Raw genomic sequence first — 57671 nt, 5'->3', positions numbered from 1 at the left:
GGTGGGGGTGGCGGCAGGGGCCGGGGTGGCGATCGCGTCGGCGACCGACGTACGCAGCTTCTCCAGTGCCCAGGGGCTGTGCGCGGACAGCGGGAAGACGCGGGGCCGGGCGGTCTGAGCGCTCCGGGCCGGGTCCGGCGCGTTCTCCAGGACCACATGGGCGTTGGTGCCGCCGATGCCGAAGGAGCTCACCCCGGCGAGGAGCGGCCCGTCGTTGCCCCACGGCTGCACCTCGGTGGCGATACGGAAGGGGCTCTGCGCCAGGTTCAGGTCCGGGTTGGGCGACCGGTAGTGCACCGTCGGGGCGATCTCCCGGTGGCGGAGCTGGAGCACGGCCTTGATCAGTCCGGCGACTCCGGCGGCCGCCCCGGTGTGGCCGATGTTGCTCTTGACCGCGCCGAGCCAGGTGGCGCCCACGCTGTCGGTGCTTTCCCGGAACGCCGAGGTGAGTGCCGCCACCTCGATCGGGTCGCCGACTTGGGTGGCGGTGCCGTGCGCCTCGACGCAGCCGATGTCGGCCGGGTCGACGTCGGCCCGGCCCAGGGCCAGCTTGATGACGTCCCGCTGCCCAGTGACGGAGGGTGCCGTGTAGCCGACCTTGGTTCCGCCGTCGTTGTTGAGTGCCCAGCCGCGGATCACCGCGAGGACCCGGTCACCGCTCGCCAGCGCGTCCTCCAGGCGTCGCAGGACGACCACGCCGGCTCCGCTGCTCGGCACGGTGCCGGAGCCGTCCGCGTCGAAGGGGCGGCAGTGACCGTCCCGGGACATGATGTGGCCCTCGCCGTACTGGTAGCCGGTCCACTGGGGCAGCCGCAGCGACACTCCGCCGGCCAGGGCCACGTCGCAGTCGTGCGACAGGAGGCTGTTGCACGCCTGGTGGACGGCGACCAGGGAGGTGGAGCAGGCGGTCTGCACGGCCATCGCGGGGCCACGCAGTCCCAGCTTGTAGGCGACCCTGGTGGCGACGAAGTCCTTCTCCACCCCGATCACCCGGCTCAGCAGTTCTCCATCGCCGGGTGCGTGGTCCGGGGTGATGTCACTTCCGGCGTAGACACCGATCCAGCCGTTCAGCCGGACCGGGTCGATGCCGGCGTCATCGAGGGCGGTGGAGGCCACTTCCAGGAATACGCGCTGCTGCGGGTCGATGGTGGCGGCCTCGGCGGGGCTGTAGCCGAAGAACGAGTGGTCGAACCGGTCACCGCCGTCGATGGTGCCGCGCACGGGTATGTAGTCGGGATGCCGGCTCAGCTCGGGATCCACCCCGGCCGCGAGGGACTGCTCCGCCGTGAACCGGGTCAGTCCTTCCCTGCCCGCCCTCAGATTCGCCCAGAAACCGGGGATGTCCGTGGATCCAGGCATGCGGGCGGCCATGCCGATGACCGCGATCTGCTGATTCGTCGTCATGAGTTGCGGTTCCTTCGGGGAGTTCCGTGGGCGGCGGGCGACTGCCGCGGTGAGGGGGTCCGCCAGCGGGCGGCCCGTGCGCCGATGTCGTCACGGGCGGCCGGTGGGGGCGCGGCCGAGCCGTCGTCCCCCGGTGCGAGGAAGCGGGCGAGCCCGCGTACCGTCGGGAATTCGAAGAGCCGGTATACGGGGATCTCCCGGTCCAGTTCCTTCAGCAGGCGGGCGTGGAGGGTGGCCAGTTTCAGGGAGTTGCCGCCCAGGTCGAAGAAGTTGTCGGCGGCTCCGACCCGTTCGAGATCCAGGACGGCGGACCAGACGGCGGCGATCCGCTGTTCCAGGCGGTCGGCGGGCTCCACCCAGTTCTGGTCGCCCGCCAGGTCGTCGCGGCCGGGCCGGGGCAGCCGGGCGACGTCGACCTTGCCGTGCGCGGTCGTGGGCAGTTCGTCGAGCCACATCAGGGCATCGGGCACCAGATGGGCCGGCAGGCGGGCGGTGAGCGCGTCCAGGACGCGTCGGCTGTCCCGGGCGTGGGGAGCGGCGGGCACCAGATGGGCGACCAGAGTCGTCGCGTCCCCCGATACGTAGGCACGCTGGACCAGGGGGTCGGCGAGGAGTCCCGCCTCGACCTCCTGGGGTTCGATGCGGTGGCCGCGTACCTTGAGCTGACGGTCGATCCGGCCGAGGAATTCCAGAGTGCCGTCCTCCCGCCAGCGGGCCCGGTCACCCGTGCGGTAGACGGGGCCCGGCGCCCCGTCCGGGCCGGCCGGCAGGAACCGCTCCCGGGTCAGCTCCGGATTGCCCCGGTACTCAAGGGCTATGCCGACCCCGCCGATGAGGAGTTCACCGGTCACTCCGATCGGGCAGCGGCGCCCGGCCGGGTCCACCACGTACACCGACTTGCCGGTGATCGGGCGGCCGACGACGTTCAGCGGCGCGTCGTCGGGCATCGGCCCCGGCTGCCAGGTGGCGACCACGCTGCCCTCGGTGGGCCCGTAGTTGTTGGCGACCCGGTAGCCGAGGCCGGCGGGCGGGCGCCGGGTCTGGGCGGCGGCGGCGAACAGCATCCAGCGCAGGGCGGGAAGCTTCGTACCTGTGCCCCATACCGCCTCGGCGACCGGGGTGGACAGATACGTCATGGTGATGCCGTGCCCGGCGAGCCACGGTGCCAGCTCGGGCACCACGACGCGCTTCTCGTGGGCCACCACACAGGCTCCGGCGGCCAGATAGGGCCAGACTTCCCACTGGGTGGCGTCGAAGCCCACGCTGGAGAGGTGGCTCGCCCGGTCCTGGGGCGTGATGTCGTACGCCTCGATGTGCCACAGTGCGAGCTGGGCCAGGCCGTGGTGGCTGAGGACCGCTCCCTTGGGCCGCCCGGTCGTCCCCGAGGTGTAGAGCACGTAGGCGGGGCTCTCGGGAGTGGGCGCGTGCGGCTCGGGTACCGGGCCGTCCGGCGCGTACGCGGTTGGGTCGCCGACCTCCAGGACCGGGACGTCGCCGGTGGCGGGAAGCCGGCCCGGTGCCGTGACAACGGCGCCTGCGGCGACGTCCTGGAGGGTCAGCCGGACGCGTTCGTCCGGGTAGTCCGGGTCGATCGGGCAGAACGCGCACCCGGCGTACCAGGCGGCGAGCATGGCCGTCACCAGGTCGGGGCCGCGGCCCAGGACGACGGCCACGACCGGCTCGCGGCCCTGGACGGCGGTGCGGATACGGGCGGACAACCGCAGTGCCCGCGTGTGCAGTTCGCCGTACTGGAGGACGCCCCGGGAGGACTCGACGGCGGGCGCGCCGGGCCGCTCGGAGATTCGCTCGGCCAGCAACGCGGGCAGTGTGGTGGCCGGGTGGGCGGGCCTGCCCTTCTCGAAGCCGGCGATCCGCGCGAGTTCCCCGGGGCCGGTCAGGGGCACTTCGTCGACGCGCCCTGTCCGCGGGCCGCAGAGCGCCTCGACCGTGCGGCCCAGCAGGCCCGCGAAGCCCCGGGACACCTCGGCGGAGATCCGGTCGCCGCGATGGGTTACGTGTCCGGTGAACCGGCCGTCCTGTTCGCGGAAGCTGACGGTCAGGGCGAACTTGGCGTGCGCGTCCGTCTCCGGGTCCTCGAAGAGGTACGGGGTCATGTGCCCGGGCCCCACCGGTACCGGGGCCGGCGGCTCGGCCTCCACCGCGAGCATGACCTCGACGTAGGGGCTCCAGCCGGGCAGGCGCGGCGGGTTGAGGCGTTCCACGATGTCCTCGAACGGGACATTCTGGTGGTCGATCGCGTCGAGGACGGTGTCGCGCATTCGGCCGAGCAGCGCGCCGAGGGTTTCGCCCCGGTGGGTGGTGGAGCGCAGGACGGCGGTGTTCAGCAGCGGTCCGATGACCTCGGCGTGCTCCTCGTCGATCCGCCCGGCGACCGGTGTCCCGAAGGTCACGTCGTCCTGGCCGGTCCAGCCGTGCAGAGCGGTGGCGAGCGCGGCGCCGAAGACCATGGCCGGGCTGACCCCCTGCCGTCTCCCCAATTCACCCAGCAGGCTGTGCAGTTCGGCCGGAAGCGGAATGGGAACCCGGCCGTTCGGGCCCGGAGTGGTGGGCGATTCGAAGGCGGGGTGGGCGGGAGCGCCGTCCAGCCGGGCGGCCCACTGGTCAAGACCGGTGGAGACGTCGACGGCGGCCCGGTCGTCCAGAGCGTCCCGGAACTGAGGGCGGAGCGCGGGCCGGGGCCCGCGGGGGTCGAGCACCTGGGCGTAGCAGTCGGCGAGTTCACGCAGGAAGGGCTGGGCGGAGCCGCCGTCCCACACCAGATGGTGGGTGTTGAGCAGGAGGAGCTGTTCCTCACCCGGCAGGTCGAACAGAGTGACGCGCAGGAGCCTGCCGGAGCCCGGGTCTACGGGCTCCTTCGCGGCGGCCCGCAGCTGTCGGGTCACCTCATCGCCCTGGTCGTCCCCAGAGACCGCGGTGAGGTCCCGGTGGTCGACCTCCGGATGCCAGGGGGCACCGGGTTCCTGCCGCAGGGCGCCATCACGCTGGACAAAGGCGGTTCTGAGGATCTCGTTGCGCTCGGTCATCCAGTGCAGTGCCACGCGCAGGGTGGCCGGATCCAGCCGTCCTCGGACCCGCCACACCATCGGTACCTGATACAGCCCTCGGCCATCGAGGAACTGTTCGTCGAACCAGATCCGCTGCTGGAAGCCGGAGGCGGGCAGCGGTCCACCGGACGCGGCCGATGCGGGTGCCGGCGCGGGCCGTGGTAAGTCCGTGAGATGGTCCAGGGCGTCGGCGAAGTCCTGGAGCACCGGGTGGTCGAAGAGCATTCGCAGCGGCGGTACGTCCCCGCCGAGCCGCTTGGCGGTCTCCCGCAGAGTCCGGGGGGCGAGCAGGGAGTGGCCTCCGAGTTCGAAGAAGGACTGACCAGCGCCCGGGTCGCGGACCTTCAGCAGGTCCGCCCAGACCTCGGCCACCGCGCGGGCTGTCGCGGTGCGTGGCGGGTCGGTGTCCTGGCCGGTCTCCAGCGGCGTTCCGGACTCCCGCAGCCTCTTGATGTCGATCTTCCCGTTGACCGTCAGAGGCAGGCTCTCCACGGTGAGGAACCGCGCTGGCAGCATGTACGAGGGAAGGCGCACCGCGAGGTGGCCGCGGAGGGTGGCGGTGGTGGGCGCGGCACCGTGCGGCACCAGGTAGGCGACGAGTCGCAGGTCGCCGCTGGGCCCGGGTTCGGGCAGTACGACGGAGCCTTCGACCGCCGGATGTTCGAGCAGCCGGGCCTCGATCTCGCCGGGCTCGATCCGGTAGCCACGTATCTTGACCTGCTGGTCGGCCCGTCCGACGTACTCGACGGTGCCGTCCGGCAGGCGGCGGGCCAGGTCGCCGCTGCGGTACAGCGTTCCCTCGCCGAAAGGGTTGGCGAGGAAGCGCTGCGCGGTCAGTTCGGGCTGGTTGAGGTATCCGGCGGCGACGCCGAGACCGCCCACCCAGATCTCCCCCGTCTCGCCGGCCGGAAGCGGCTCACGGTCGGGGCCGAGGATGAGGAGACTGGTCGTCGGCAGGGGTACGCCGACGTTGCTGCGGCCGGTCTCGATGTCCCGCGCGGTGATCTCGCGGAAGGTGGTGTGGACGGTGACCTCGGTGATCCCGTACATGTTGACCAGGGCCGTACGGGGGTGCCGGGCCGCGAACCCGGCGAGGGATCCCGGATCGAGTTTCTCGCCCGCGAAGATCACGTAGCGCAGAGAGTCCAGCGGAGCCTGGCCTGCCCCGTGCACGCCGGTGAGCTGGGCGAAGGCGCTGGGGGTCTGGCTGAGTACGGTGACGTTCTCGGAGCGCAACAGGGTGAGGAGGCGCTCCGGGTCCTGGGCATCGTCGCTCCCCACCACGACCAGTCGTCCGCCGTGGGCGAGGCAGCCGAACATCTCCCAGACCGAGACGTCGAAGGCGTAGGAGTGGAACATTGTCCACACGTCGTCGGGGCCGAAGGCGTAGGGCAGCCGGTCGTTGACCACCAGCCGCACCACATTGCGGTGGGTGATCACCACACCCTTGGGGCGCCCGGTGGTACCGGAGGTGAAGATCACGTACGCGGGAGAGCCCGGGGCGGCCTCCGGCAGGTCCCCGTCCCGCCCGTCCCGGAGGTCGTCCAATGAGATCACCGGTCCGGTGAACCCGGCGACGCCGCCCCGCCCGTCGGTGACCAGGCAGACCGCCGCGCTGTCCTCAAGGATCATCTGATGACGCTCCGCGGGCGCCGCCACGTCCAGCGGTACGTACACCGCCCCGGCGAACAGGGTCCCGAGGACCGCCTCCACCTGTGCGATACCGCGCGGCAGCAGCAGCCCCACCAGATCACCGGGGCACACCCCCCGGGCGGCGAGCCCTCGGGCGAGGGTGCCGGCCCGGTCGATCAGCTCGGCGTAGGTCAGCCGCTCCGTGCCGTCCGAGACGGCGATCGCATCGGGCGCGGCGGCCGCACGTGTCCGCAGCAGCTCGGGCAGGGACACATCCGGAAAGTCCGCGTCGGTGGCGTTCCATGCCAGCTCCCGCGCCAGCAGCACCTCGGGCGACGGCCGGTCCCCGGCGGCGCCGGAGTCCGGGACGGCCGCACCGACCGTTCCGTCAAGATCCGCGATCAGTTCGGCCAGCGCCACCGGATAAGCGGCGGCCATCCGTTCCACGGCGGCACGTCCAACGGCCCCGCCGGGATCCTTCCAGAACAGGCTGACGCCACGGGAATCCTCCCGCAGCATCACGGTCAGTGTGTGGTCGGCGTAATCCTCCATCGCCAGCAGTCGCAGCACCGCGTGGCTGTCCGGGCCGGTCAGCCGGAGTGCGGTCAGATCGATCCCGTCCTCCGGAAGAGCCGACCAGTACTGGAAGATGACCTGGCCAGCATGGGTGCGGGCGTGCTGCCCGGTGAGCCCGGCGGCACGCAGCAGCGCGGGGTAGGGCAGGCTGCCGTGCCGGACGGCGTCCCGCAGGTTGTCGTGCAGGTCCCGCAGGACCTGACGGTGGCTGATGCCGGTGGGCAGCCGGTGACGCAGCGGCAGTACGTTGGAGAAGTAGCCCACGCGGTCGCGTAGTTGCCGGGTTCTGCCGTGGTACGGCGTGGGGACGATCAGGTCCTCCTGGCCGGTGTGGGCCCGGAGGAGCAGACAGAAGGCGGCGTACAGCGGGATCACCGGGTGCACCCTGGCGGCGGTGGCGGCCTTCCGCGCGGCGACGATCAGCCCGAGCTCCAGCGCGACCTCGTGGAACGTGGGGTCGTCAGGTCCGCCGGGCATCTGGAGAGCCACGGGCAGATCCTCGCCCAGGGTGCGGTGCCAGTACTCCCTGTCCTTCTCGCCCTCCGGGCCGTGGGCCAGCTCGTCCTGCCGACGGGCGAACTCGGCGTAAACCGTGGTGCTTTCGGCGGGGCCGAGGTCCTTCCCGGCATAGGCGTCCCGGAAGGCCGCCAGGAACGGGCCGCAGGCGCTTCCGTCGAAGACGATGTGGTGAACGTCGACGAGCAGCATCACGTAGTCGGGTCCGTGCAGCACGTGGACCCGGGCCAGGGGCCCTCGACGCAGGTCGAAACGGGAAGTGCCGTGGCGACTCACGGCCTCGGCCCGCGGGGTGTCGGTCCGCACCTCGGTGACCGGGAGGGCAGGGGCATCGTCCCAGCGCAGTTCGGCCCCGTCCTGGCTTTCCACGACCCTGCCGCGCAGCATCGGGAAGCGTTCCCCGAGCGATGTCACCGCCGCGTGGACCCGTCCGAGGTCCAGCGCACCCTCGTCGACCAGCATCGGCATGTGAAGGATGTGACTGGACCGGTCAGGGTCGACCTGCCAGTGCACCCAGACGGCCTGCTGGTCGACGGAGAGCGGAAGCCGGGCGGCAGGAGCGGTCGCCGTACCGGTCCGGGAGGCTCCCGGCGACGCGCTCTCCTCGCTCCGTCCCTTTTCCTTCTTCATCGTTCCCCCGGGTGGGTATCGGCGGTGGGCGGTACATCGGTGATCACACCTGTGAGCAAGGAGGCGTACCTGTCGTCGCCACTGAGCCAGGCGTCGCTCACGGCGGCGTGGTCGGGGCCGGCCGTCTCGGGCTCGGCCTGCCGCCACAGCCCGGCGAGACGGTCCCTGGCGTGCGAGCAGTGGATATCAGCGAGGTTCTGGGCCTCGGTGCGGCCCTCGCGGTACAGGCGGGCCGCCTTGGCGAGGACGACGGACATGGTCAGGATCTCGTCGGCGATCTGGCTGAACGCGATGAGGCGGTGCTGGTGTTCGTAGAGCCCCGGCGCGGGGTGGTCGGCGACGAACTTCTCGCAGGCGGTGCCGAGGCGCCGGGTCTCGGCCGCGGCGAATCGCAGATGGTCCGCGTTCACCGGGTCGAGGTCTTTGGTACGCGGTTCCTGTCCGGCGTCCCGCGAGGAGGCGGCCGCTTGTCCACCGTGACCCGGTCCGTAGTACGAGAACTGACTCATCCGGGCAGCCCAGAATTGGAGAAGGAATGAAACTCCACCGGAAATACGAAGGTTTCTTGCGTCCCGGTAGAAGCGCTCCAGCGGAAGGGCCGGCACACCGCGCCGCGCTTTGCTGACTGCCGTCTCGAACCCTTCTCCGGCCAGTAGATCCATGGTGCGGTCGGCGACCCGCCAGCAGATCTCCGCACTGATCGCTTTGGTGACGTTCTGTTCGAATGCCACGTTGAGACCGAGATCCGGCTGGTCGGCAGGCAGCAGACTCCATTCGGCGAGCGCCTGAATGGCGAAGACATCAGCCATGGTGGCAGACACCATGTGCTGAATTTCTTCCCGAGAACCCAATGGGCGGCCGTCGACCGTACGCCGGTTGACGAAGTTTCGGGACCATTCGAGGCAGAGTTTGGAGATGGCGAGCCCGGGGGCGGTGATCAGATGCAGTCGCCCCCGGACCACGGCCATGGTGAGTTCCGGGGTGATGCGCACCTCGGTGTCCGGATCGACCTCCACGATCATGCGTTCGCGCGGCACCCGGACTCCGTCCAGTACCAGTGCCGCGTTGGGGAAGCCTTTGACCCCCATGAATTCGTGGCGGGAGCGAACACTGAACCCCGGGTCGGAGGTCTCCACGAAGAACAGCCGGGGCCGGTCCTGCCCGTCCTCGTCCAGCATGGCGGAAACGGTCACGACGTCCGCGATGGGACCGTTGCCGATGTGGATCTTCTCACCGGTAAGAAGAAACGTTTCTCCATTGTCGATGGGGACAGCACGGGTCTGCCGGGCACTGTTCGAGGCGCCGGCGGGCTCCGTGTCGGCGGAACCGGAGATGATGCCGTCCAGCAGCCGCTGTTCGACGTAGGAGTACAGATCGCCGGGTGGCAGTGCCCGCAGGTACGTTCCGGAGCCGACCGCGGTCTGGATCCCGAGGACCAGCGCGACCGGCACCGACCAACTCGCCGCCGCCTGGACGACCCGGAAGGTGTTGTAGCTCGACAACCCCAGACCGTTGACGTCCGGAGGATCCTGAAGATTCAGAAATCCATTGCGGCGCAACTCCTCCAGCAGCCCCTCCGGGAGTTCCCGAGCGACATCGACAGCGGTGGGGTTCACCCGGCTCTTGAGGATATCCACCAAGCGTTCCACCGCAGCATCTCCCGCCTTCGCATCAGCGGAATCCTGCGCAACAAAATTTCTTATGATTCCCCATTCGAACCGACCTTGATAGAGCCCCTCCAGAAAGCTGGGGAAGTCATTCCGATGGAACAAGTTGACCGTACTGTCACTCACTTCGGACTCCGGCAACGAGGGATTTTGCCTGCCATCAGGCTGATTACACATAACCCTACTCAGAGATTTTCGAGCACGTCGCGTCCACCTATGTACACTCTGGATGTTTAGAATTCGACACGAGGGGAATCGGAGGTTCCGAAAGTTTTGCTCCCCATTCGACCGGCCGAAAATCATCGGCCGATCTGCATACCGGCGGCGGAGAGCGTGATCTGCGACACGGTCCAGGCGAGCCTTGCGGGACGAGAGGACGGGTCAGCTCACAGGATCCCGATGCGTCCCGAGACGGAGGGTCAGCGCCGCGAGCGGACAGAGCACGCTCGAACGATCTCGGCAGCACGGCGAAGTGCGATTCCGGATGCCGTGAGCCCTCTTCTCGTTCCGCGAACGCAGGTTCAGTGCCAACGATCGTTGGCGCGGTTGTGAGCGAATGGCCGTGTGGCGTGTTCTTTTCCCCGGCGATTCGCCGGTGGGTAATCATTCGGGCATAAAGAGGAGAGGGCGAGTTCGGTTCTCACCTGCTGCCTCGGGTTCCGGCGGGCCGCCTGGTCGGAGACCGGGCCGGTGACTGCGCGAAGGAGCTGAGGTAAGCACTCACGACGGCCGCTGTGCCACTGCGGTGACCGCCACTGTCGCGCCCGGCGTCCCGAGGCTCCATGCAGGTCCGACGGAGGGCTGCCGCCGACAGGTCTCGCGCCGGCCTTCCCATCGTCGGTCGGCCCATCGAGTCTCGCGTCGTCCCGCGGGATGCCGCCTATGCGGAAAGCTCGTTGGCCGAGCAGGGAGAGCCTTCGCCCCTGGGCCCTCCGGCTTGATCGTGGAAAATCACAGCCGGGAGCCGCGGGCTCAGGGTCTGTCCGGCGGATCTTCGCGGATCAGCCCGCGGCGTCTGGTGCAGGGGGTACCTCCCCGGCCCTCAGGGCCGAGGGGGAGCATCGCAAGGCGGAGGACCGGCATCGCCGACGGACGGCCCGTCAAAAAACCGCAGCACCTGCTTGATGTCGCCTTGTCAGCGCAGTCCCGAGGTCTGGCCCGGTGCGCGAAGCAACGACAGAGGATCCGGAACGTACGTCCGTGATCATTCGTCAGGGCGCAGAGCGTTACCCGCCCTTGGTCGAAAGGCCGCCGCCAGTGTTACCCCTGCGCGCGAGGACCGGGCGGGAACACATCTCAGCACGCCGGCACACAGAGAACCTCGGGGGCTGGCTACTGCGACGAGATGGCGTCCATGGCGACCGGCCCCGAGCACCGTATCGTCCGGGGCCACTGCATGGTCTTCCATGAGACAGCTGCATGGTCTTCCCATGAGACATGGGACCCATCATGTCCATGCGGCCGTCAGCCGGTTGAGTTCCTCTCCTTCATCAGCGTCGCTATATCGCCGATAGTGGGGGCAGCCAGCAATTCGTCATCGCTGATCGCGATCGCGAGATCCTTCTCCAGGATGATGGAGAGTTCCACGACGGACAGCGAATCCATTTCAGCGTCCTCGACGGTGGCCTCCGGAGTGATCTTCTCGGGTGCCACTTCCAGTTTACTGGAAAGTATTTCCTTGAGTGTCTCGAACATGGACGGTCCAATTCCTTAGCGTAGGGGGTTGACGTCAGGAAGCAGGCAGCCGTGGCCAAGTGAGCGTGGCCGCGCCCCAGGAGAGTCCGCCGCCGAAGGCGGTGAGCAGGACCCGGTGCCCCGCGGTGAGACTGCTGTTCTCGGCGGACTGGGCGAGCAGCAGCGGGATGGAGGCTGCGCCGGTGTTACCGACCCGGGAGATGTTTGACAACTGATTCCCGGCCGGTATGGCCAGCCGGTCCGCGACGGCTTTGAGGATCCGGGCGTTGGCCTGGTGGGCGGCAAGCCGGTCGATGTCTCCCAGAGTCCAGCCGACGGCCTCGACAGCTTGCCGGGATGTCGTCGACATCCGCTCCACAGCCTGCCGGAACGTTTCGCGCCCTTCCATCTGGAAGAACTCGTCGCCCGGGTCGCAGGACCGGCTCCGGGAACGCTGGCGTGAACCGCCTGCAGGCACCTGAATGAGGTGTGCGGACCTTCCGTCGCTGCCGAGTACCACGGGGCCCACCGCTCCGGGTTCGTCGGCTTGGCCCGCTCGCAGCACCACGGCGCCGGCGCCGTCCGCGAAGATCACCGCTGTGGAACGGTCCTTCGGGTCGACGATGGTGGTGAAGGCGTCCGCCCCGATCAACAGGACCTGTCGTGCCGTTCCCGAGGCGATCAGCCCCGCCGCCGTCGCCAGGCCGTAGAGGAAACCGGCGCAGACCGCCGAGATGTCGAAGGCAGGCACTCCTACGAGCCCGAGACGGGCCGCGACGTCCGGCGCTGTGGCCGGGCAGGGCCTGTCCGGGGTGGTCGTGGCAAGCACGACCGCCCCTATCTCCGGGTCGCCCGCGGACGCCAACGCCCTCCGGCCCGCCTCGAACGCGAGATCCGACGTGGCCATTCCGGGGGATATCACGTGCCGGGTCCTGATACCGGTGCGGGTGCGGATCCACTCGTCCGACGTGTCGAGACGGGCGCTCAGGTCTTCATTGGTGACGACGTGCGGAGGTACCCATCCGCCAACACCCGTCACCACCGCCGCCCGGTCCTTCTCCTGGTATCTCACGGGCATGTGCGAACCTTCCTGGTCGGACGGCATGCCTGGTCGGCTGCCGCGAACACATGTGCTGCCTTCACAACACCCTCTGCAGCGGTGACCGGCGATGTCCTCCTCCGCGGCTGCATACCGGGATGGGCGACCCCGCCACGAATCGCTCAACCGGGTTCCCGCTGCAGCGTCGCAGCTCGGGATACGGAAGGAATTCGGTACAGACCAGAATTACTTCCCAGATCCTTGCCGAACCAATATTGGCCGAGACCCATCAGGAATCCTGGAAGGCCGTGCTGCCGGAAACTTTTTATCGCCTCACCCTCAGGCCATTCCGATTCCTTCCACAAGGGCATCTACCGTCAGCTGGATTACTCAATACCCTACTTGAACATTTTCGAGGAGTTCGTGTCCACCCATGTAATCTCCGAACGTTTAGAACAGGGCGGGACGGGGGAACCGGCCGGGTTCCGTGCGAGTGGTCCACATCAGCAGATTTCTGTTGCGGTGCGGGGAGCCAGGAAGGGAGCACCACAGGCGGGCGGCTCCGTTTCCGGAAGCCCCGTGAGCGAATTCCTCGATTCCAACGGAGGACATGGCCGCTGCCGATGGGCGAGAGTGGAAACACCTTGCCGCGCAAAAGGCGGAGGGGCGGGCCCGTATGGGCCCGCCCCTCCGGGACGGTGTGGCAGGAGGCCGTCGGTCACAGGGTGACAGTGGGCCCTTCCGGCTGGCGCAGTCGCTGCTCCACCACCAGCCGGCTCAGCTCCTCCGTCTGCGCCTCGTCCATCCGCTCGTAACCTTCTTCAGTGATCGACGTGACGATCGGGAAGATCCGCCGGGAGATGTCAGGGCCGCCGGTCGCCGAGTCGTCGTCCGCCGCGTCGTACAGCGCTTGGAGCGCCGCCAGCGCGGCTTCCCGCCGCGAGAACCCCGGCCGGTAGAGCTTCTTCAACGCGCCCCGGGCATAAGGTGAACCGGACCCCACGCAGTAGAAATCCTGCATCTCGTACGGACCGCCGGTCACGTCATAACTGAAGATTCGTCCCTCCTTGCCCTCCGGGGCAAGCAGGTCGTACCCGGCGAGCAGAGGTACGACGGTGAGACCTTGCATGGCCTGACCGAGGTTGTTCCGGATCATGGTGGCCAGTCGGTTCGCCTTACCGTCCAAGGTCATGGCCGTGCCCTCGACCTTTTCGAAGTGAGCCAGCTCAACCTGATAGAGCTTCACCATGTCCAGCGCGATCCCGACGGTTCCGGCGAAGGCCACCGCTGTGTGTTCGTCTGCGGGAAACACCTTTTCCAGATCGCGCTGGGCGATGAGATTCCCCATCGTCGCACGCCGGTCACCGGCCATCATCACGCCGTCCGCGTATGTGAGGGCCAGCACGGTTGTACCGTGCGGAAGCTGATCCTCCGCCATCTTTTGACCTCCGGCGGCACGCCGCCCGCTGCCGGGCATCAGATCCGGTTCGTATCTCGCCACGAACTCCATGAACGACGACGTTCCGGGGGTGAACAGCCAGGGCGTCAGCGGCTGCCCGCCGATGGTCCCAGTCACTCGATGTCCCCTTTCTGCAATGGGCCGAAGATCCTCGGAACCTACCAAATATCCGCTCACCGGAAACCCTCCGCAGCGATCCGGCCGATCAGCTTCCGGAGTCGGACGACAGGTTCCGGCCTCTCGAAGAGATAGAAATGGCCGCCGGGGAACCCCTCGTGGTCCGGCGGCTGAGCACACGACTCGGACCAGGCCAGCCGGTCCGTCTCCGCCAGGGTGAGGTCGTCCCTCCCGTACCAGACCAGGTGTGGAATCCTGGACGGCGAACCGGGCGGTAGGGCGTAGGTGTCGGCCAAGTGCAGATCGTGCCCGAGCTGGCTGACGGCTCCCTCCACAAAATCCGGGTCCTCCAGGAACTCCGGGTCGGTGCCGCCGAACGCATGCAGGTCCTCCATGACGCTGGAGGCGGATCGCACAAGGAATGGAGCTGCCGGCATCGCGGCCTCCCCGGCAGCGACAACCGGCCCCTTGGCGGCGGAAGCCACAACCGTTTTGACCAAGTCTGTCCGGTCCGAGGGAAGCGCCGCGACAAGATTGTGGGCAAAGAGGGCACCGAGACTGTGCCCTATCACCACCGTCGGCCGGTCGACCAGGCGGAGAAAATCCGGAAGGAAACGCTCGTACGCCGCATGAAAATCGGCGGCCGGCGCGCTTCCCGACTCGCCGAACCTCCCGGCGAGCTCAAAGAGGAATCCCCCACAGCCGTGCGGAAGCTCTTTTGCCACCGGCATGAAGGAAGAGGCGGACCCTCCGGCGTGATGAAAAGCGATCAGCCGGACAGGGGCATCAGATTCCGCAAGACTGTGATATGTCGCGGAAATGGACATGGATCGCATCACCCCTAAAGTTGGGAGAAATATCTCGTCAGGTGGCGGGCGGCCATGTTCCGACCTTGAGCAGGCCGACCGAATAAGCCTTGGAAACCAACTCGGTCCGATTGTCGGCCTGGAATTCCCGCATCAGTTCGCCGAGATGATATGCGATCCCGTTTTTGCTCATGTAGAGCTGAGATGCCAATTTTGCGGTAGACAAGCCTCGCGCCACGCCCTCAAGGATCCTGCGACCCATCTCACTCATGGCGATCTTCTTGTTCAGATCATTCCCGCTCGCCGCCCAGCTGCGGTTCGGCTGCCATAAAGCGAGCAGGCCAGGGCCGCCCTCGAATCCGCTCCCCTCCACGCCCACCAGATTGCCGCTGACACACTCCCCGCCCCTCCGGAGCATGGTGACCTCCTCGGAGAAGCGAGTCCGCCGGCCTTCCAGGACTTCATTCAGTAAAGACTCCAAATGCTTCTTCACGCCCGGATGAAATAAATCGGACAGGTCACCCCCGACAGCATTCGCTACCGCTCCCGAAAAATAGTGAAGGAAGCTTGGGCTCGCCCACAGGATTCGCCCCTCCGCATCAACCACAGCCATGCTGATCCCAGAGTGCATGAGCAGCGCCCTGTGGAATGTTTCCACGTCATTAACTTCGATAGGCACAACTGTCCCTTCGATCTCGTATTCCCACAAGCAGTGACGAGCGACAACGCAAATGGCGCTTGAAGTGTAAATCAGAGATGGAGCCGACATCGCAAGAGCGCATCAAACCGGACTGGCTGCATATGCCAAGCCGTATTGACAATCTGCACAGAGGTACTCGTTGAACCGGGCGCCCCACGCACCCCGATGGCATGATTCCTGTGTTGCACATCACGGTCAGCCCACGAAGAGCCCCTACGTTTTCCCTGTTCTGCAAATAGATATCGAACGCATGCGCGACAAAATTGGAGATTGGGGGCCTTTATGGGCAAGTGTCGTTTGTATTCGCGACGTATGGGCGATCGTGAACTTTCCGTGCAGGAAGTGCGAAACCCTGCCCCTGCGATCGTGCGAAAACCAGCCCCGAACGAGTCATTGATTAAGCCGAAGCGTCGATACGGCCCGCCCCCGAACCTCACATCCCGCCTCGCGGCGCCGGGGCCTCTGGCCCGACGAATGCCCGACCCGCCGTCAGCGTAACTCAAATTTAATTTCCCGTTCATTTATGGTTTGGCGATTTTTCGAATGGCCAAAAAGTTACAAAGTGCATGAAAAGTGATACCGGGAACACTGTGGTGGCGGGGAACAAGTCGAGCGACCGAGGCAGTGCGGCGGGGCGTCGGGGCCATGCGGTGCCGGGCCGCGAAAAACCCTGAAGAACGGACAGCACTCTGGACCTGATGGACGACAAGGCCCTGTGGGGGGTGTCCGGAAAGCCGGGACTCATCCCGCCGGCCGGCACGTGCAAAAAGCGTCCGAGGCTGACATGGGGCGGCCACACCTGTACATACGACTGCGCTTCAGCCGGCGCCCATGCCTGCCAGACGTGTGCGCCGCACTCCAAAAGCCGAGCACCCCACTCTCCTCGTCGCGCGGACACCCGCAGACGTGCCTCTCCCTGTCGGGCGAGTGCGGATACCCACCCTTCGACGGCGCCTACGGCCGTCTCTATTGACACCTGAAAGGAAATGAACGCACAGGAAGGAAGCGCGCAACGAAACACGCAGGATTCATTCAGCGCGAAAGTCCAGCTCTGGAAATTCGCAAGAACAAGCAACCAGAGGTGGACATATACCGGCCCGGGAGCGTCAGAGCAGCCCCGCCTCGTTCAGCAGGTAGTCCGTCATCGGGTCGTAGAAACGCGGGTCCGTGACATGGTCGTCCAGCGGAACCGTCACCTCCAGCGTGCCCTCGGCCTCGGCGATGAACAGCGCCGGGTCGTTGCAGTCCGCGTACCCCATGGAGTCCAGCCCGCGCTGCCCCGCACACCCCGCCCACCCGTGGTCCGCCACCACCAGGTCGGGTTGCGGTCTGCCCTCGCGCTCCAGCGCGCCCAGGATCGCGCGCATCGGCTCCGGCGAGTGCGTGTGCCAGAGGGTCGCGCCGCGCTCCAGCATGGCGATGTCGGCGAACTGGAAGACCATGCCCTCGTCCGCCATGAGTCCGCCCGGGATCCGTACGATCTCGCAGCCCGCGGCCCGCAGCGCGTCCGCGGTCTGCCGGTGGACGTCCAGCAGCCCGCCCGGGTGGCCGGTCGCGAACAGCACGCGCTGCCGCCCGTCGGCGGCCTTGCGCAGCCGGGCGGCCATCCGCTCCAGGGCATCGACGGTCAGTTCGGGATCGATGGTGTCCTGGCCGGTCCGGTGCTCGGGGTCGTCGACGACCCCGCACCGCTCGGCCATCACGGCGAGCACGTCCTGCTCGTCGGTCCAGCGGTCCCCGAGCTCAAGACCCAGCCAGTAGTGGCGGTCGCCGTTGGCGAGCTTGCGGTAGTGGGAGAGATTGTTGTCGCGTGGCGTGGCCACGTCTCCGGCGATCCGGGATCGGACGAGGTGGTCGACAAGTGCGGCGCGGCTGGGTATCGGCATGAGCCCATTGTGCCGTCAGCGGTGCGAGCGGCGCGGAGGTTACCCGCCCCGGGCCCTGTCACCACCGCGACCGGCCAGTAGCGCCGATCGCCGTTGACGCTTGGGATCGGTGCGCGAGGTCGTCTTCTACGCGGCGGCGACGCCGAGGGAGCGCAGCACCCCGGGGGAAACATCGGCACCGTCGAGGTCATCGGCCAGACGTAGCGCGTGGGCGGCGATGACGAGATCTCGCGAGACAGGCGGGATGTCGTCCCCGAGGCTGCGCAGGAAGTCTGCGATACGGGCCCACGAATAGAAGGCGGTCCCAGCCGTCTCGGTCTCGGCAGAGGGAAAGCCACCGGGGCCGCGCTGCCCACGGGCGACTGCACAAGGGACTGTCGGGTACGTTTCCCGGCGGTGCGCTGGGCGGCTTCACCGAGAGTGACCGTGTCGTCGTGGCGTACGCCGACGGCCCGCAGGCCGGGAATGAGCCGGATATCGCGTGCGACATCAGCGACGGCCTCCAGCAACGTCGGCGCTTCGACGTCACACATGAGCTCCTTCAGCTGCGATGCGTCAGGGCCGGGAGACGGATACCGGGTGGGGTCCTCGGGGTCGAGCACATACGACACGGAGCCGTCGGCGAAGGCGTCGCAATGATCGAACGCGTCAGCCTGTTCGCGGGTGAGGGGCTGGTTCAGGATGACGGTGAAGCTCCACTCGGGCATGGATCCGCTCCTTCCGTTCAGTGCTGGTGGCTACTGACGAACCTGTCGATCTTCTTGGCTTCGTTCCCGGGGTTGCGAGGCGTGCCGTGGATAGTGAGGCGTTGGCCGCAGCCGCAGCACACCACCCACCCCAGCGGTGGCCGTTCTTATCGGCAGCCACCTGAAATCCGGCCTTCTTGGCCCGGTCCAGAGCGGCGGCGACGTCCTGATCCTGGTGTCGGCCCTTGGAAATCACGCGGAGCAGCACAGCCGGGCGTTGCGCATCTGCAACAGTACGTCGGAGTGCTCACCATCGGGCAACCGTTCGACCCCCTGAAGGGCGATCGACGCCGCCGTCACCCACACCCCTCCACATCGCCCCCCAGCGCCGCGAACGCCCCGTGTGCCAGGCGTCGCAGCAGGGACTCCATCGCCGCGCGGCCCGGTAGGCCGCTGCCGTACGCGCCGAGGTGCGGGGTCGAGTTCAGCAGTCCGAAGACCGCGTGGACCGCGCCGCGCGCCTGGGCTTCCGGTACGGCCGGGTGCAGTTCCCGTACGACTGAGACCCACAGCTCCACGTACTGCCGCTGGAGCTGGCGCACCAGCTTGCGGTCGCTGTCCCTGAGGCGGTCCAGCTCGCGGTCGTGGAGGGTGATCAGCGAGCGGTCGTCCAGGGCGAAGTCGATATGGCCGTCGATCAGCGAGGCCAGCACGGCGGCCGGGCCCCCGGTCGTGTCCGCGCCCTGCATCCGGCGCTTTCCGCCGTCCAGCAGGCGCCCGCTGATGCCGACGAGCAGCTCGGCGAGCATCGCGTCCTTGCCCGCGAAATGGCGGTACAGCCCGGGGCCGCTGATGCCGACGGCCGCTCCTATCTCGTCGACTCCGACGCCGTGGAACCCGCGCTCGGCGAAGAGGCGCGCAGCCTGCTTGAGGATCTGCTCACGGCGGGTCGGGGCGGCTGTCCTGGTGCTCATGGGAAATCATTCTAGACAGGGTCGTTAGCGGTCGTTAACCTGAGGGAAACAGGTTAACGCTCACTAACGTGAGAGTCGGCGCGAGGGAGCTACGAGCGATGCGGCAAGCACCGGTGCTGGCGAGCGCGGCGGACCCGGCGTCCGAGTCCTGGCGGGTGAACGAGGCGGCGCACGGGGAGCTGGCCGACGGCCTGCGCGCCCGGCTCGTCGCGGCGCGGCTGGGCGGCGGCGAGAAGGCGCGCGCCCGGCATACGGCACGCGGGAAGCTGCTGCCGCGCGACCGGGTGGACACGCTGCTCGACCCCGGTTCGCCCTTCCTGGAGCTGGCGCCGCTCGCGGCGGACGGGATGTACGGGGGCGCGGCCCCGGCCGCCGGGGTGATCGCCGGGATCGGCCGGGTCAGCGGCCGTGAGGTGGTGATCGTCGCCAATGACGCCACGGTCAAGGGCGGCACGTATTACCCGATGACGGTGAAGAAACACCTCCGGGCCCAGGAAGTGGCCCTGGAGAACCGCCTCCCGTGCCTGTATCTCGTGGACTCCGGCGGCGCCTTCCTGCCGATGCAGGACGAGGTCTTTCCCGACCGGGAGCACTTCGGGCGGATCTTCTACAACCAGGCCAGGATGTCCGGCGCGGGCATCCCGCAGATCGCGGCGGTGCTCGGGTCCTGCACGGCGGGCGGGGCGTATGTCCCGGCGATGAGCGACGAGGCCGTGATCGTGCGCGGCCAGGGCACGATCTTCCTGGGCGGGCCGCCGCTGGTGAAGGCGGCGACCGGCGAGGTCGTCACGGCCGAGGAGCTGGGCGGCGGCGAGGTCCATTCCCGTACGTCGGGGGTCACCGACCATCTCGCGGAGGACGACACGCACGCCCTGCGGATCGTGCGCACCATCGTCTCCACCCTCCCCGCGCGCGGGGCGCTCCCCTGGTCCGTGGAGCCGGTGGAGGAGCCCAAGGTCGACCCGGCGGGGCTGTACGGCGCGGTGCCGGTGGATTCCCGTACGCCCTATGACGTCCGGGAGGTCGTCGCCCGGCTGGTCGACGGTTCGCGGTTCGCCGAGTTCAAGGCCGAGTTCGGTACGACCCTGGTCACCGGCTTCGCTCGGATCCACGGCCATCCGGTCGGGATCGTCGCCAACAACGGCATCCTGTTCTCCGAATCCGCCCAGAAGGGCGCGCATTTCATCGAGCTGTGCGACCAGCGCGGCATCCCGCTGCTCTTCCTCCAGAACATCTCCGGGTTCATGGTCGGCCGGGCCTACGAGGCGGGCGGCATCGCCAAGCACGGCGCGAAGATGGTGACGGCCGTGGCCTGCGCGCGCGTGCCGAAGCTGACGGTGGTGATCGGCGGGTCGTACGGGGCGGGCAACTACTCGATGTGCGGCCGGGCCTACTCCCCCCGCTTCCTGTGGATGTGGCCCAACGCCAAGATCTCGGTGATGGGCGGCGAGCAGGCCGCGTCCGTGCTCGCGACCGTCAAGCGCGACCAGATCGAGGGGCGTGGCGAGGAGTGGGCCGAGGACGACGAGGAGTCGTTCAAGGCCCCGATCCGCGCCCAGTACGAGACCCAGGGCAACGCCTACTACGCGACCGCGCGCCTCTGGGACGACGGCGTGATCGACCCGTTGGAGACCCGGCAGGTGGTGGGTCTGGCGCTGACCGCCTGTGCCAACGCCCCGCTGGGTGAACCCGGTTTCGGGGTCTTCCGGATGTGAGCGCGGACCGTGGGCGCGAAGTACGGATGTACGTGGACGCGGAAGTACGTGAGTGCGGAAGTACGTGAGTGCGGAAGTACGGGAGCCGTCCATAAGAGCCGGAGCGGCACGTAAGAGCCGGAGCCGTACGTGAGAGCGGGAAAGTGAGGGTGGGAATGTTCGACACAGTCCTGGTGGCCAACCGTGGCGAGATCGCGGTCCGCGTCATCCGTACGCTGCGGTCCCTGGGCGTGCGTTCGGTCGCGGTGTTCAGCGACGCGGACACGGACGCCCGCCATGTACGGGAGGCGGACACGGCTGTCCGGATCGGCCCGGCCGCCGCGTTCCGGAGCTATCTCTCCGTCGACCGGCTGCTGGAGGCGGCGGCCCTGACCGGCGCCCAGGCGGTCCATCCCGGCTACGGCTTCCTCGCGGAGAACGCGGCCTTCGCGCGCGCCTGTGTGGACGCGGGGCTGGTCTTCGTCGGGCCGCCCGAGTCCGCCATCGACCTGATGGGCGACAAGATCCGCGCCAAGGAGACGGTGCGGGCGGCGGGCGTGCCGGTCGTCCCCGGCTCCTCGGGCAGCGGGCTGAGCGATGCCCAACTGGCCGACGCGGCGGGCGGGATCGGTATGCCGGTGCTGCTGAAGCCCTCGGCGGGCGGCGGCGGCAAGGGCATGCGCCTGGTGCGTACGGAGTCGGCGCTCATGGAGGAGATCGCGGCAGCCCGGCGCGAGGCAATGTCGTCGTTCGGGGACGACACGCTGCTGGTGGAGCGGTGGGTGGACCGTCCGCGCCACATCGAGATCCAGGTCCTGGCGGACACCCACGGCCATGTGGTGCATCTGGGCGAGCGCGAGTGCTCGCTCCAGCGCCGCCACCAGAAGATCATCGAGGAGGCTCCGTCCGTCCTGCTGGACGACGCGACGCGCGCGGCGATGGGCGAGGCGGCGGTCCAGGCGGCCCGTTCCTGCGGTTATTCGGGCGCGGGCACGGTCGAGTTCATCGTCCCGGGCCACGACCCCGCGTCGTACTTCTTCATGGAGATGAACACCCGCCTCCAGGTCGAGCACCCCGTCACGGAACTGGCCGTGTCCATCGCGGGGACGGGCCACCCGGACCTGGTGGAGTGGCAGCTGCGGGTCGCCTCCGGCGAGAAACTCCCCTTCGCCCAGGCCGACATCACGTTCACGGGCCACGCGGTGGAGGCCCGTGTCTGCGCCGAGGACCCGGCACGGGGCTTCCTGCCCTCCGGAGGTACGGTGCTGGCGCTGCGCGAGCCGGAGGGCAACGGCGTCCGGACGGACTCGGGCCTCTCCGAGGGCACGGAGGTCGGCAGTCTGTACGACCCACTGCTCTCCAAGGTCATCGCCCACGGCCCCGACCGCGCCACGGCTCTGCGCAGGCTGCGCGCGGCGCTGGCGCAGACCGTCACCCTCGGCGTCCCGACGAACGCCGGCTTCCTCCGCCGCCTGCTGGCCCACCCGGCGGTGGTGGCGGGCGACCTGGACACGGGCCTGGTCGAACGCGCGGCGGACGGCCTGACGGCGGACCCGGTCCCGCCGGAGGTGTACGCGGCGGCGGCCGCGGTCCGCCAGGCGGAGTTGGCGCCGCCCGCGCCCGCCGGCTGGGTGGACCCCTTCGCCGTACCGAGCGGCTGGCGGCTCGGCGGCGAACCCGCCCCCGTACGGCATTCGTTGCGCGTGGCGGGACAGGAACCGGTGACGTACGAGGTGCGGCCCGAGGACCGGTTCCGGGTGGAGTCGGACCGGGTCACCGTGACCGTCGAGGGCGTGACCCACACCTTCCACCGCGCGGGCACCTGGCTGGGCAGGGACGGGGACAGCTGGAACGTGCGGGACCACGACCCCGTCGAGGCCGCCCTGCGCGGGGCGGCCGGGGCTGGCGGCGTGGACGCGCTGACCGCGCCCATGCCCGGCACCGTCACCGTCGTCAAGGTGGCCGTCGGGGACGAGGTGACGGCCGGGCAGAGTCTGCTCGTCGTCGAGGCGATGAAGATGGAGCACGTCATCTCCGCCCCGCACGACGGCACCGTCACCGAGCTGGACGTCGCCCCCGGTTCCACGGTCGCCATGGATCAAGTGCTGGCGGTCCTCGCGCCGGTCCTCTCACCGGTCGGCCCGCCCGAGGAGGAGTCATGACCGACGGACTGCCCATGGCGGTGCCCGCGCAGGGGCTGCCGCCCCGGGTCCGTATCCACGAGGTGGGGGCGCGGGACGGCCTCCAGAACGAGAAGACCGTCGTACCGACCGACGTCAAGGCGGAGTTCATCCACCGGCTCGCCGAGGCCGGGCTGACCACCATCGAGGCGACCAGTTTCGTCCACCCGGAGTGGGTGCCCCAACTGGCCGACGCGGAGCAGCTGTTCCCCCTGCTCGGTGACCTCCGTCCAAAGGACGTCGAGGACGTTGGGGGAGGCGAGGGCATCGCGCTCCCCGTCCTCGTGCCGAACGCGCGCGGACTCGACCGCGCCATGGCCCTCGGTGCCCGCCGCATCGCCGTGTTCGGCAGCGCCACCGAGTCCTTCGCCCAGGCCAATCTCAACCGGACCGTCGACGCGTCACTCGCCATGTTCGCGCCGGTCGTCGCGAGGGCCCGCGAGGACGGGATGCACGTGCGCGGTTATCTCTCCATGTGCTTCGGCGACCCCTGGGAGGGCCCGGTCCCCGTCCACCAGGTGGTCAGGGTCGCCAAGGCCCTGATGGACCTGGGCTGCCACGAGCTGAGCCTGGGCGACACCATCGGCGTCGCCACCCCCGGTCACGTATGGACGCTCCTCTCCGAATTGAACGAGGAGGGCGTGCCGACCGACGCCATCGGCGTGCATTTCCACGACACCTACGGCCAGGCCCTCTCCAACACCCTCGCCGCCCTTCAGCATGGTGTGACCACCGTGGACGCGTCGGCGGGCGGCCTCGGGGGCTGCCCGTACGCGAAGAGCGCCACCGGCAATCTCGCCACCGAGGACCTGGTGTGGATGCTCGACGGCCTCGGCATCGAAACCGGCGTCGATCTCGGCCGGCTCACCGCCACCAGCCTCTGGCTGGCCGAGCGGCTGGGCCGGCCCAGCCCCTCCCGTACCGTCCGCGCCCTGTCGCCGGATCCGAAGCCGTCCGCGAACCGGACGCCGCCCGGGACCCCGGCACCGTCCGACAAGGAGTGACCCCAGCGATGTCTCTGGACCACCGGCTCTCCACCGAGCACGAAGAACTGCGCCGTACCGTCGAGGAGTTCGCCCGGGAGGTCGTCGCGCCCAAGATCGGCGACTTCTACGAGCGGCACGAATTCCCGTACGAGATCGTCCGCGAGATGGGGCGGATGGGCCTGTTCGGACTGCCGTTCCCCGAGGACTTCGGCGGCATGGGAGGCGACTACCTCGCGCTCGGCATCGCCCTCGAAGAGCTGGCCCGCGTGGACTCGTCCGTCGCGATCACCCTGGAGGCCGGCGTCTCCCTGGGCGCCATGCCCGTGTACCGCTTCGGTACGGACGCCCAGAAGCGCGAGTGGCTGCCGGCCCTCTGCTCGGGCGAAGTGCTCGGCGCGTTCGGCCTGACCGAGCCGGACTGCGGCTCCGACGCGGGCGGCACACGCACCACGGCCGTCCGGGACGGCGACGAGTGGGTCATCAACGGCACCAAGTGCTTCATCACCAACTCGGGGACGGACATCACCGGCCTGGTCACGGTCACCGCCGTCACCGGCCGCAAGGAGGACGGCCGTCCGGAGATCTCCGCGATCATCGTCCCGTCCGGCACTCCGGGCTTCACCGTCGCCGCCCCCTACTCCAAGGTCGGCTGGAACGCGTCGGACACGCGTGAGCTGTCCTTCTCGGACGTACGGGTGCCGCTGGCGAATCTGCTCGGCGAGGAGGGCCGCGGTTACGCCCAGTTCCTCCGCATCCTGGACGAGGGCCGGATCGCGATCTCCGCGCTGGCGACCGGCCTTGCCCAGGGGTGTGTGGACGAGTCGGTGACGTACGCGAAGGAGCGGCACGCCTTCGGCCGTCCCATCGGCGCCAACCAGGCCATCCAGTTCAAGATCGCCGACATGGAGATGCGCGCGCACATGGCGCGGATCGGCTGGCGGGACGCGGCCTCGCGCCTCACGCACGGCGAGCCGTTCAAGAAGGAGGCGGCGCTGGCGAAGCTGTACTCCTCGACCGTCGCCGTCGACAACGCCCGTGAGGCCACCCAGATCCATGGCGGCTACGGCTTCATGAACGAGTATCCGGTGGCCAGGATGTGGCGTGACTCCAAGATCCTGGAGATCGGCGAGGGCACCAGCGAGGTCCAGCGGATGCTGATCGCGCGGGAGCTGGGCCTGACGGACTGAGGACCGCACCACACGGCGTCATCCGCGCACACCGCGCCGCGTCACCGCGCACACCGCACTTCGCACTTCGCACTTCGCGCCGCGTCATCCCCGCACATCTCCGCACATCCGCGCACATACGGAACCGGCCTGAATGAGCCGGGGGCACCCCCGGGCTAGCCAGTGAGGTTAGGCTAACCTAGCTTGGGAGGGCATCACCCGTACGAGTACGTAGGAAGCGGACGCCTCATGCCCAACGCCCGAGTATCCCCTCTCACCCGTCGCGGTCTGCTCGCCGCCGGTGGCGCCGTGGGCCTCGGTGCCGCAGTCGCCGCCTGCGGCGGCAGTGACGCGAAGAGCGGCTCGGGCAACGGTACCGGGAAGACGGGCCCGTGGCCCTTCAAGGACGACCGCGGTACGACCGTGAAGACCGACAGCACTCCCGAGAACATCGTCGCCTTCACCGGCACGGCCGCCGCGCTGCACGACTTCGGGGTCGAGGTGACGGGCGTCTTCGGGCCGACGAGGACCAAGGACGGCAAACCCGACGTCCAGGCCGGCGACCTCGACATCGACAAGGTCGAGATACTCGGCAACGCCTGGGGCGAGTTCAACGTCGAGAAGTACGCGGCCCTCGCCCCCGACCTGCTGGTCACCGCGCAGTGGGTGGAGGGTGATCTCTGGTACGTGCCGGACCAGTCCAAGGACAAGATCCTCCAACTGGCCCCGAGCGTGGCCCTCCAGGCGGCCGGGACCACCGTCCCCAAGGCGATCCGGCGCCACGCGGAGCTGGCCGAGTCCCTCGGCGCCGGCCTCGGGGCGAAAAAGGTCACGGACGCCAAGGCCCGCTTCGAGAAGGCCGCCGAGCGACTGCGCCAGGCGGCCAAGTCGAAGCCCGACATCAAGGTCCTGATCGGCTCGGCCAGTCAGGACCTCCTCTACGTCTCCCTCGCGAAGATGTCCGCCGACACGCTCTACTTCCAGGAACTGGGCGTGCGGTTCATCCACCCCAAGGTGAACGCGCAGGGCTTCTTCGAGGAGCTGAGCTGGGAGAACGCGGGCAAGTACGGCGCCGACATCATCATGATGGACAACCGGTCCTCGGCCCTCCAGCCCGCGGCGCTCGCGTCCAGGCCGACGTGGAAGCGGCTGCCGGCCGTCACGGCGGGCCAGGTCATCTCCCGTACCACCGAACCAATCTTCTCGTACGACAAGTGCGCCCCGATTCTGGACGATCTGGCCCAGGCCATCGAAACCGCGAAGAAGGTGAGCTGACACCCATGAAGACGGCTGAGACCGCCCCGCCGAGGACAGCCCCGAAGACGGCCGCGACCGCGCCGTCGGACACCTCCAAGACGTCGAGAACGCCGAGGACCGTGCGGACCGCACGGACGACGGCGCCCGTACAGGCGTCGAAAATGACGTCGGCGACCGCGGCGAAAACGGCGCCGCCGACGGCCGGGACCGCCCCGTTCCGCTTCTTCTCCCTCCAGGTCGCACGGACACGGCGGCTCGGCCCGTCCATGGTCCGCGTCACCTTCGGGGGCGAGAAGCTCGCCGGTTTCGACGCCGGTGGCCGGGACCAGAGCCTCTCCCTCTTCCTCCCGCATCCCGGCCAGTCCGCACCCGTCGTCCCCATCGAGAAGGGCGACGGCTGGTGGGCCGCCTGGCGTGAACTGCCGGACGACGTACGGGCCGTGATGCGCTCGTACACCCTGCGCGAGCAGCGCCGCGACCCGGACGAGATCGACATCGACTTCGCGCTGCACGCCGACGGCGGCCCGGCGTGCCGCTGGGCCGGACAGGCGGCGCCCGGCGACCGGGTGCTGGTCCTGGGGCCGGCCGTCGCGGACAACACCGCCGTACGGTTCCGGCCGCCGGCCGACGCCGACTCCGTGCTGATCTGGGCCGACGAGACGGCACTGCCCGCCGCGTCCGCGATCCTGGAGTGGCTGCCCGCCGGGCTGAAGGCCGATGTGTGGCTCGAAGTGCCGCACTCCGACGACCGGCAGCCGCTGTACACCGCCGCCGACGCCAGGATCACCTGGCTGGTACGGGAGGAGGGCGCGCCGTCGGCCCTGGACGCGGTGCGCGCCACGGAGCCGCGCGGCTCCGCCCCGTACGCCTGGATCGCCGGTGAGTCCGGGACCGTCAAGGAACTGCGCCGTCACCTCGTGCGGGAGCGCGAGTTGGACCGCCGCCGTGTGACGTTCGTCGGCTACTGGCGGCGCGGGGTCAGCGAGGAAGAGCTACGGGCCGCGGCGGCGAAGGCCGCGTAGAAGCGACGCCCGCACAGGACCGACGCCCGCATAAGCCCGACCGGATCCGGGCAGGTGCGTACGCGCCCCGCGCACGCACGCCCCACCAGGCGCGCACGCCCGCCCGGCCAAGCGCATACGCACGCCCCACCACGTACGCGCACAGCGACAGAAGCGGCACGCAACGGAACCGCCGTGGGCGGACGCACCGCGACGGACACCCCGTCACGGATCCGCCCCCGGGGGACGAGAACTGACGCGCCGCCACATTGCGGGGTTACTTAGGTTAGGCTAACCTAACCGAGGTCGCGCGCTCGTTCCTGTGTCCTGTCCTGAGGCGTGCGACGAAACCCCCACTTCCCGGGAGGACCTTGCATGCGTGCGCACCTGCTCAACGACGCTACGGCGGAGCGCTACCGGCGTTCCGTGACCGAAGGGGTCGAGCGGGTGGCGGCCAAACTCGCCACGACCAGACAGCCGTTCACCGGAGTCACGCCGGACGCCCTGGCACCGGTGGTCTCCGCCGTCGACCTGGACCGGCCGCTGGGCGATGCCTCGGCCGCTCTCGACGAACTGGAAGATGTCTATCTGCGGGACGCCGTCTACTTCCACCACCCCCGTTACCTCGCCCATCTCAACTGCCCGGTCGTCATACCCGCCGTCGTCGGCGAAGCCGTGCTCTCCGCCGTCAACTCCTCGATCGACACCTGGGACCAGAGCGCCGGCGGCACCCTGATCGAACGCCGCCTGATCGACTGGACCGCGCAGCGGATCGGCCTCGGCGAGTCCGCCGACGGCGTCTTCACCAGCGGCGGTACGCAGTCCAACCTCCAGGCCCTGCTGCTCGCCCGTGAGGAGGCCAAAGCCGACGAGCTGACGAAAATGCGCGTATTCGCCTCCGCGTGCAGCCACTTCAGCGTGCAGAAGTCGGCCACCCTCCTCGGGCTCGGCCCCGACGCCGTCGTCTCCATCCCCTGCGACCGCGACAAGCGGATGCAGACCGTCGCGCTCGCCGCCGAGCTCCAGCGCTGCCGCGACGAGGGCCTGACCCCGATGGCCGTCGTCGCCACCGCGGGCACCACCGACTTCGGTTCCATCGACCCGCTGCCGGAGATCGGCGCGCTCTGCGCCCAGTTCGGCACCTGGCTGCACGTCGACGCGGCGTACGGCTGCGGGCTGCTGGCCTCCACCACCCGCCGCTCGCTCCTCGACGGCATCGAGAACGCCGACTCCGTCACCGTCGACTATCACAAGTCCTTCTTCCAGCCGGTGAGTTCCTCGGCCCTGCTGGTACGGGACCGGGCCACGCTGCGCCACGCCACCTACCACGCGGACTACCTCAACCCGCGCCGGACGGTCGAGGAGCGCATCCCCAACCAGGTCGACAAGTCCCTCCAGACCACCCGCCGCTTCGACGCCCTCAAACTGTGGATGACCCTGCGCGTCATGGGCGCCGACGGCATCGGGGAGCTGTTCGACGAGGTCTGCGACCTGGCCCAGGAGGGCTGGCAGCTGCTCGCCGCCGACCCGCGCTTCGATGTCGTCGTACAGCCCCAGCTCTCCACGCTGGTCTTCCGGTACGTCCCCGAGCGCATCACCAGCCCCGCCGAGATCGACCGCGCCAACCTCCAGGCCCGCAAGTCCCTGTTCGCGTCCGGCGAGGCCGTGGTGGCCGGGACGAGCGTCGACGGCCGGCAGTACCTCAAGTTCACCCTGCTCAACCCCGAGACAACGGTGAAGGACATCGCCGCCGTCCTCGACCTCATCGCCGGCCACGCCGAGCAGTACCTGGGAGAGAACCTTGTCCACGCTTCCTGATCGCAGAGAGCGCGCCGATCGCACCGATCCGACTGAGCGCACCGATCGCGCCGATCGCACCGACCGGACCGAGCCGTACGACTTCATCGGCATCGGACTCGGTCCGTTCAACCTGGGACTCGCCTGTCTGACCGAGCCGATCGACGAACTCGACGGTGTCTTCCTGGAGTCGAAACCGGACTTCGAATGGCACTCGGGCATGTTCCTCGAAGGCGCCCACCTCCAGACGCCCTTCCTCTCCGACCTGGTCACCCTGGCGGACCCGACCTCGCCGTACTCCTTCCTCAACTACCTGAAGGAATCGGGGCGGCTGTACTCGTTCTACATCCGCGAGAACTTCTATCCGCTGCGGACCGAGTACAACGACTACTGCCGCTGGGCCGCCGCCAAACTCTCCAGCGTGCGCTTCAACCGGACGGTGGCCTCCGTCAGTTACGAGGACGACACCGAGCTGTACGTCGTCCGTACCGAGGACGAGACGTACCGCGCCCGCCACCTGGTGCTCGGCACCGGCACCCCGCCGTACGTCCCCGAGTCCTGCCAGGGGCTCGGCGGTGACTTCCTGCACAACTCCCGCTATCTGCAAGGGAAGGCGGAGCTCCAGAAAAAGGACTCCATCACCCTCGTCGGCAGCGGGCAGAGCGCGGCGGAGATCTACTACGACCTGCTCTCCGACATCGATGACCACGGCTACCGGCTCAACTGGATCACCCGGTCGCCGCGCTTCTTCCCGCTCGAATACACCAAACTGACGCTGGAGATGACCTCCCCGGAGTACATCGACTACTTCCACGCGCTGCCGGAGGCGACCCGCTACCGGCTGGAGTCGGGGCAGAAGGGTCTCTTCAAGGGCATCGACTCGGATCTGATCAACGAGATCTTCGACCTGCTCTACCTGAAGAACCTCAAGGGCCCGGTGCAGACCAGGCTCATGGCCAACACCGCGCTGACGTCCGCCACCTACGACGAAGGCGCGTCGGGCGACGGCGCGTCGGGGCAGGGCACGTACACGCTGGGGCTGCGCCAGGAGGAGCAGGGACAGGACTTCTCGCTCACCACCCAGGGCCTGGTCCTCGCGACCGGCTACAAATACGTCACCCCCGCGTTCCTGGAGCCGGTCGAGGGGCGGATCCGCCGGGACGGGCAGGGCCGCTTCGACGTCGCCCGCAACTACAGCATCGACACCACAGGGCGCGGGATCTTCCTCCAGAACGCCGGCGTGCACACGCACAGCATCACCTCGCCGGACCTGGGCATGGGCCCGTACCGCAACGCGTACATCATCGGCGAGCTGCTGGGGCGCGCGTACTACCAGGTCGAGAAGGCCATCGCGTTCCAGGAGTTCGCCGCCCCGGAAGGCACTGTCGTATGACCAAGCCCACGAGCGGGATCCTCTTCTCGCGTACCGACGAGCGGCTCGGCCGGTTCGAGGTCCGCGCCGTCGACCCCTTCTCCGACGTCGAGCTGCTGCACGGCTGGGTCACCCACCCCAAAGCCGCGTACTGGCTGATGCAGGGAGCCTCGCTGCCGGACATCGAGCGGGAGTACTTGGGGATCGCCGCGGCCGGGAACCACGACGCCTTCATCGGGCTGCACGAAGGGCGGCCGGCCTTCCTGATCGAGCGCTACAACCCGGCGGAGGTGGAGCTGAAGGGGCTGTACGACCCGGAGCCCGGCGATATCGGGATGCACTTCCTGGTCGCCCAGGTCCCCGAGTCGAAGCGGCTGCACGGCTTCACCCGCGCCGTGATCACCACGGTGATGGAGCTGCTCTTCGACGATCCCTCGGTACGGCGCGTGGTCGTCGAGCCCGATGTACGCAACACCGCCGTGCACGCCCTGAACGAGGCGGTCGGCTTCCGGATCGTGGAAAAGATCGAGAAGCCCGAGAAGGACGCCTACCTGAGCGTCTGTACGCGCGAGATGTTCCTGGCCTCACAAGGAGTCGCCCGATGAGCCGCCCCGCCACCTCCCCCCACGCCCCGGCCGACCTCACCGCCCCGGCCTCTACACGCATCGGTACCGGCATCGGTATCGGCGAGAGCGTCTCCCACCTGAACCCCGCTCTCTGGGAACAGGCAGGGAGGCTGCTCATACGAAAAGCACTCGCCGAGTTCTCCCACGAACGCCTGCTGGCCCCCGAGTCCCTGGGCGGGGACCGCTACCGCGTCCGCAGCGACGACGACACGACCGAATACCGCTTCACCGCACGGCGGTTCGCCCTGGAGCACTGGCAGGTGTCCGCCGAGTCCATCCAGCGCCACCGCGGCGACACCGAACTGGGCCTGGACGCGCTGGAGTTCTTCATCGAACTGCGCGACGCCCTGGGGCTGTCCGCCAAGATCCTGCCGGTCTACCTGGAGGAGATCTCCTCCACCCTGGCCAGCACCGCGTACAAACTGACCAAGAAGCCGGTCACCTCGGCGGAACTGGCCACCGCCGGATTCCAGGAGATCGAGACGGGGATGACCGAGGGCCACCCCTGCTTCGTCGCCAACAACGGCCGGCTGGGCTTCGGCGTGGACGAGTACCGCGCGTACGCCCCGGAGACCGGCAACGGGATCCGGCTGATCTGGCTCGCGGCCCGCCGCGACCGCGCCACCTTCACCGCGGGCGCCGGACTCGACTACGCCTCGCTGATCCGCGAGGAGCTGTCCGACGGGACCCTGGATCGGTTCGACGCGACCCTGCGCGGCCAGGGCCTCGACCCGGACGGCTACTACCTGATCCCGGTGCACCCCTGGCAGTGGTGGAACAAACTGTCCGTCACCTTCGCCGCCGAGCTGGCCCAGCGCCATCTGGTCTGCCTGGGCGAGGGCGAGGACAGCTATCTGGCGCAGCAGTCGATCCGTACCTTCTTCAACACGAGCGACCCGGCCAAGCACTACGTCAAAACCGCGCTGTCGGTCCTCAACATGGGCTTCATGCGCGGGCTCTCCGCCTCGTACATGGAAGCCACGCCCGCGATCAACGACTGGCTCGCGAGCCTGATCGAGGGCGACGAGCGGCTGCGGGCGGTCCGCTTCTCGATCATCCGGGAGCGGGCGGCCATCGGCTACCACCACCGGCAGTACGAGGCCGCCACCGAGAAGGGCTCCCCATACCTGAAAATGCTGGCCGCGCTCTGGCGGGAGAGCCCGGTCCCCTCGCTCCAGGGCCGGGAGCGGCTCGCCACGATGGCGTCGCTGCTGCACACCGACCGGGAGGGCGCGTCCTTCGCGGGCGCGCTGATCGCCGAGTCCGGGCTGGACCCGGCCGACTGGCTGCGCCGCTACCTGGACGCCTACCTCGTGCCGGTGCTGCACTCCTTCTTCGCGTACGACCTGGTGTTCATGCCGCACGGCGAGAACGTCATCCTCGTCCTGGAGGACGGTGTCGTACAGCGGGCGATCTTCAAGGACATCGCCGAGGAGATAGCGGTGATGGACCCGCACGCGGTGCTGCCGCCGGCGGTCGAGCGCATCCGCGCGGACGTTCCGGAGGACATGAAGGCGCTGTCGATCTTCACCGATGTCTTCGACTGCTTCTTCCGCTTCCTGAGCTCGTCGCTCGCTTCGGACGGGGTGCTGGAGGAGGAGACGTTCTGGCGGACGGTCGCCGAGTGTGTCCGGGGCTACCAGGAGTCGGTGCCGCAACTGGCGCAAAAATTCCGGCAGTACGACCTGTTCGCCGGGGAGTTCGCGCACTCCTGCCTCAACCGGCTCCAGCTGCGCAACAACGAGCAGATGGTCGACCTCCAGGACCCGGCGGGCGCGCTCCAGATGGCGGGCACGCTGGACAACCCGATCGCGCGGTTCGCCGCCGGGTCCTGAACCCGGCGGGTCCCCGGACCGGACCCGGCGCCCCCGGACCGGACCCGGCGGGTCCCCGGTCCTGTCCGAGGCCGTCCTGAATCGGGAGAGTCTCCCAGTCCTGTCCGGCGTCCCGGCCGCGAGGTCGCGGGTACGGTCCCTGTCGCGGTCGCGGCCCAGTGACGCCGGACGGTCGGCGGGCGTCGGGGGTTTGGCAGAGCCCCCGACGCCCGCCCTTTTCGGTCTGCCTGTTCGGTCTACGTACCGGGCGGCCCGCTACCTGCCGGAGCCACCGGCCGGCCAGGGCACCAGCGGCGAGCGGTAGTAGTCGATCCCGAGCGCCGTCAGCCGTGGCCCCTGGGCCGCCAGCCGCGTTTTGTACGTGTCCCAGTCGTGCGTGGCGGCCGGCGACCAGCCCAGCTCCGCCACTCCCGGCAGCCGCGGGAACGCCATGAACTCCAGCTGATCGCTCGTCGCGAGCGTCTCGGTCCAGAGCGGCGCCTCCACGCCGAGGACCGCGTCCGCGGGCACCCCGGAGCCGGCGAGATAGGTCGCCGGGTTCCAGTCGTACGAACGGTCCACCTCGGTGTAACCGGCCCAGGCCTGGCCCAGTTCGGTGTTCTTGTCGTACTTCATATCGAGGTACACGCGGTCCGCCGGGGACAGGATCAGCCCAGTGCCCTTCTTCGCCGCGTCCGCCACCTGCGCGCGGTCGGCGTCGCTCGTGGCGTCGTACCCCCAGTACTGGGCGACGGCACCCTTCACCGGAGTGGCCCCGGTGAGCTGATGCCAGCCGACGACGGTCTTCCCGTACTTCCGGACGGCGGCCTGCGCCCGGTCCATGAAGGTCACATAGTCGGCATGGCTGGTGGCGTGCGCCTCGTCACCGCCGATGTGGAGGTACTTCCCGGGCGTGAGGGCGGCGATCTCACGGACGACGTCGTCCACGAAGTCGTACGTCACCTCCTTCGGCGCGCACAGCGAGCTGAAGCCGACCTCGGTGCCGGTGTAGAGCGGGGGCGCGACGCCATCGCAGTTCAGCTCGGGATACGAGGCGAGGGCGGCGTTGGTGTGGCCCGGCATGTCGATCTCCGGGATGACCTCCAGGTGGCGGGAGCCGGCGTAGCGCACGAGGTCGCGGTACTGGTCCTTGGTGTAGTAGCCGCCGGGACCGCCGCCGACCTGGGTGGAACCGCCGTACGTGGCCAGCTTGGGCCAGGAGTCGATGGCGATGCGCCAGCCCTGGTCGTCGGAGAGGTGCAGATGCAGCTTGTTGATCTTGTAGAGCGCCAACTGGTCGATGTAGAGCTTGACCTGGTCCACCGACAGGAAGTGCCGGGAGACATCGAGCATGGCGCCCCGGTAGGCGTAGCGCGGGGTGTCCGTGATGGTGCCGCCGGCGACCGTCCAGGGGCCGGGCTGTTCGCCGCGCTTCTCCACCGAGGCGGGCAGCAGCTGGCGCAGGGTCTGGACGCCGTGGAAGAGCCCGGCGGCCTCGCGGGCGGTGAGCGTGACTCCGGCGCGGCCGGACTCCAGGCGGTAGCCCTCCGCGCCCAGGCTCCGGTCGCCGGCGCCGAGGCGCAGCCGGATACCGGAACCGGTGGTTGTGCTGTGGGCCGTGCTTGGGCCCGCGTCCGTACGGCGGTCGGTGACCGGCAGGGCGTAACCGGTCGAGGGCCGCAGCAGACCGGCCAGGTAGGAGCCGATCCGCCGGGCCTCGCGCGCGTCATCACGGGAGGCCCCTTCGACCAGGATCCGGGTCTTCGCGGTGAGGGCGTACGGCGCTCCGCCCGGCTGAACCCGCGCCGGGGCGGGGACGACCTGATCGAGCGGGCGGGCGCCGGTGCCGCCACTGCCTCCGCCACCGGAGCCGGGCTGCGGCGCGGCTCCGATGCTGGAGATACCGGCCGTCACGACGAGCAGCAGCGAACCGAACAGAAGGGGAACGCTGCCGCGCCGCCCCGGTTTGCGCCGTCTCAGGGGGTGCCGTCTCAACTGGTGCTGGCTCAGGGGGTGCTGACTCACACGGTTCTCCCTCAAGGCTGTCCCTTCGGCGGGTTCTCACTTGTGATGCCATGCGACCGTGGTGCCGGGCGGCCGAACACCCCCATAGGACCCGCGCGCCCCACCCACGGTCAAGGTGTAGACCAATTTCCAGCCGGAGGCGGCCTGGCTGATGGAAGAATCCCCGCATGGCGGAAATCATCCAGAAAGACGGCACCTGGACCTTCGACGGGGACACGGTCCGCATCGTGCCCGGCACGGACAAAGGCGTCAGTCTGCTCCGCAGGACACTCGGCGAAGTCGCCGTGCCGCTGGGCGCGTTGGCCGGGATCTCCTTCGAGGCGGGACGGAAGTCGGGGCGGCTGCGGCTGCGCCTGCGCGACGGCGCCGACCCGCTGCTCCAGATCACCGGCGGCAAGCTGAACGACGGCTCCGACCCGTACCGGCTGACCGTGGAGAAGGACCGCTCGGGCGTCGCCGAGTACCTCGTCGACGAGGTGCGCAACGCTCTGCTGCTCGACCAGGTGGAGTCCGGGCCCGTCGACCACTATCTGCTGCCGGGGCCCGCCCTGCCGATCACCGCGGGCGCGGGGGACGCGACGGTCACCTTCGACGGGGAACGGATCAGGCTGGAGTGGAACTGGAAGACCGAGGAGTCCAAGACCTCGGGCGGCCCCAGGACCCTCGCGCTCGCCGACGTGGAGGCGGTGGAGTGGCTGCCCAGCGCCGGCCTGGAGAACGGCTATCTGCGCTTCCTGGTGAGCCGGGCGCCCGCCTCGACCCCGGCGAAGCACGATCCGCACGCGGTGGAGCTGTGGGGATTCAAGAAGGACCCGCTGATGGCACTGGTCGGGGCCGCGGTGGTGGCCCGGATGCCGCATCCGTACGCGACGGGCGCCCCGCCGACGACGGATTCCCCGCCGAAGTCGCTCGCGCCACAGACGGCGGCCACCGCGGAACCCGCGCCACCCGCGCCCGCCCCTCCGCCTGCGCCCGCCCCCGCCCCGGTGAGCGGCGAGGACCATGACGTCCTGCTGCGCCGTCTGCGGGAGCTGGGCGAGCTGCATCAGGCGGGGATCCTCACCGCCGAGGAGTTCGCCACCGCCAAGCAGGCCGTCCTCAAGCGCCTGGCCTGAGCGCGGCTCCCACCGGAACTGAGCACAGCTCTCGCAAGGCCTGCGTACAGTTTTCGCCCTTTCGGCGGCTGATAAGGGCGACTCTTGCCCGATTACGGGCAGATTTCTTGCAAACCCCCTCGCATACCCTCAATATCAACGAGTGCTCGAACGCCGCTCGTCGTACGACGACCTCATCGACCATCTGGTCCGCAGCACCGCGCTCCAGCGCGGTGAGGCCGCCCGGGTGGTACTCGACGTGCTGGCGTACTTCGACGAGACGACCGAGGAATTCGTCCGCCGCCGCCACCGGGAGATGCAGTCCGGTGGCGCCACGAACGCGGAGATCTTCGAGCGGATCGCGGCCGAACTGCCGCACCGCGCGGTGGCACCTCCGGAGCTCTCGCTCCGGCAGCTGCGCCGCATCGTCTACGGCTGAGGCACCCGCCGGACCGGCCGGGCACACACCGTGAACCAGGAGGGGCAGAAACTGTATGTGCGGAATCGTCGGATACATCGGAAAGCGTGATGTGGCTCCACTGCTGCTGGAAGGCCTGCAGCGGCTCGAATACCGGGGTTACGACTCCGCCGGCCTGGTCATCACCGGCAAGCCGGCCGCGGGCAAGGCCGCCACGCTGAAGATGGTCAAGGCCAAGGGCCGGGTCCGCGAGCTGGAGGCCCGCGTTCCGAAGCGTTTCGCCGGCACCACCGGTATCGCGCACACCCGCTGGGCCACCCATGGCGCCCCGAGCGACGAGAACGCGCACCCGCACATGGACCCGACGGGCAAGGTCGCGGTCGTCCACAACGGCATCATCGACAACGCCTCCGAGCTGCGGGTCAAGCTGACGGCGGACGGCGTGGAGTTCCTCTCCGAGACCGACACCGAGGTGCTGACCCACCTGATCGCCCGCTCCCAGGGCCCGACCCTGGAGGAGAAGGTCCGCCAGGCGCTCCAGCTGATCGACGGCACGTACGGCATCGCCGTGATGCACGCCGATTTCGCGGACCGTATCGTCGTCGCCCGCAACGGCTCCCCGGTCGTCCTCGGCATCGGCGAGAAGGAGATGTTCGTCGCCTCCGACGTGGCGGCGCTGGTCTCCCACACTCGCCAGGTCGTGACTCTCGACGACGGCGAGATGGCCACCCTCAAGGCCGACGACTTCCGTACGTACACGACCGAGGGTTCGCGCACCTCGGCCACGCCGACCACCGTCGAGTGGGAGGCCGAGTCGTACGACATGGGCGGCCACGACACGTACATGCACAAGGAGATCTCGGAACAGGCCGATGCCGTGGACCGGGTGCTGCGCGGCCGGATCGACGACCGGTTCTCCACCGTGCGCCTGGGCGGCCTCAACCTGGACGCCCGCGAGGCGCGCGGGGTGCGCCGTATCAAGATCCTCGGCTGCGGCACCTCGTACCACGCGGGGCTCATCGGCGCGCAGCTGATCGAGGAGCTGGCGCGGATCCCGGCGGACGCCGAGCCCGCCTCCGAGTTCCGCTACCGCAACCCGGTCGTGGACCCCGACACGCTCTATGTCGCGGTGTCCCAGTCCGGTGAGACGTACGACGTGCTCGCGGCCGTGCAGGAGCTGAAGCGCAAGGGCGCGCGCGTGCTGGGCGTGGTGAACGTGGTCGGCTCGGCGATCGCCCGGGAGACCGACGGCGGGGTGTACGTGCACGCGGGCCCGGAGGTCTGCGTCGTCTCCACCAAGTGCTTCACCAACACGGTGGTCTCCTTCGCGCTGCTCGCGCTGCACCTGGGCCGTATCCGCGACCTGTCCGTCGCCGACGGCAAGCGGATCATCGACGGGCTGCGCAGACTGCCCGCCCAGATCGCCGAGATCCTGGCGACGGAGGACGCGATCGCGAAGCTGGCCGGGGAGTACGCGCAGGCATCCTCGATGATGTTCATCGGCCGGGTGCGTGGCTATCCGGTGGCGTTGGAGGCCTCGTTGAAGCTCAAGGAGATCTCGTACATCCACGCCGAGGCCTACCCCGCATCGGAGTTGAAGCACGGCCCGCTCGCGCTGATCGAGCCGGCGCTGCCGACGGTCGCGATCGTCCCGGACGACGATCTGCTGGAGAAGAACCGCGCGGCGCTGGAGGAGATCAAGGCCCGCAGCGGTCCGATCCTGGCGGTGGCGCACCAGCCGCAGGAGAAGGCCGATCACACGATCGTGGTACCGAAGAACGAGACCGAACTTGACGCGATCCTGATGGGCATCCCGCTCCAACTGCTGGCGTACCACACGGCGCTGGCGCTGGGCCGGGACATCGACAAGCCGCGTAACCTCGCGAAGTCCGTCACGGTCGAGTAGCCGCGCGCCCGTCCCGCTCACGCGAGAAGCGCCTCCCGTATGTGCCGCCCGACGGCACGCGGGAGGCGCTTCTCGCGTTCGCCACGTACCTTCACGCGGGCGCGGACTGGCGTTGTCCGCCCGGGGATTGACGTGTACTCAGAAGCGGTCTCGGTTACGGGATGACCACGACGGGCCGCTGCGCGCGGCGCGCGAGCCGACCCGCCACCGAGCCGAAGATCCGCCCGACGATGCCGTGCGTGGACCCGACGACGATGGCGTCGGCGCAGTACTCCTCGCCGACCTCTTCGAGTTCGTGGCAGATGTCGCCGCCGCGCTCGACCAGGATCCACGGCACCTCGGCGAGGTAGTCCGCGCAGGCCAGCTCCAGACCGAGCACCTCGGTCCGGTGGTCCGGTACGTCCACGAAGACAGGGGGCTCACAGCCCGCCCAGACCGTGGTCGGCAGGCGGTTGGCGACATGGACGATGATCAGGCCGGAGCCCAGCCGCTTGGCCATGCCAATGGCATAGGCGAGGGCCCGCTCACTGGAGGTCGAGCCGTCGAAGCCGACCACCACTCCGTGCCGGAAGGCGGGATCGCAGGAAGCGCGCGTCTGTTCCGCCGCTTGCAGGTCCGACAAGGGATCGGCTACCTGCTTGCGGTCTGCGGGTTCAGGGATTTCGTGACCGGCCATCGGTGTCTCGGCGGAAGAGGTCCTCTTGGGAAGGAACAACAAGGGGCGTGACGGGGGGAGCTGTGTCCGGGAATCATCTTCCCAACCCCATACCCCAAAGGGTACGGCGACACTCCTCTCATGCCCACAGCCGGCCGCCCCACACTCGGCGTTCCAGGGAGCATGCACGAGGGCGCTCCGGATGGCAATGCCGGATGGCATCTACAGCTGTCCTGGGAACGGCCCCAAAGGGACCGGACGGCTCCGCTCCCCGTCGGCCCTCGGTCACGTCACGACCCCTCGGGGAGCCCCCGCGCCCGCACCACGGACCGCTCAGGCCCCTGCCGACGCCCTGGGGCACGGGGGTCGGGGAGAATGCCGGGAGAGGGCCCGCCGGCCCGGCACGGCCCCCGCCGTGCCCGCCGCGCTCGCCGCGCGGCCCGCGCCGGGCTCGGCGGGCGGGATGGCCCACCGGGCGGCCGCCCGGCCGTCCGCTGGTCCGTGAGACCCTCCCGGCGCCGGGAGGCGGCACAGCCGCGGCGGATTTTGGACCCGCCGCCGCGGCGGCGGCCCGCGGGCCGCCGCCGGACGGCTCCGGCCGGACCATCACGCGAGGGGGTAGCTATGTACGGAACGTACGGATCGTCCGGAAGCCGGCGGTGCCGGGATGACCACCTCTGTGACCAAGGGGCGCGTTACGGCTCGCGCGTGCGGGAAAGTAGTGCGCCGGGAGATTGGGGGCTTCACACCGACGCACCCATCACTTTTCAGCCAACTTCGGCCTAGGGGCCAACCCTTGGCGAAATGGCCTGCCAACCCCCTTGCCACCAGGGAAGAAAGGACCACTACGGCCTTCCGCACCCTACGGGGACGGGCCATGCATGCGAGGCCCACTTCCCCTCCAGGCCCGCGAGTGGAACGCTTCGTGATCGAATGCTTCGCGCCAAGTTGCCTTGTCGACATAGCGGCGGATGGAGAACTTGTCACGCCGACACCACGGAACACAGTAGATTCGATCATGAGTATCGAAGGCTGGGGACCCGTGCAAAACCGAGGGGAATCGTGCAGGAGCGAGAGGCCCGACAAGAACGGGGAGACGCGAACACCGAGGGGGGCTTAGCGCCATGAGCCAGGACTCCACTGCCGCACCGGAGTCGGTACGGAAGCTTTCCGGGCGCCGTCGCCGGGAAGTTGTCGCCGTGCTGCTTTTCAGCGGCGGCCCCATCTTCGAGAGCTCCATCCCGCTCTCCGTGTTCGGAATCGACCGCCAGGACGCCGGGGTTCCCCGCTATCGCCTGCTCGTCTGCGCCGGGGAGGACGGTCCGCTGCGCACCACCGGCGGACTCGAACTCACCGCGCCGTACGGCCTGGAGGCGATCAGCAGGGCAGGCACGGTGGTCGTACCGGCCTGGCGGTCGATCACTTCACCGCCACCACCGGAAGCGCTGGACGCTCTACGCCGGGCGCATGAGGAGGGCGCGAGGATTGTCGGTCTGTGCACCGGCGCGTTCGTGCTCGCCGCGGCCGGACTGCTGGACGGCCGCCCGGCCACCACGCATTGGATGTACGCGCCGACGCTCGCGAAGCGCTATCCGTCCGTGCATGTCGATCCGCGCGAGCTGTTCGTCGACGACGGTGACGTGCTCACCTCCGCCGGCACAGCGGCCGGAATCGATCTGTGCCTCCACATAGTCCGGACGGATCACGGCGCGGAGGCCGCGGGAGCACTCGCCCGCAGGCTGGTCGTGCCACCGCGGCGCAGTGGCGGCCAGGAACGCTATCTGGACAGGTCTTTACCAGAGGAGATCGGCTCCGACCCGCTCGCAGAGGTCGTGGCCTGGGCACTGGAGCATCTGCACGAGCAGTTCGACGTGGAGACGCTCGCCGCCCGCGCGTACATGAGCCGGCGCACGTTCGACCGGCGGTTCCGCTCGCTCACCGGGAGCGCGCCGCTCCAGTGGCTGATCACTCAGCGGGTGCTCCAGGCACAGCGGCTGCTGGAGACCTCCGACTACTCGGTCGACGAGGTCGCCGGCCGCTGCGGCTTCCGCTCCCCGGTGGCACTGCGCGGGCACTTCCGGCGCCAGCTGGGCTCCTCCCCCGCGGCCTACCGGTCCGCCTACCGGGCCAGGCGCCCGCAGGGCGAGCCGATGCCGCCGGGGGTCATGGAGTCGGTCGTGCCGGCCCAGGCCTCCCCGCACTCCAGGCGGGCGGCCGCGGCCTCCAGCACGTCCGGCCACGCGTCCGCCTCGGCGCCGGTCCCGGAGCACAACAAGTCCGGAACAGACATGTACGCGACAGGTCCGAGCCGTCCTAGTCTGCCCGGTCAACGGAGCGCCCCGTAGGGTGACCCGTATGAACGATCGAATGGTGTGGATCGACTGCGAGATGACCGGGCTCTCGCTGACGGACGACGCACTCATCGAGGTGGCCGCACTGGTCACCGACTCGGAGCTGAACGTGCTCGGCGATGGGGTGGACGTCGTGATCCGCCCGCCGGACGCGGCGCTGGAGACGATGCCCGAGGTGGTGCGGCAGATGCACACCGCCTCGGGCCTCCTCGACGAGCTGGCCGGCGGAACCACGCTGGCGGCCGCCGAGGAGCAGGTCCTGGCGTACGTACGCCAGCACGTCAAGGAGCCGGGCAAGGCGCCGCTGTGCGGCAACACGGTCGGCACCGACCGCGGCTTCCTGCTGCGTGACATGCCGGCGCTGGAGGGCCACCTCCACTACCGCATCGTCGATGTCTCCTCGGTCAAGGAACTGGCCCGCCGCTGGTACCCGCGGGCCTACTTCAACAGCCCGGAGAAGAACGGCAACCACCGCGCACTGGCGGACATCCGCGAATCCATCGCGGAGCTGCGCTACTACCGCGAAGCGGTCTTCGTGCCCCAGCCGGGCCCGGACTCGGACACGGCCAAGCAGATCGCCGCGAAGCACGTGCTGCGCGCGGAATAAGGGCCCGGCCGGGGCCCGGGACCGACCGGGGTGGCGCCCGGCCGGTCCCGCGTCAACGGGGGCGCGAGCACCCTCGCGGACCCTGTACACTTTTTCTCGGCCGGTCAGGAAAAAGACCGGCTCGCGTGGTGGGTATAGCTCAGCTGGTAGAGCACCTGGTTGTGGTCCAGGATGTCGCGGGTTCAAGTCCCGTTACTCACCCTTCGATGATCGTCCCCGGTCCGGGCTTCTGGACCGGGGACGATCTTTTTGCGTGGCGCGGGGTCGCCGTGTCGCCGTCCGGCGGGGGTGCGGGTGCGGTGCGGTTTGTGGTGGGTGAGGGGCCCCGGGCCCAGCCAACAATGCACCCCGCCCCGCGCCGTCCGGCGACACCGCCCCCGCCGGACGGCGAACGCGCACCTCTTACGACGAGGCCCGCACCATCGCCCGCCCCATCTCCTCGATCGACTGAACAAGCACTGCGCCCCCAGCTCAGCCTTCGCGGGCTGCGCTGGGGGCGCAGTCGTCATGTCCAGGTCCCTATGCCATTGGCCGTCGCCCCACGGCGAGCAGGTGTGAATTGGCGGCCAGCAGCTCTGGGTAAGGCTCGGCCATCCGGGCAGCCGCCAGGGCAGATTCGAAGAGGCTGGTCTCAGCAGCAGACTCACCAGTGTGCTGCTCAACTGCTTTTAGCAGTGCCCATGTCGGCCCTTCGATGCCGAAGACGGCCGCGCCCTCGAAGCCTGCGGCGCCGACCTCTTCGCGCAGCTCTTCGCCCCGATGGAAGTAGGCCCGCGTGAACCCCTTCTTTCCGTCGTGCATCGCACTCGCCAAGATCTTGCCGATCGACGTCTGGAGCCGGTCGACGTTCAGATGCGCGAGTGCTGTGTGCTCGAACAGGCTGGAGTACCGGTTGATCGCGGCCGCTGCGACGATGCCGCCGGGCCTCACCACGCGGTATGCCTCGGCGAGCGCCTGGTGCCGGTCGGCAGCATCGGTCAGATGGTAGAGCGGCCCCAGCACCAGGGCCACGTCGTAGGAGGAATCCTCGGCCGTCAGCTGTCGTGCGTCCCCCAGCTCAACGGTGCAGCCCGAGTCCTTTGCCTGTTCGATGTGCCGAAGGATCGGGTCGACCAGGTGCACGATGTAGCCGGCCTCCACGAGCCAGCGCGCGTGAGCTCCCGGGCCACCTCCGACATCAAGGATGCGGGCAGGCGCGGGCGGGAGGTATCGCTGCAGCAACTCCTTGGTACGCAGCATCTCCAGACGCCCGTCTGCCGACATGGTCAGCCGGCCGGCTTCATCGATGGTGTCCGAGTAGAAGGTGACGATCTCCGGCGCTAGCTCAGGGGTGGACATGGCAGCATTCTGAGTGCTAGCCGGTTGACCAGTCCAGTGATCGGATATGTCCTATGCCTCTGTTGAAATACGAGCAGATCACGGAGAGCCTGCGCACTCGGATCGCCGACGGTGAGTTCGGGCCCGGTGATCTTCTTCCGTCTGGCCGCGACCTCAGCGAGCAGTGGGGCGTCTCGCGGGCCACGGTCGTCAAGGCCATGGATGTGCTGCGGAACGACGGCCTCGTCATCGCCAGGCAGGGCACCGGGTTCGCCGTTGCCGAGACTCCAGTGGCCCGGCCGGCTGGGCAGCGACGGGCGGGGTCCAGCCGAGTGTCCGGCGGCGCGCCGTACCGGCGCCTTGGCGCCCCAGACCGTTCGGTGCCACCGCAGCACGTGGTCGATGCCCTCGGACTCAAGCCGGGTGAGGAGGCATTGCGCAGGGTCCGGCTGCTTCTGCTGGATGACGGCTCCCCGCACACCCTGGTGAGCGCCTGGTTCCCGGCATCGATCGCCGATGCATGCCCGAGGCTGGCCCACAGGGGCGCGATCACCGAGGGCACCACGCACTATGTCAGGCGCGAAACCGGGCTTTTCCCAGTGGAGGGCACAGACATCACGACGGTGCGTCAGGCCACGGCCGAGGAGGCGCACCACTTGAATGTGGATTCGTCAGCAGCTGTGGCTGTAGTGCTGCATGTGGCGTGTGACCGGGATCATCGGGCGCTGGTGTGCGAAGAAGGCGTAACGCCGTCACACCTGTACGAGAGGGTCGACACCTACCCAATGGTGTAAGGGATTCCCATCGGCACTTGACTGGACCGGTCCACCGGTCCAATCTCTAGGTGTGCAGAACGGACTGCCTGTCGGCCAACTTCGTCCTGCCCACTCATCAGCCGAGTACGGGCCCGCCCCGGGCCCGCAAAGGACAAGCGGTGCATGCTGCGATGAAGCCCCGACCAAGCCCCGACGATTCGTCCCGCGTCGACACCCGCGCCATCAACGTGGACTGTGATCAGGCGCTGGCCCCCTACCAGGGCCCACTGTCGATGACCGTGATCATGGACCGGACAGACCGGTTACAAGCACACCTGGACCTCCTGGTGTCACTCATCCGGAAGACATCGGCCGACGCCCGCGGCCTGATCGTGAACCGAGCCTTGCGCGACGCCGAAGACCTGACGGCCAAGGATGCGGAGTCGGAACCGCTCACAGCCTGGGTCCACATGCGCGCCCTCGCTCGAACGGTCCGCCTCCTCTGTCTGCACCGCGCTCCTTGCACCCCAAGGAGCCGACCATGACACACACCGGCCGCCGGACTGAGGCCACCGCCATCTCGCAATGGCTGACGTCCACCACCCGCCATCCGGAGATCGCCGAACAGGACTGGGCGGCCGGACGCCCGGCCATCCTGCGGACCGGGATCATCTACGACGCCATCCGCATGCCCATGGAGTTGGTGCACGCCGCCGTCTGGAGCACCGTCCCGAACGTCGTAGGCGGCGCACTGGCCGAGGTCCTCGACGGCCCCGTGGTCTGCCACCCCGGCCGGTGGTACTACGCCCTGGTGCCACCCGGGACGTGCGAAGTATGGCGGTCCCCGGTGGCCGTGGCCCGCGGTCAGGCCGCCATCACCGCCGTCGGCTTCATCCCCCGGCCCGCGATGTGGGTCGGCCCGAGCGACACCAGCATCCCCGTCGCGGCCGGCTGCGAGCACTCCCCGCCCGGCCCGGAGGGATCGTGCACCGGCGACTGCTCCAACACCGGCCCGAACTGACGATGCCCTGGCTCCGTTCCCCCCCCACGGCTCTACCGTCGTTGGGGGAACGGAGAGAAACGAGGCTGACATGAGCGAGTGGATCGATCCGCGGTACGAGGACCTGGTGGACCGGTACCGGGCGGCGAAGTCCGCAGCCCCGCTGCCCAAGCGGCGCCGGGGCTGGTCTAAGAGGCGTTACGGCGACCCGTTCGTCATCGTCATCGACCCGGCGACCCAGACCCCGTACAGCGCCGGCCGCTGATCACTGCCCCGGCCGATTGCCTTCCCCGATCGATCCTGGCTGCACGATGGACGCGCCCCTGTGCCAGGTTCTGCGCCCACCCACCGGCGGGCAGGGGCAGCCGACCCGGCCTCGCCCCCCACCGAGCAGGCGGGCGTACGGAGGCCCCCACCGGGCCACCGGCGGGAGGGGGTCGGGGTCGCAGGAGGTGACGTGTCCGGACGTAGAGCGTGATTTGTGGCGCTACTCGGCCCGCATCCAAACAACAAACCCGCACGCGCCGTAAATCATGCAGTCCGGACATGCGCCTCCGGAGGCCCCGGCACCCGCACCCACCACACACCGCACCCGCACCCCGCCCGACGGCGACACCACACCCGCACCCGCACCCCCCGCCCCCGCCGGACGGCGCACCGCCGCGAGGCGACACCGCTCACGACGACGCCCGCACCACCAGTTCCGTCGGCAGCACGATCTGCCGCGGCTCCCCTTCCCCCGGCCCCGCCACCGCCACCACCGACCGCACCGCGATCTCCGACAGCACCACCCGCGTCATCGCCCGGCCCATCTCCTCGATCGGCTGGCGCACGCTCGTCAGCGGCGGGTCCATGTGGCGGGCGATCGCCGAGTCGTCGAAGCCGATCAGCGCCACGTCGTCCGGGATGCGGCGGCCCGCCGCGCGGAGGGTCTGGCGGGCGCCGGCGGCCATGACGTCGGAGGCCGCGAACACCGCGTCCAAGTCGGGGCGGCGGGTGAGGAGTTCGCGCATGGCGCGGCGGCCGCCTTCCTCCGTGAAGTCGGCCACGGCCGTCAGCCGCTCGTCCGGGGCGTGGCCGGCCTCGGTGAGGGCCTGGCGGTAGCCGTCGAGGCGGCAGGCCGCGCCGTACACCTCCAGGCGGCCGGTGATCGTCGCGATGGTGCGGCGGCCGCGTGAAAGGAGGTGGGCGACGGCGGTGCGGGCGCCCTCCGTGTTGTCGGAGTCGACCGCGGGCAGGGGTTCGGAGGCCGAGCGGGGGCCGCTGACGACCGTGGGGATGCCGAGTTGGGTCAGCAGCTCCGGCAGGGGGTCGTCGGCGCGGACCGAGACGAGCAGGGCCCCGTCGGCGCGGTGGGCGGCCAGGTACTGGGCCAGGCGGCGGCGCTCGCGGGCGCCGCCGGCGAAGGTGAGCAGGAGTTGCATCCCGCTGTCGGCGAGGGCCTCGCCGACGCCGCGGACGATGTCCGAGAAGTACGGCTCGGCGAAGAAGCGTTCCTCGGGTTCGGGTACGACCAGGGCGATCGCGTCGGCGCGGTTGGCGGCGAGGGCGCGGGCCGCGCGGTTCGGTACGTAGCCCAGTTCGGCGACGGCCGCCTCGACCGCCGCCCTGGTCGGCGCGCTCACCCGTGGCGAGCCGTTGATCACCCGGGAGGCCGTGCCCCGGCCGACCCCGGCGCGTGCCGCCACCTCTTCGAGCGTGGGCAGCTTCCCGCCGCGTGGACGCGTTCCCCGAGACCCCATGTATGCCTCCCCGGCCCGGGGCCCGCCCGGCGTAAACCAACAAACAGATAACCGACTCATCTGTCGCCGCCAGGTCCCTTGACACCCCTACAGGGACCCGCGACCCTTCAACACATCACACATGGGAGCGCTCCCACCGTATCTGACCCATACATGCCCCGTACGTTTCCCGACCATGCCGGGCCCCCTCCCAACCACAGGGCGGCACCCAGCGGTTGGCCGGAGGCCGGTACTCGTCGGTGCACTAGGAGGACGTCATGCGCACACGTATTCATTCGTCCCGCCGAGTGGTGGCCCTCGCGGCCGTCGCCGCGCTCGGTGCCGGAATTCTGTCCGGCTGTGCCCAGGACAGCGACGAGCCCTCGGGCGGTGCTTCGAACGGCGGTGGCGGCAAGGGGAAGACCAAGATCACCGTGGGGGTCTTCGGGGTCTTCGGCCTCAAGGAGGCCGGCCTCTACGACCAGTACATGAAGCTCCACCCGGACATCACCATCGAGCAGACCTCGATCGAGCGCAACGAGAACTACTACCCGCCGCTGCTCACCCATCTGGGCACCGGCAGCGGACTCGCCGACATCCAGGCCGTCGAGATCAACAACATCGCCGAGATCGCCGAGACCCAGGCCGACAAGCTGATGGACCTCGGGAAGGTGGACGGCGTCAAGAAGGACAACTTCCTGGCGACGACCTGGACTCAGGGCACCAGCAAGGCGGGCAAGACCATCGGGCTCGGCACCGATGTCGGCCCCGAGGCCATCTGTTACCGGAAGGACCTGTTCGCCCAGGCCGGACTGCCCACCGACCGTGATGAGGTCGGCAAGCTGTGGGCGGGCGACTGGCAGAAGTACCTGGACGTCGGCAAGCAGTTCAAGGCCAAGGGCCCCAAGGGCGCGGCCTTCGTGGACTCGGCGGGTGGCGTGCTGAACGCCATGAACGGCACGACCGAGAAGCGTTTCTACGACGAGGACGGCAAGGTCGTCTACAAGACCAACCCGGCCGTGCGGAAGTCGTGGGACACCGCCGCCTCCTTCGCGAAGGAGGGGCTGAGCGCCAAGCTCCAGCAGTTCACCCCCGCCTGGACCCAGGGGTTCTCGAACAACGCCTTCGCCACGATCTCCTGCCCGCCCTGGATGCTCGGCTACATCAAGGGGAAGGCCGGCGCCGCGGCCGAGAACAAGTGGGACGTGGCCGCCGCGCCCAAGCCCGGCAACTGGGGCGGTTCCTTCCTCACGGTGCCCGAGGCCGGGAAGAACAAGGAGGAGGCGGCGAAGCTCGTCGCCTGGCTGACCGCTCCCGAGCAACTGGCCACCCTCTTCGACAAGCAGGGCAGCTTCCCCAGTGCCCAGGCCGCGTACGCGCTGCCCAAGGTGTCCGACGCCAAGGCCACCTACTTCAACAACGCGCCCATCGGTGACATCTTCAGCAAGGCCGCCGACGGTGTACCGGTCCAGATCCTCGGCGCGAAGGACGGTGTCATCGCGCAGAACCTGGCCGATGTCGGCATGCTCCAGGTCGACCAGAAGGGCGTCTCGTCCGAGAAGGGCTGGGACGCCGCCGTGAAGGCGATCGACAACGCGCTGGACCAGTGACCATGGCCAGTGACGCACCCGCCGCCGCGCCCTCCGAGGAGGAGGGCGCGGCCCCGGCCCCGTATCCCCGTCCCCCTGCCGGGAACACGGTCACGGACCCGAAGCTGGAGCGGCGTCGCGCGCGGCGCAGCCGCTGGTACCGCCGTGATGTGCGGTGGAGCCCGTACGCCTTCGTCGCGCCGTTCTTCGTCTTCTTCCTGGCCTTCGGCCTCTTCCCGCTCCTCTACACCGGCTGGGCCTCGCTCCACCGGGTGGAGCTGACGGCGCCCAACGACATGGAGTGGGTGGGCCTGCGCAACTTCACCCGGCTGATGAGTGACGAGTTCTTCTGGAACGCGTTACGGAACACCTTCACCATCGGGGTGCTCTCGACCGTGCCGCAGCTGGTGATGGCGCTGGGCATCGCGCACATGCTCAACTACCGTCTGCGCGGCTCGATGTTCTTCCGGGTCGCCGTCCTCACCCCGTACGCCACCTCGGTGGCCGCCGCGACGCTGGTGTTCGTCCTGCTCTTCGGCCGCGACTACGGAATGGTCAACTGGGCGCTCGGAGCGGTCGGGATCGACCCGGTCGACTGGCAGAACGGTGCCTGGACCTCGCAGTTCGCGGTCTCCACGATCGTCATCTGGCGCTGGACGGGCTACAACGCGCTGATCTATCTGGCGGCGATGCAGGCGATCCCCGACGACCTGTACGAGTCGGCGGCGCTGGACGGGGCCTCGCGGTGGCGGCAGTTCCTCCATGTGACCGTGCCCTCGCTGCGGCCGACGATCCTGTTCACCGTCGTGGTCTCCACGATCGGCGCGACCCAGCTGTTCGGTGAACCCCTGCTGTTCAACGGGGCGGCGGGCGCGAACGGCGGCGCGGACCACCAGTTCCAGACGCTCGGGCTCTATCTGTACGAGCAGGGCTGGGTGAATCTGCACCTCGGCCGGGCCTCGGCGATCGCCTGGACGATGTTCCTGCTCCTGCTGGTGATCGGCGCGGTGAACTGGCTCGTCTCCCGTCGTCTGCGCAAGAGCTCGTAGAGGAGAACCATGTCGACGACTTCGCGGACACTCGCGAAACCACGGACCGCGGCGGGGGCCGAACCGCCACCGAAATCCGGGAAGGGCAAGCGGGGCGCGGGCCGGCAGCTGCACGCCGGACGGCTGACCTACGCCGTGCTGATCATCTTCACGGTCGGCTCGCTGTTCCCGCTCGTATGGACGGCGATCGCGGCGTCCCGCAACAACACCCGCCTCGCCCAGACTCCGCCGCCGTTCTGGTTCGGCGGGAATCTCTTCAAGAACCTCGAAATCGCCTGGACCGACGCCAACATGGGCACGGCCCTGCTCAACACGACGATCGTCGCCGGGTCGATCGCCGCGGGTACGGTGATCTTCTCGACGCTGGCCGGCTTCGCCTTCGCCAAGCTGCGGTTCCGCTTCCAGAACGTGCTCCTGCTGCTGGTGATCGGCACGATGATGGTGCCGCCGCAGCTCAGCGTCGTACCGCTGTACATGCTGGTCGCCGAGTTGTCCTGGACCGACCAGCTCCAGTCCGTCATCCTGCCCACCCTGGTCAGCGCCTTCGGGGTGTTCTTCATGCGGCAGTACCTGATCGGGGCGCTGCCCACCGAGCTGATCGAGGCGGCCCGGGTGGACGGCGCGAGCAGCTGGCGGGTCGTCCGGCATGTGGTCTTCCCCGCCGCGCGGCCCGCGATGGCCGTGCTGGGGATGCTGACCTTCGTGATGGCCTGGAACGACTTCTTCTGGCCGATCATCGCGCTGACGCAGAACGGCAGCCCCACCGTGCAGGTGGCGCTGACCGGGCTCGGGCGCGGCTACATCCCCGACCAGTCGGTGATCATGGCCGGCGCGTTACTGGGCACGCTGCCGCTGCTGCTCGCCTTCGTGTTCTTCGGCAAGCACATCGTCGGCGGGATCATGCAGGGCGCGGTCAAGGGCTGAGGCCCGGTCTCCGGATCGGCTCGGCTCTGGGCCGCGGCCCCGCCCGGACACCGCCCGAACACCGGCTGAAGCGGCTGAAGCGGCCGAAGTCCGGCCCGGCTGACGGCTGCTGAGCCTGCCCCGGCCTCGGCTGAGAGCCGCAGGCCGCGGGCTCCACGCCGCACACCCTCGTACCACCACACCCCCCATCCCTACGGTCAATGGGAGCTGCAACCATGTCCGTCACCTTTCCGCCCGGCTTCCTGTGGGGCACCGCCACCGCCGCCTACCAGATCGAGGGCGCCACACGGGAGAACGGCCGTACGCCCTCCATCTGGGACACCTTCAGCCACACCCCCGGCAAGACCGAGAACGGCGACACCGGCGACACCGCCGTCGAGCACTTCCACCGCCGGGCCGAGGACGTCCGGATGATGGCCGACCTCGGAGTGAACGCGTACCGCTTCTCGGTCTCGTGGCCGCGTGTCCAGCCGACCGGGCGCGGCCCCGCCGTCCAGCGCGGCCTCGACTTCTACCGGGGTCTCGTCGACGACCTGCTCGCTCACGGCATCGAGCCCGTCCTCACGCTCTACCACTGGGACCTCCCGCAGGAGCTGGAGTCCGCGGGCGGCTGGCCCGAGCGTGAGACGGCCAACCGCTTCGCCGAGTACGCGCGCATCGTCGGCGAGGCGCTGGGCGACCGGGTGACGCGCTGGACGACCCTCAACGAGCCCTGGTGCAGCGCGTTCCTGGGGTACGCCTCAGGGGTGCACGCACCGGGCCGTACGGATCCGGTGGCCGCCCTGCGCTCCGCGCACCATCTCAACCTCGGCCACGGCCTGGCCGCGCAGGCGCTGCGCTCCGTGCTCCCGGCGCGCGGCAAGGTCTCGGTGAGCCTCAATCCGGCCGCCGTACGGCCCCTGACGCGTTCGCCCGAGGACATGGACGCGCGGCGCCGTATCGACGCGCTGGCCAACCGGGTCTTCTCCGGGCCGATGCTGAAGGGCGCGTACCCCGAGGACCTGTTCACGGACACCGCGCGGCTCACCGACTGGTCCTTCGTCCAGGACGGCGACCTGGCCGCGATCCGGCAGCCGCTGGACTCCCTGGGCATCAACTACTACCAGCCGACGGTGGTCTCGGCGGCCGGCCACAAGGACAGGGGCCACGAGGGCAGCGGCCAGGAGGGCGGTGCTCAGGAGGCCGGCGAGAGCCACGGCGGTCACGGGGCGAGCGTCCACTCCCCCTGGCCGGGCGCCGAGTCGGTGGTCTTCCACCAGGCCCCCGGCGAACTCACCGAGATGGGCTGGTCGGTGGACCCGACCGGGCTGTACGACCTCCTCCTGCGCTACACGCGCGAGGCGCCGGGAGTGCCCCTGATGGTCACCGAGAACGGGGCCGCGTACGTCGACAAGCCGGCCGCCGACGGTACGGTCCACGACCCCGACCGGATCCGCTACCTGCACGGACACATCTCGGCGGTGCGGCGCGCGATCACCGACGGGGCCGATGTACGCGGCTACTTCCTCTGGTCGCTGCTCGACAACTTCGAGTGGGCCTACGGCTATGGCAAGCGCTTCGGTGCGGTCCATGTGGACTACGAGACCCAGCGCCGTACGCCGAAGTCGAGCGCGCGGTGGTACTCCAAGCTGGCCGCTACGGGGGTGCTTCCCGAGGTGCCCATCGGTTAGGCCGGTTCGCGCGCCCCGGCCGAGTGGGGGGTTTGAACCGGCCGGGGCGCGCGGGAGGGGCTGGTGGGGCAGCCCGTGTGACACCACGCTAGCGGTCCCGGTACGGACAAATGGCCTGTTCGGGACGGGGGTTGGTGTTCTTAGGGCGCCCTTAAGGAACGCATGGGAACGGATTAATGATCGGGCGTCGAGATCAGCCCCTGACGGCTGAAAACCCGCTCCCGCCCCCGGGCTCCCGCGCTCAGGCTTCCGCGCCCTTGCGGCCTGCGGGGCCCCGGCCCGGGGTCCCGCGCTTGCGCCGGCGCAGCCGGTGGCCGCGCGGCTCGTCCGGGGAGCGCCACCCGTCGAGCCCGATCCAGATCCGTACCTCGGTGCCGCCGAGCACCGAGCGGCCGATCCGTACGTCCCCGCCCGTCGACTCGGCGACCCTGCGCACGATGTCGAGGCCCAGGCCCGTCGAGCCCTCGCGGCCCCCGCTGTTGCCGCGTGCGAGAGCGGCCTTCGGGTCGGCGATCCCGGCGCCCGCGTCCGAGACCAGGACGATCACGGCGTCCTCGCTGTTGTGCACATCGACCGAGAAGGCCGTGCCCTCCGGGGTGTGGCGGAAGACGTTGCCGAGCAACGCGTCGAGCGCGGCGGTCAGTTCGGCCCTGACGACCGGGATGCGGACCGGCCGGCCGATGCCGGCGACCCGTACCGTACGGTCCTCGTCCTCGGCCAGCGCGGACCAGAAGTCCATCCGCTCCCGGACGACCTCCGACACGTCACAGCCTCCGGCGGGCCCGGCCGCCGCCGTCTGCGGTTTGGCCTCGCGGGCGGTACGGATGATCGTGTCGACCTCGCGTTCCAGCTGCTCGACCGCCGCCCTGGTCTGTTCGGCGGCCGGGCCCTCACCGAGCGAGGCGGCGTTGAGGCGCAGCACGGTGAGCGGGGTGCGCAGCCGGTGCGAGAGGTCGGCCGCGAGTTCCCGTTCGTTGGCGAGCAGTTGGACGACCTGGTCGGCCATGGAGTTGAAGGCGATCGCCGCGGATCGCAGCTCGGTGGGCCCCTCCTCGGGGACGCGCGCGCCGAGTTTGCCCTCGCCGAGGGCGTGCGCGGCGCCCGCGAGCCGCTGGGCGGGCTCGACCATCCGTACGCCGAGCCGGTCCGCGACGGCGACCGAGCCGACGATGAGCGCGACGCCCACGCCGGAGAGCACCAGCCAGGCGGTGGTGACCCCGTTGGAGACCTCGTTCTCGGGGACGAACACCTCCACGACCGCGATCTGGCCGGAGCCGAGGGCGGTCGGCTGAAGCAGCGCGGAGCCGCCCTCGACCTCGGCCACGGCGGCGCGGCCGAGCCGCTGGACGTCCCCTGTCTCCGTGCCGGTGACCCGGCTCTCGCCGATCTTCAGGGGCCGGCGGTCCGGCTGGTCGGCGGCCGGGACGTGCACGGCCATCCGCCGGTCGGAACCGGCCTCGGTGGAGGCGACGGCACGTTCCAGCTCGTCGCGGTCGGTGGTGATGGAGAGGGTGGGGCCGATGGCCGCGGCCTGCCGTTCGGCGTTGGTGAAGGCCCGGTCCCTGGCGATCTCCTTGATGACCAGCGCCAGGGGTACGGCGAAGGCCACGACGACCATCACGGAGACGGCCAGGGCGACCTTGACCAGGGCCCATCTCATACGGGGGGCTCCTGCGCGGGCCGGTCCGGCACGGGCGGCGGCGTCGGAACCGGTGGTTCCAGCTTCACCCCGACCCCCCGCAGGGTGTACAGGTAGCGCGGCTTGGCCGCCGTCTCGCCGAGCTTGCGCCGCAGCCAGGACAGGTGGACGTCGATGGTCTGGTCGTCCCCGTACGACTGCTGCCACACCTCGGCGAGCAGTTCCTTGCGCGGTACGACCACCCCGGGGCGCCCGGCCAGGAAGGTCAGCAGGTCGAACTCCCGCCGGGTCAGGTCCAGTCGGGTCCCGTCCAGTTCGGCCTGACGGCGCAGCGGATCGATGGAGAGCCCGCCGACACGGATCACCCGCGAGGGCGTGGCCTCGCCGGTGGTGGCGCGCGAACGGCGCAGTACGGCCGCCATCCTGGCCGACAGATGCTCCACCGAGAACGGCTTGACGAGATAGTCGTCGGCGCCGTCGTTGAGCAGCCGGACGATCTCCGTCTCGTCGTCCCGGGCTGTGGCGATGATCACCGGTACGTCGGTGATCCCGCGCAGCATCTTCAGCGCCTCGGCCCCGTCGAGATCGGGCAGACCGAGATCGAGGATGACCACGTCGAACGGGAAATGGGCCACCTCACGCAGCGCCTCCAGGGCCGTACCGACGCTCCTCACGGTGTGGGAGGCCTCGGTGAGATGCCTGATGAGGGCGGAGCGTACGAACTGGTCGTCCTCGACCACGAGCACACTGGGCATGGGCGGCACCGTACGCCATTCGGGTGAGGGCGGCAGGTGTCCCCCAGGACCGGAGCGCCCGACCGGAGCCCGGGCCCCACGCCACCGGAGCCCGGGACCCGCGCCACTTAAGTCCGGAAGCCGCGCCACCGGCGCGCGGGACCCGCGCCGGTGAATCGTGACCGGTGCCGCACCAGGTTCCATGGGACAGGTGGGGCATGAGTGGTGCACTATGGCCGGGATGCGCAGAGGACTCGTACACGGCCTGGCATGGACCCTCGCCACGGGATCGGCGGTCACGCTGGCGTGGTGGGGTGTTCAGACGGTCATGGCGGGCACGGCCTACGACCCGCCGCGCACCCTCCGGCTCCCCACGGACGCGACGACGGGGCAGCCCGACCCCGTCGCCTCCTCGACCCGGCGGCCCGAGAGCCCTACGGCGAAGCCGAGTTCGCCCTCACGCACACCTTCGGCGGAGCCGAGCGAGACCCGCCGGCCGTCGCCGCGGCCGTCGGACGAAGCGCCGCCACCGGCCCCGGGCACCGGCACGGACGTGTCCGACACGGGCCGGATCAAGGGCTATACGGTCGACGGCGGCCGGGTCGTCTTCGACCTCGGCGAGACCTCGGCGGAGCTGGTCTCGGCGACACCGGACTCGGGCTGGCAGATGCAGGTGTGGAAGCAACCGGCCTGGATCCGGGTGACGTTCACGCAGGAGGGCCGGGAGGTCTCGGTGTTCTGCACCTGGAACGGCCGTCCGCCGACGGTGGAGTTCGACGAGCGTTGAGGGCGGGCCCGGCCCGGAGGCATGGCCACGCCGGGCCGCTGTGCGCGGGCCCGGCGTGGCGTGCGGTCGGGAGTGGGAGGGAAAGCGGTCAGGGCAGGAGCGGGAGCGGCACGAACGTGAGAGACGCCGTGGCGCTGGACGGGTTGAGGCAGGGGGCGCCCGCGAAGGACGCCGTGTACGTACCGGCTGTGACGACGACGGCCGGGACGGTCACGTTGGGCGGCGCGAGTGTCGCGACACCGCTGGCGTTGGTGACCGCGGACCCCAGGGCGATCGGGCCGCCGACCGCGTTGGCGACGAAGGTGATCGTCTGACCGGGGATGGGTGCGTTGGTCACCGCGTTCTTGAGTGTGGCGCTCATCGCCGGGATGACGAATTGGCCGTTCGTGCGCAGGCGCACCTGGGCGGGGGGAGCGGTCAGGGTGGTGGCGACACTGCTGACGGTGACGACGACGATGCCGGCCGAGCCGTTGAAGCACGTGGAGCCGTTGTACGTGGCGGTGACCGTCCCCGAGACGAGCGTGCTGGACGTGAAGCACGCCTGACCCGACGCGTTCAACGCCACCGTCTGATTCAGACCACCAGGACCCGTGAACGTCACCGTCCCCGTCGGAGTACCCGACCCCGGCGGATTGGCAACGACCGTCGCACACACCGTCACCGACTGACCGCACACGGACGGATTGGGCGTCGCCGTCACCGTCGTGGTCGTGGAAGCCTTGTTGACGGTGACCGCGACCATGCCGGCCGAGCCGTTGAAGCACGTGGAGCCGTTGTACATGGCGGTGACCGTCCCCGAGACGAGCGTGCTGGACGTGAAGCACGCCTGACCCGACGCATTGACCGTCACCGTCTGGTTCAGCCCGCCCGGACCCGTGAACGTCACCGTCCCGGTCGGAGTACCCGACCCCGGCGGATTGGCAACGACCGTCGCACACACCGTCACCGACTGACCGCACACCGACGGATTGGGCGTCGCCGTCACCGTCGTGGTCGTGGAAGCCTTGTTGACGGTGACCGCGACCATGCCGGCCGAGCCCAGGAAGCAGGTGTCCTCGCCGTTGTACGTCGCCGTCACCGTCCCCGAGACCAGGGCGGTGGTCGTGAAGCACGCCTGACCGGACGCGTTCAACGCCACCGTCTGGTTCAGCCCGCCCGGCCCCGTGAACGTCACCGTCCCGGTCGGCGTACCCGAACCCGGCGGAATCGCCACCACCGTCGCGCACACCGTCACCGACTGGCCACACACAGAGGGGTTGGGCGTCGCCGTCACCGTCGTCGTGGTGGACGCCTCGTTCACCGTGACGGTCACGGTGCCGGACGAACCCAGGAAGCAGGTGCTCTCGCCGTTGTACGTCGCCGTCACCGTCCCCGAGGAGTGCAACTGAGTGGTGGTGACGCATGCTTGGCCGGACGCGTTGAGCGTGGCGGTCTGGCTGAAACCACCGGGCCCGGTGAAGGTGACCGTGCCGGTGGGTGTGCCGGAGCTGGGCGGGTTGGCCGTCACGGTCGCGCAGAGGGTCACCGCCTGGCCGCACACGGACGGATTGGGCGTCGCCGTGACCGTCGTCGTGGTGGACGCCTCGTTCACCGTCACCACGACCGTTCCGGTGGAGCCCAGGAAGCAGGCGTCCTCACCGTTGTAGGTGGCGGTGATCGTCCCGGAGGACTGCAAGGATGTGGTGGTGAGGCACGCTTGGCCGCCGACGAGGGTCAGGGTGATGTTCAGCCCGCCGGGTCCGGTGAAGGTGACCGTGCCGGTGGGTGTTCCCGATCCGGGAGGGTTGGCGACGACGGTCGCGCAGACCGTCACCGTCTGGCCGCACACGGAGGGGTTGGGCGTCGCCGTCACCGAGGTCGTCGTAGACGCCTCATTCACCGTCACGGTCACAGTGCCGGACGAACCCAGGAAGCAGGCGTCCTCACCGTTGTACGTGGCGGTGACCGTCCCCGAAACCAGGGCCGTGGAGGTGAAGCACGCCTGACCGGACGCGTTCAGCGCGACCGTCTGGTTCAGCCCGCCCGGACCCGTGAACGTCACCGTCCCGGTCGGCGTACCCGAACCCGGCGGAATCGCCACCACCGTCGCGCAGACCGTCACCGCCTGGCCGCACACGGAGGGGTTGGGCGTCGCCGTCACCGAGGTCGTCGTCGACGCCTCATTCACCGTCACCGTCACAGTCCCGGACGAACCCAGGAAACAGGCATCCTCACCGTTGTACGTGGCGGTGACCGTCCCCGAAACCAGGCTCGTGGACGTGAAGCACGCCTGACCCGACGCGTTCAACGCCACCGTCTGATTCAGACCACCGGGTCCGGTGAAGGTGACCGTGCCGGTGGGTGTTCCCGATCCGGGAGGGTTGGCGACGACGGTCGCACACACCGTCACCGACTGGCCGCACACAGAGGGGTTGGGCGTCGCCGTCACCGAGGTCGTCGTAGACGCCTCATTCACCGTCACGGTCACAGTGCCGGACGAACCCAGGAAGCAGGCGTCCTCACCGTTGTACGTGGCGGTGACCGTCCCCGAAACCAGGGCCGTGGAGGTGAAGCACGCCTGACCGGACGCGTTCAGCGCGACCGTCTGGTTCAGCCCGCCCGGACCCGTGAACGTCACCGTCCCGGTCGGCGTACCCGAACCCGGCGGAATCGCCACCACCGTCGCACACACCGTCACCGACTGACCACACACGGACGGATTCGGCG

41 protein-coding genes and 1 tRNA gene (1 of these 42 only partly in view) are annotated in these 57671 nt (G+C 69.4%); 25 read left to right on the top strand and 17 right to left on the bottom strand.

What is annotated here, in order from left to right; all coding sequences use genetic code 11:
* The 10 genes from ACIQD6_RS23800 to ACIQD6_RS23755 form a co-directional block, all read right to left on the bottom strand.
* Positions 1-1404, bottom strand: the start of a protein-coding gene (locus ACIQD6_RS23800; RefSeq protein ID WP_401885405.1) for a type I polyketide synthase. Its footprint begins 4704 nt before the window's first position; only the first 1404 of its 6108 coding nucleotides appear in the window; it begins with the start codon at positions 1402-1404; its stop codon lies beyond the left edge, outside the window.
* Positions 1401-7823, bottom strand: a complete 6423-nt coding sequence (locus ACIQD6_RS23795; protein ID WP_401885403.1) for an amino acid adenylation domain-containing protein — start codon at positions 7821-7823, stop codon at positions 1401-1403. The genes ACIQD6_RS23800 and ACIQD6_RS23795 overlap by 4 nt, the downstream gene beginning before the upstream one ends.
* Positions 7820-9460, bottom strand: a complete 1641-nt coding sequence (locus ACIQD6_RS23790) for an acyl-CoA dehydrogenase family protein (protein WP_401885401.1) — start codon at positions 9458-9460, stop codon at positions 7820-7822. Before ACIQD6_RS23790 ends, ACIQD6_RS23795 begins: the two co-directional genes overlap by 4 nt.
* Positions 9461-10954: 1494 nt before the next feature.
* Positions 10955-11185 (bottom strand): acyl carrier protein, encoded by a 231-nt coding sequence (locus tag ACIQD6_RS23785; RefSeq protein ID WP_401885399.1) that lies wholly within the window; start codon positions 11183-11185, stop codon positions 10955-10957.
* Positions 11186-11219: 34 nt separating this feature from the next.
* Complete coding sequence (locus ACIQD6_RS23780; RefSeq protein ID WP_401885397.1) at positions 11220-12242, bottom strand: beta-ketoacyl-ACP synthase III; 1023 nt, start codon at positions 12240-12242, stop codon at positions 11220-11222.
* 679 nt (positions 12243-12921) lie between these two features.
* Positions 12922-13779 carry a proteasome subunit beta gene (gene prcB / locus ACIQD6_RS23775; protein ID WP_401885394.1) on the bottom strand — a complete coding sequence of 286 codons (858 nt, stop codon included), beginning with the start codon at positions 13777-13779 and terminating at the stop codon, positions 12922-12924.
* A 56-nt stretch (positions 13780-13835) separates the two neighbouring features.
* Positions 13836-14606, bottom strand: a complete 771-nt coding sequence (locus ACIQD6_RS23770; protein ID WP_401885392.1) for a thioesterase II family protein — start codon at positions 14604-14606, stop codon at positions 13836-13838.
* A gap of 37 nt (positions 14607-14643) precedes the next feature.
* Positions 14644-15264, bottom strand: a complete 621-nt coding sequence (locus ACIQD6_RS23765; RefSeq protein WP_401885389.1) for a PAS domain-containing protein — start codon at positions 15262-15264, stop codon at positions 14644-14646.
* Between the two features lie 1127 nt (positions 15265-16391).
* Positions 16392-17171 carry a phosphatase gene (locus ACIQD6_RS23760; RefSeq protein ID WP_401885386.1) on the bottom strand — a complete coding sequence of 260 codons (780 nt, stop codon included), beginning with the start codon at positions 17169-17171 and terminating at the stop codon, positions 16392-16394.
* 1042 nt (positions 17172-18213) lie between these two features.
* Positions 18214-18831: a TetR/AcrR family transcriptional regulator gene (locus tag ACIQD6_RS23755; RefSeq protein ID WP_401885384.1), complete on the bottom strand. Its 618-nt coding sequence runs from the start codon at positions 18829-18831 to the stop codon at positions 18214-18216.
* Between the two features lie 98 nt (positions 18832-18929).
* On the opposite strand from ACIQD6_RS23755, the gene ACIQD6_RS23750 reads away from it, so the two are divergent.
* From ACIQD6_RS23750 to ACIQD6_RS23705, 10 genes are all read left to right on the top strand, one after another.
* On the top strand, positions 18930-20546 hold the full coding sequence (locus ACIQD6_RS23750; protein ID WP_401885382.1) for a carboxyl transferase domain-containing protein: 1617 nt from the start codon (positions 18930-18932) through the stop codon (positions 20544-20546).
* 155 nt (positions 20547-20701) lie between these two features.
* Complete coding sequence (locus ACIQD6_RS23745; protein WP_401885379.1) at positions 20702-22687, top strand: biotin carboxylase N-terminal domain-containing protein; 1986 nt, start codon at positions 20702-20704, stop codon at positions 22685-22687.
* Positions 22684-23709 (top strand): hydroxymethylglutaryl-CoA lyase, encoded by a 1026-nt coding sequence (locus tag ACIQD6_RS23740; RefSeq protein WP_401885377.1) that lies wholly within the window; start codon positions 22684-22686, stop codon positions 23707-23709. Before ACIQD6_RS23745 ends, ACIQD6_RS23740 begins: the two co-directional genes overlap by 4 nt.
* 8 nt (positions 23710-23717) lie before the next feature.
* Positions 23718-24878 carry an acyl-CoA dehydrogenase family protein gene (locus ACIQD6_RS23735; RefSeq protein WP_401885374.1) on the top strand — a complete coding sequence of 387 codons (1161 nt, stop codon included), beginning with the start codon at positions 23718-23720 and terminating at the stop codon, positions 24876-24878.
* Positions 24879-25106: 228 nt separating this feature from the next.
* The gene (locus ACIQD6_RS23730; RefSeq protein ID WP_401885373.1) at positions 25107-26132 is read left to right on the top strand and encodes an ABC transporter substrate-binding protein; all 1026 of its coding nucleotides are present in this window, start codon (positions 25107-25109) and stop codon (positions 26130-26132) included.
* A 143-nt stretch (positions 26133-26275) separates the two neighbouring features.
* Positions 26276-27136 carry a siderophore-interacting protein gene (locus ACIQD6_RS23725; protein ID WP_401885589.1) on the top strand — a complete coding sequence of 287 codons (861 nt, stop codon included), beginning with the start codon at positions 26276-26278 and terminating at the stop codon, positions 27134-27136.
* A gap of 354 nt (positions 27137-27490) precedes the next feature.
* A complete protein-coding gene (locus tag ACIQD6_RS23720; RefSeq protein ID WP_401885371.1) occupies positions 27491-28933 on the top strand; it encodes a pyridoxal phosphate-dependent decarboxylase family protein in 1443 nt (480 codons plus the stop codon).
* An 85-nt stretch (positions 28934-29018) separates the two neighbouring features.
* Positions 29019-30305: a lysine N(6)-hydroxylase/L-ornithine N(5)-oxygenase family protein gene (locus ACIQD6_RS23715; protein ID WP_401885587.1), complete on the top strand. Its 1287-nt coding sequence runs from the start codon at positions 29019-29021 to the stop codon at positions 30303-30305.
* Positions 30302-30889 (top strand): GNAT family N-acetyltransferase, encoded by a 588-nt coding sequence (locus ACIQD6_RS23710; RefSeq protein WP_401885368.1) that lies wholly within the window; start codon positions 30302-30304, stop codon positions 30887-30889. Before ACIQD6_RS23715 ends, ACIQD6_RS23710 begins: the two co-directional genes overlap by 4 nt.
* Positions 30886-32745: an IucA/IucC family protein gene (locus ACIQD6_RS23705; protein ID WP_401885366.1), complete on the top strand. Its 1860-nt coding sequence runs from the start codon at positions 30886-30888 to the stop codon at positions 32743-32745. Before ACIQD6_RS23710 ends, ACIQD6_RS23705 begins: the two co-directional genes overlap by 4 nt.
* Positions 32746-33000: 255 nt before the next feature.
* Here ACIQD6_RS23705 and ACIQD6_RS23700 read toward each other — a convergent pair whose 3' ends face one another.
* The gene (locus ACIQD6_RS23700; RefSeq protein WP_401885584.1) at positions 33001-34719 is read right to left on the bottom strand and encodes a beta-N-acetylhexosaminidase; all 1719 of its coding nucleotides are present in this window, start codon (positions 34717-34719) and stop codon (positions 33001-33003) included.
* 197 nt (positions 34720-34916) lie between these two features.
* Here ACIQD6_RS23700 and ACIQD6_RS23695 point away from each other — a divergent pair, with 197 nt between their 5' ends.
* The 3 genes from ACIQD6_RS23695 (at position 34917) to glmS (ending at position 38167) form a co-directional block, all read left to right on the top strand.
* Positions 34917-35864 (top strand): DUF4429 domain-containing protein, encoded by a 948-nt coding sequence (locus ACIQD6_RS23695; RefSeq protein ID WP_401885363.1) that lies wholly within the window; start codon positions 34917-34919, stop codon positions 35862-35864.
* A gap of 142 nt (positions 35865-36006) precedes the next feature.
* Positions 36007-36282, top strand: a complete 276-nt coding sequence (locus ACIQD6_RS23690) for a hypothetical protein (protein ID WP_401885360.1) — start codon at positions 36007-36009, stop codon at positions 36280-36282.
* Positions 36283-36337: 55 nt separating this feature from the next.
* Positions 36338-38167 carry a glutamine--fructose-6-phosphate transaminase (isomerizing) gene (glmS, locus tag ACIQD6_RS23685; RefSeq protein ID WP_401885358.1) on the top strand — a complete coding sequence of 610 codons (1830 nt, stop codon included), beginning with the start codon at positions 36338-36340 and terminating at the stop codon, positions 38165-38167.
* 154 nt (positions 38168-38321) lie between these two features.
* Here the strand turns inward: glmS and ACIQD6_RS23680 are convergent, their stop codons facing one another.
* Positions 38322-38843: a universal stress protein gene (locus ACIQD6_RS23680; protein ID WP_401885356.1), complete on the bottom strand. Its 522-nt coding sequence runs from the start codon at positions 38841-38843 to the stop codon at positions 38322-38324.
* Between the two features lie 1103 nt (positions 38844-39946).
* On the opposite strand from ACIQD6_RS23680, the gene ACIQD6_RS23675 reads away from it, so the two are divergent.
* From ACIQD6_RS23675 to ACIQD6_RS23665, 3 genes are all read left to right on the top strand, one after another.
* Positions 39947-41167, top strand: coding sequence for a GlxA family transcriptional regulator (locus ACIQD6_RS23675; protein WP_401885354.1), 1221 nt, complete (start codon positions 39947-39949; stop codon positions 41165-41167).
* Between the two features lie 10 nt (positions 41168-41177).
* A complete protein-coding gene (gene orn / locus ACIQD6_RS23670; RefSeq protein WP_401885352.1) occupies positions 41178-41780 on the top strand; it encodes an oligoribonuclease in 603 nt (200 codons plus the stop codon).
* A 128-nt stretch (positions 41781-41908) separates the two neighbouring features.
* Positions 41909-41981, top strand: a tRNA-His gene (locus tag ACIQD6_RS23665).
* 318 nt (positions 41982-42299) lie between these two features.
* Here ACIQD6_RS23665 and ACIQD6_RS23660 read toward each other — a convergent pair.
* Complete coding sequence (locus ACIQD6_RS23660) at positions 42300-43118, bottom strand: class I SAM-dependent methyltransferase (RefSeq protein WP_401885350.1); 819 nt, start codon at positions 43116-43118, stop codon at positions 42300-42302.
* 53 nt (positions 43119-43171) lie between these two features.
* Between ACIQD6_RS23660 and ACIQD6_RS23655 the strand changes: the two genes are divergently transcribed.
* The 4 genes from ACIQD6_RS23655 (at position 43172) to ACIQD6_RS23640 (ending at position 45117) form a co-directional block, all read left to right on the top strand.
* Positions 43172-43891: a GntR family transcriptional regulator gene (locus tag ACIQD6_RS23655; RefSeq protein ID WP_401885349.1), complete on the top strand. Its 720-nt coding sequence runs from the start codon at positions 43172-43174 to the stop codon at positions 43889-43891.
* Between the two features lie 152 nt (positions 43892-44043).
* Positions 44044-44397: a DUF6415 family natural product biosynthesis protein gene (locus tag ACIQD6_RS23650; RefSeq protein ID WP_401885348.1), complete on the top strand. Its 354-nt coding sequence runs from the start codon at positions 44044-44046 to the stop codon at positions 44395-44397.
* Complete coding sequence (locus ACIQD6_RS23645; protein WP_401885346.1) at positions 44394-44873, top strand: hypothetical protein; 480 nt, start codon at positions 44394-44396, stop codon at positions 44871-44873. Before ACIQD6_RS23650 ends, ACIQD6_RS23645 begins: the two co-directional genes overlap by 4 nt.
* 70 nt (positions 44874-44943) lie before the next feature.
* A complete protein-coding gene (locus ACIQD6_RS23640) occupies positions 44944-45117 on the top strand; it encodes a hypothetical protein (protein WP_401885344.1) in 174 nt (57 codons plus the stop codon).
* Positions 45118-45529: 412 nt separating this feature from the next.
* On the opposite strand, the gene ACIQD6_RS23635 is transcribed toward ACIQD6_RS23640, so the two are convergent.
* Complete coding sequence (locus ACIQD6_RS23635; RefSeq protein ID WP_401885342.1) at positions 45530-46594, bottom strand: LacI family DNA-binding transcriptional regulator; 1065 nt, start codon at positions 46592-46594, stop codon at positions 45530-45532.
* A gap of 257 nt (positions 46595-46851) precedes the next feature.
* On the opposite strand from ACIQD6_RS23635, the gene ACIQD6_RS23630 reads away from it, so the two are divergent.
* The 4 genes from ACIQD6_RS23630 to ACIQD6_RS23615 all read left to right on the top strand — a co-directional run bounded on the left by ACIQD6_RS23630 (position 46852) and on the right by ACIQD6_RS23615 (position 51805).
* Complete coding sequence (locus ACIQD6_RS23630; RefSeq protein ID WP_401885341.1) at positions 46852-48183, top strand: ABC transporter substrate-binding protein; 1332 nt, start codon at positions 46852-46854, stop codon at positions 48181-48183.
* 2 nt (positions 48184-48185) lie between these two features.
* Entirely contained in the window at positions 48186-49211 is a 1026-nt protein-coding gene (locus ACIQD6_RS23625; RefSeq protein ID WP_401885340.1) for a carbohydrate ABC transporter permease, read from the top strand.
* Positions 49212-49220: 9 nt separating this feature from the next.
* Positions 49221-50135 (top strand): carbohydrate ABC transporter permease, encoded by a 915-nt coding sequence (locus tag ACIQD6_RS23620; protein WP_401885338.1) that lies wholly within the window; start codon positions 49221-49223, stop codon positions 50133-50135.
* Positions 50136-50350: 215 nt separating this feature from the next.
* Positions 50351-51805, top strand: coding sequence for a glycoside hydrolase family 1 protein (locus ACIQD6_RS23615; protein WP_401885335.1), 1455 nt, complete (start codon positions 50351-50353; stop codon positions 51803-51805).
* Positions 51806-52046: 241 nt separating this feature from the next.
* On the opposite strand, the gene ACIQD6_RS23610 is transcribed toward ACIQD6_RS23615, so the two are convergent.
* Positions 52047-53465 (bottom strand): ATP-binding protein, encoded by a 1419-nt coding sequence (locus ACIQD6_RS23610; protein ID WP_401885334.1) that lies wholly within the window; start codon positions 53463-53465, stop codon positions 52047-52049.
* On the bottom strand, positions 53462-54199 hold the full coding sequence (locus ACIQD6_RS23605; protein WP_401885332.1) for a response regulator transcription factor: 738 nt from the start codon (positions 54197-54199) through the stop codon (positions 53462-53464). Before ACIQD6_RS23605 ends, ACIQD6_RS23610 begins: the two co-directional genes overlap by 4 nt.
* Positions 54200-54419: 220 nt before the next feature.
* Here ACIQD6_RS23605 and ACIQD6_RS23600 point away from each other — a divergent pair, with 220 nt between their 5' ends.
* Positions 54420-54965, top strand: a complete 546-nt coding sequence (locus tag ACIQD6_RS23600) for a hypothetical protein (RefSeq protein ID WP_401885330.1) — start codon at positions 54420-54422, stop codon at positions 54963-54965.
* An 88-nt stretch (positions 54966-55053) separates the two neighbouring features.
* Here ACIQD6_RS23600 and ACIQD6_RS23595 read toward each other — a convergent pair.
* A partial coding sequence (locus tag ACIQD6_RS23595; protein ID WP_401885328.1) for an Ig-like domain repeat protein occupies positions 55054-57671 on the bottom strand: 2618 nt, incomplete at its 5' end.

The organism is Streptomyces sp. NPDC088400, assembly GCF_044753355.1.
Lineage (GTDB): Bacteria > Actinomycetota > Actinomycetes > Streptomycetales > Streptomycetaceae > Streptomyces.
This window is presented reverse-complemented; position numbering and strand designations above follow the sequence as displayed.

Bases quoted from the DNA above. Each gene is read 5' to 3' on its own strand.
- ACIQD6_RS23750 (WP_401885382.1), top strand. From the start codon at position 18,930: ATGCGGCAAGCACCGGTGCTGGCGAGCGCGGCGGACCCGGCGTCCGAG.
- ACIQD6_RS23720 (WP_401885371.1), top strand. From the start codon at position 27,491: ATGCGTGCGCACCTGCTCAACGACGCTACGGCGGAGCGCTACCGGCGT.
- ACIQD6_RS23610 (WP_401885334.1), bottom strand. From the start codon at position 53,465: ATGAGATGGGCCCTGGTCAAGGTCGCCCTGGCCGTCTCCGTGATGGTC.
- ACIQD6_RS23635 (WP_401885342.1), bottom strand. From the start codon at position 46,594: ATGGGGTCTCGGGGAACGCGTCCACGCGGCGGGAAGCTGCCCACGCTC.
- glmS (WP_401885358.1), top strand. From the start codon at position 36,338: ATGTGCGGAATCGTCGGATACATCGGAAAGCGTGATGTGGCTCCACTG.
- ACIQD6_RS23680 (WP_401885356.1), bottom strand. From the start codon at position 38,843: ATGGCCGGTCACGAAATCCCTGAACCCGCAGACCGCAAGCAGGTAGCC.
- ACIQD6_RS23725 (WP_401885589.1), top strand. From the start codon at position 26,276: ATGACGTCGGCGACCGCGGCGAAAACGGCGCCGCCGACGGCCGGGACC.
- ACIQD6_RS23695 (WP_401885363.1), top strand. From the start codon at position 34,917: ATGGCGGAAATCATCCAGAAAGACGGCACCTGGACCTTCGACGGGGAC.
- ACIQD6_RS23755 (WP_401885384.1), bottom strand. From the start codon at position 18,831: ATGAGCACCAGGACAGCCGCCCCGACCCGCCGTGAGCAGATCCTCAAG.
- ACIQD6_RS23660 (WP_401885350.1), bottom strand. From the start codon at position 43,118: ATGTCCACCCCTGAGCTAGCGCCGGAGATCGTCACCTTCTACTCGGAC.
- ACIQD6_RS23780 (WP_401885397.1), bottom strand. From the start codon at position 12,242: ATGCCCGTGAGATACCAGGAGAAGGACCGGGCGGCGGTGGTGACGGGT.
- ACIQD6_RS23735 (WP_401885374.1), top strand. From the start codon at position 23,718: ATGTCTCTGGACCACCGGCTCTCCACCGAGCACGAAGAACTGCGCCGT.
- ACIQD6_RS23730 (WP_401885373.1), top strand. From the start codon at position 25,107: ATGCCCAACGCCCGAGTATCCCCTCTCACCCGTCGCGGTCTGCTCGCC.
- ACIQD6_RS23770 (WP_401885392.1), bottom strand. From the start codon at position 14,606: ATGTCCATTTCCGCGACATATCACAGTCTTGCGGAATCTGATGCCCCT.
- ACIQD6_RS23675 (WP_401885354.1), top strand. From the start codon at position 39,947: ATGAGCCAGGACTCCACTGCCGCACCGGAGTCGGTACGGAAGCTTTCC.
- ACIQD6_RS23745 (WP_401885379.1), top strand. From the start codon at position 20,702: ATGTTCGACACAGTCCTGGTGGCCAACCGTGGCGAGATCGCGGTCCGC.
- ACIQD6_RS23740 (WP_401885377.1), top strand. From the start codon at position 22,684: ATGACCGACGGACTGCCCATGGCGGTGCCCGCGCAGGGGCTGCCGCCC.
- ACIQD6_RS23655 (WP_401885349.1), top strand. From the start codon at position 43,172: ATGCCTCTGTTGAAATACGAGCAGATCACGGAGAGCCTGCGCACTCGG.
- ACIQD6_RS23640 (WP_401885344.1), top strand. From the start codon at position 44,944: ATGAGCGAGTGGATCGATCCGCGGTACGAGGACCTGGTGGACCGGTAC.
- ACIQD6_RS23605 (WP_401885332.1), bottom strand. From the start codon at position 54,199: ATGCCCAGTGTGCTCGTGGTCGAGGACGACCAGTTCGTACGCTCCGCC.
- ACIQD6_RS23620 (WP_401885338.1), top strand. From the start codon at position 49,221: ATGTCGACGACTTCGCGGACACTCGCGAAACCACGGACCGCGGCGGGG.
- ACIQD6_RS23705 (WP_401885366.1), top strand. From the start codon at position 30,886: ATGAGCCGCCCCGCCACCTCCCCCCACGCCCCGGCCGACCTCACCGCC.
- ACIQD6_RS23650 (WP_401885348.1), top strand. From the start codon at position 44,044: ATGAAGCCCCGACCAAGCCCCGACGATTCGTCCCGCGTCGACACCCGC.
- ACIQD6_RS23795 (WP_401885403.1), bottom strand. From the start codon at position 7,823: ATGAAGAAGGAAAAGGGACGGAGCGAGGAGAGCGCGTCGCCGGGAGCC.
- ACIQD6_RS23615 (WP_401885335.1), top strand. From the start codon at position 50,351: ATGTCCGTCACCTTTCCGCCCGGCTTCCTGTGGGGCACCGCCACCGCC.
- ACIQD6_RS23600 (WP_401885330.1), top strand. From the start codon at position 54,420: ATGCGCAGAGGACTCGTACACGGCCTGGCATGGACCCTCGCCACGGGA.
- ACIQD6_RS23630 (WP_401885341.1), top strand. From the start codon at position 46,852: ATGCGCACACGTATTCATTCGTCCCGCCGAGTGGTGGCCCTCGCGGCC.
- ACIQD6_RS23710 (WP_401885368.1), top strand. From the start codon at position 30,302: ATGACCAAGCCCACGAGCGGGATCCTCTTCTCGCGTACCGACGAGCGG.
- ACIQD6_RS23760 (WP_401885386.1), bottom strand. From the start codon at position 17,171: ATGCCGATACCCAGCCGCGCCGCACTTGTCGACCACCTCGTCCGATCC.
- ACIQD6_RS23785 (WP_401885399.1), bottom strand. From the start codon at position 11,185: ATGTTCGAGACACTCAAGGAAATACTTTCCAGTAAACTGGAAGTGGCA.
- orn (WP_401885352.1), top strand. From the start codon at position 41,178: ATGAACGATCGAATGGTGTGGATCGACTGCGAGATGACCGGGCTCTCG.
- ACIQD6_RS23625 (WP_401885340.1), top strand. From the start codon at position 48,186: ATGGCCAGTGACGCACCCGCCGCCGCGCCCTCCGAGGAGGAGGGCGCG.
- ACIQD6_RS23645 (WP_401885346.1), top strand. From the start codon at position 44,394: ATGACACACACCGGCCGCCGGACTGAGGCCACCGCCATCTCGCAATGG.